Annotated in this window: 56 protein-coding genes and 4 pseudogenes (1 of these 60 running past the window's edge); 31 read left to right on the forward strand and 29 right to left on the reverse strand. The window is 55.3% G+C overall.

Annotated elements, in window-relative coordinates; all coding sequences use genetic code 11:
- From ACIQVE_RS14355 to ACIQVE_RS14385, 7 genes are all read left to right on the forward strand, one after another.
- On the forward strand, positions 1–661 hold a 661-nt coding region (locus ACIQVE_RS14355; protein ID WP_402809276.1), incomplete at its 5' end, for a ribonucleotide-diphosphate reductase subunit beta.
- A 243-nt stretch (positions 662–904) separates the two neighbouring features.
- Positions 905–1,960, forward strand: coding sequence for a DNA cytosine methyltransferase (locus ACIQVE_RS14360; RefSeq protein WP_402809279.1), 1,056 nt, complete (start codon positions 905–907; stop codon positions 1,958–1,960).
- A gap of 15 nt (positions 1,961–1,975) precedes the next feature.
- Positions 1,976–2,977, forward strand: a complete 1,002-nt coding sequence (locus ACIQVE_RS14365; protein WP_402809281.1) for a hypothetical protein — start codon at positions 1,976–1,978, stop codon at positions 2,975–2,977.
- A complete protein-coding gene (locus ACIQVE_RS14370) occupies positions 2,970–4,682 on the forward strand; it encodes a hypothetical protein (protein ID WP_402809283.1) in 1,713 nt (570 codons plus the stop codon). The genes ACIQVE_RS14365 and ACIQVE_RS14370 overlap by 8 nt, the downstream gene beginning before the upstream one ends.
- A complete protein-coding gene (locus ACIQVE_RS14375; RefSeq protein ID WP_402809286.1) occupies positions 4,675–5,580 on the forward strand; it encodes a hypothetical protein in 906 nt (301 codons plus the stop codon). The genes ACIQVE_RS14370 and ACIQVE_RS14375 overlap by 8 nt, the downstream gene beginning before the upstream one ends.
- Positions 5,581–5,980: 400 nt before the next feature.
- Entirely contained in the window at positions 5,981–6,511 is a 531-nt protein-coding gene (locus ACIQVE_RS14380; RefSeq protein ID WP_402809289.1) for a Bro-N domain-containing protein, read from the forward strand.
- A gap of 114 nt (positions 6,512–6,625) precedes the next feature.
- Entirely contained in the window at positions 6,626–7,339 is a 714-nt protein-coding gene (locus ACIQVE_RS14385) for an HNH endonuclease (RefSeq protein WP_402809292.1), read from the forward strand.
- Between the two features lie 122 nt (positions 7,340–7,461).
- Here ACIQVE_RS14385 and ACIQVE_RS14390 read toward each other — a convergent pair whose 3' ends face one another.
- Positions 7,462–8,487 (reverse strand): SPASM domain-containing protein, encoded by a 1,026-nt coding sequence (locus tag ACIQVE_RS14390; RefSeq protein WP_402809295.1) that lies wholly within the window; start codon positions 8,485–8,487, stop codon positions 7,462–7,464.
- 106 nt (positions 8,488–8,593) lie between these two features.
- A complete protein-coding gene (locus tag ACIQVE_RS14395) occupies positions 8,594–9,565 on the reverse strand; it encodes a hypothetical protein (protein ID WP_402809297.1) in 972 nt (323 codons plus the stop codon).
- 225 nt (positions 9,566–9,790) lie between these two features.
- On the opposite strand from ACIQVE_RS14395, the gene ACIQVE_RS14400 reads away from it, so the two are divergent.
- Positions 9,791–10,780, forward strand: coding sequence for a hypothetical protein (locus ACIQVE_RS14400; RefSeq protein WP_402809300.1), 990 nt, complete (start codon positions 9,791–9,793; stop codon positions 10,778–10,780).
- A gap of 3 nt (positions 10,781–10,783) precedes the next feature.
- On the opposite strand, the pseudogene ACIQVE_RS14405 reads toward ACIQVE_RS14400, so the two are convergent.
- The 3 genes and pseudogenes from ACIQVE_RS14405 to ACIQVE_RS14415 all read right to left on the reverse strand — a co-directional run bounded on the left by ACIQVE_RS14405 (position 10,784) and on the right by ACIQVE_RS14415 (position 13,684).
- Positions 10,784–11,980: pseudogene (locus ACIQVE_RS14405) on the reverse strand (hypothetical protein).
- Positions 11,981–12,065: 85 nt separating this feature from the next.
- Complete coding sequence (locus tag ACIQVE_RS14410; RefSeq protein WP_402809303.1) at positions 12,066–12,785, reverse strand: DUF6933 domain-containing protein; 720 nt, start codon at positions 12,783–12,785, stop codon at positions 12,066–12,068.
- A gap of 83 nt (positions 12,786–12,868) precedes the next feature.
- On the reverse strand, positions 12,869–13,684 hold the full coding sequence (locus ACIQVE_RS14415; protein ID WP_402809306.1) for a sulfite exporter TauE/SafE family protein: 816 nt from the start codon (positions 13,682–13,684) through the stop codon (positions 12,869–12,871).
- 111 nt (positions 13,685–13,795) lie between these two features.
- Here ACIQVE_RS14415 and ACIQVE_RS14420 point away from each other — a divergent pair, with 111 nt between their 5' ends.
- Positions 13,796–14,596 carry an AraC family transcriptional regulator gene (locus ACIQVE_RS14420; RefSeq protein ID WP_402809308.1) on the forward strand — a complete coding sequence of 267 codons (801 nt, stop codon included), beginning with the start codon at positions 13,796–13,798 and terminating at the stop codon, positions 14,594–14,596.
- Between the two features lie 60 nt (positions 14,597–14,656).
- The gene (locus ACIQVE_RS14425) at positions 14,657–14,974 is read left to right on the forward strand and encodes an XRE family transcriptional regulator (protein ID WP_402809310.1); all 318 of its coding nucleotides are present in this window, start codon (positions 14,657–14,659) and stop codon (positions 14,972–14,974) included.
- 67 nt (positions 14,975–15,041) lie between these two features.
- Here ACIQVE_RS14425 and ACIQVE_RS14430 read toward each other — a convergent pair whose 3' ends face one another.
- Entirely contained in the window at positions 15,042–16,097 is a 1,056-nt protein-coding gene (locus tag ACIQVE_RS14430) for an MBL fold metallo-hydrolase (protein ID WP_402809313.1), read from the reverse strand.
- Between the two features lie 216 nt (positions 16,098–16,313).
- Here ACIQVE_RS14430 and ACIQVE_RS14435 point away from each other — a divergent pair, with 216 nt between their 5' ends.
- The 3 genes and pseudogenes from ACIQVE_RS14435 to ACIQVE_RS14445 form a co-directional block, all read left to right on the forward strand.
- The gene (locus ACIQVE_RS14435) at positions 16,314–16,922 is read left to right on the forward strand and encodes a TetR/AcrR family transcriptional regulator (RefSeq protein WP_402809316.1); all 609 of its coding nucleotides are present in this window, start codon (positions 16,314–16,316) and stop codon (positions 16,920–16,922) included.
- 313 nt (positions 16,923–17,235) lie between these two features.
- Positions 17,236–17,919: pseudogene (locus ACIQVE_RS14440) on the forward strand (PAS domain-containing protein); the annotation flags it as partial.
- Between the two features lie 108 nt (positions 17,920–18,027).
- Positions 18,028–18,489, forward strand: a pseudogene (locus ACIQVE_RS14445) (methyl-accepting chemotaxis protein); the annotation flags it as partial.
- Here ACIQVE_RS14445 and ACIQVE_RS14450 read toward each other — a convergent pair.
- Positions 18,490–19,368 carry a LysR family transcriptional regulator gene (locus tag ACIQVE_RS14450; protein ID WP_402809318.1) on the reverse strand — a complete coding sequence of 293 codons (879 nt, stop codon included), beginning with the start codon at positions 19,366–19,368 and terminating at the stop codon, positions 18,490–18,492.
- 261 nt (positions 19,369–19,629) lie between these two features.
- On the opposite strand from ACIQVE_RS14450, the gene ACIQVE_RS14455 reads away from it, so the two are divergent.
- The gene (locus ACIQVE_RS14455; protein ID WP_402809320.1) at positions 19,630–20,328 is read left to right on the forward strand and encodes a CTP synthase; all 699 of its coding nucleotides are present in this window, start codon (positions 19,630–19,632) and stop codon (positions 20,326–20,328) included.
- On the forward strand, positions 20,328–20,633 hold the full coding sequence (locus tag ACIQVE_RS14460; RefSeq protein WP_402809323.1) for an antibiotic biosynthesis monooxygenase family protein: 306 nt from the start codon (positions 20,328–20,330) through the stop codon (positions 20,631–20,633). The genes ACIQVE_RS14455 and ACIQVE_RS14460 overlap by 1 nt, the downstream gene beginning before the upstream one ends.
- 132 nt (positions 20,634–20,765) lie before the next feature.
- Here ACIQVE_RS14460 and ACIQVE_RS14465 read toward each other — a convergent pair whose 3' ends face one another.
- Positions 20,766–21,092, reverse strand: a complete 327-nt coding sequence (locus tag ACIQVE_RS14465) for a DUF2025 family protein (protein WP_402809325.1) — start codon at positions 21,090–21,092, stop codon at positions 20,766–20,768.
- Between the two features lie 221 nt (positions 21,093–21,313).
- Between ACIQVE_RS14465 and ACIQVE_RS14470 the strand changes: the two genes are divergently transcribed.
- Both ACIQVE_RS14470 and ACIQVE_RS14475 read left to right on the forward strand, forming a co-directional pair.
- Positions 21,314–22,441: a glycerophosphodiester phosphodiesterase gene (locus tag ACIQVE_RS14470; protein ID WP_402809328.1), complete on the forward strand. Its 1,128-nt coding sequence runs from the start codon at positions 21,314–21,316 to the stop codon at positions 22,439–22,441.
- 162 nt (positions 22,442–22,603) lie between these two features.
- Positions 22,604–22,909 carry a PepSY domain-containing protein gene (locus ACIQVE_RS14475; RefSeq protein WP_402809330.1) on the forward strand — a complete coding sequence of 102 codons (306 nt, stop codon included), beginning with the start codon at positions 22,604–22,606 and terminating at the stop codon, positions 22,907–22,909.
- 262 nt (positions 22,910–23,171) lie between these two features.
- Here the strand turns inward: ACIQVE_RS14475 and ACIQVE_RS14480 are convergent, their stop codons facing one another.
- Positions 23,172–24,794, reverse strand: a complete 1,623-nt coding sequence (locus tag ACIQVE_RS14480; protein ID WP_402809333.1) for a methyl-accepting chemotaxis protein — start codon at positions 24,792–24,794, stop codon at positions 23,172–23,174.
- Between the two features lie 274 nt (positions 24,795–25,068).
- Between ACIQVE_RS14480 and ACIQVE_RS14485 the strand changes: the two genes are divergently transcribed.
- Positions 25,069–26,091: a transporter gene (locus ACIQVE_RS14485; protein ID WP_402809336.1), complete on the forward strand. Its 1,023-nt coding sequence runs from the start codon at positions 25,069–25,071 to the stop codon at positions 26,089–26,091.
- A gap of 44 nt (positions 26,092–26,135) precedes the next feature.
- On the opposite strand, the gene ACIQVE_RS14490 is transcribed toward ACIQVE_RS14485, so the two are convergent.
- The gene (locus ACIQVE_RS14490; RefSeq protein WP_402809339.1) at positions 26,136–27,032 is read right to left on the reverse strand and encodes a LysR family transcriptional regulator; all 897 of its coding nucleotides are present in this window, start codon (positions 27,030–27,032) and stop codon (positions 26,136–26,138) included.
- Positions 27,033–27,156: 124 nt separating this feature from the next.
- On the opposite strand from ACIQVE_RS14490, the gene ACIQVE_RS14495 reads away from it, so the two are divergent.
- On the forward strand, positions 27,157–27,915 hold the full coding sequence (locus tag ACIQVE_RS14495) for an SDR family NAD(P)-dependent oxidoreductase (protein ID WP_402809342.1): 759 nt from the start codon (positions 27,157–27,159) through the stop codon (positions 27,913–27,915).
- A gap of 84 nt (positions 27,916–27,999) precedes the next feature.
- Here ACIQVE_RS14495 and ACIQVE_RS14500 read toward each other — a convergent pair whose 3' ends face one another.
- Positions 28,000–28,431 carry a multidrug/biocide efflux PACE transporter gene (locus ACIQVE_RS14500; RefSeq protein ID WP_402809344.1) on the reverse strand — a complete coding sequence of 144 codons (432 nt, stop codon included), beginning with the start codon at positions 28,429–28,431 and terminating at the stop codon, positions 28,000–28,002.
- Between the two features lie 89 nt (positions 28,432–28,520).
- Here ACIQVE_RS14500 and ACIQVE_RS14505 point away from each other — a divergent pair, with 89 nt between their 5' ends.
- Positions 28,521–29,375, forward strand: a complete 855-nt coding sequence (locus ACIQVE_RS14505; RefSeq protein ID WP_150616118.1) for a LysR family transcriptional regulator — start codon at positions 28,521–28,523, stop codon at positions 29,373–29,375.
- A 195-nt stretch (positions 29,376–29,570) separates the two neighbouring features.
- Here the strand turns inward: ACIQVE_RS14505 and ACIQVE_RS14510 are convergent, their stop codons facing one another.
- The 3 genes from ACIQVE_RS14510 to ACIQVE_RS14520 are packed head-to-tail and all read right to left on the reverse strand — an operon-like array spanning position 29,571 to position 31,615.
- Positions 29,571–30,812: an RNA polymerase sigma factor gene (locus ACIQVE_RS14510; protein ID WP_402809348.1), complete on the reverse strand. Its 1,242-nt coding sequence runs from the start codon at positions 30,810–30,812 to the stop codon at positions 29,571–29,573.
- Entirely contained in the window at positions 30,805–31,149 is a 345-nt protein-coding gene (locus ACIQVE_RS14515) for a YciI family protein (RefSeq protein WP_402809350.1), read from the reverse strand. The genes ACIQVE_RS14510 and ACIQVE_RS14515 overlap by 8 nt, the downstream gene beginning before the upstream one ends.
- Before the next feature lie 40 nt (positions 31,150–31,189).
- The gene (locus ACIQVE_RS14520; RefSeq protein WP_402809351.1) at positions 31,190–31,615 is read right to left on the reverse strand and encodes a YybH family protein; all 426 of its coding nucleotides are present in this window, start codon (positions 31,613–31,615) and stop codon (positions 31,190–31,192) included.
- Positions 31,616–31,756: 141 nt separating this feature from the next.
- Here ACIQVE_RS14520 and ACIQVE_RS14525 point away from each other — a divergent pair, with 141 nt between their 5' ends.
- A complete protein-coding gene (locus tag ACIQVE_RS14525) occupies positions 31,757–32,242 on the forward strand; it encodes a GNAT family N-acetyltransferase (RefSeq protein WP_402809353.1) in 486 nt (161 codons plus the stop codon).
- 211 nt (positions 32,243–32,453) lie between these two features.
- Here the strand turns inward: ACIQVE_RS14525 and ACIQVE_RS14530 are convergent, their stop codons facing one another.
- On the reverse strand, positions 32,454–32,942 hold the full coding sequence (locus ACIQVE_RS14530; protein ID WP_402809355.1) for a GNAT family N-acetyltransferase: 489 nt from the start codon (positions 32,940–32,942) through the stop codon (positions 32,454–32,456).
- Positions 32,943–33,163: 221 nt separating this feature from the next.
- Here ACIQVE_RS14530 and ACIQVE_RS14535 point away from each other — a divergent pair, with 221 nt between their 5' ends.
- A complete protein-coding gene (locus ACIQVE_RS14535; RefSeq protein ID WP_402809358.1) occupies positions 33,164–34,330 on the forward strand; it encodes a delta-60 repeat domain-containing protein in 1,167 nt (388 codons plus the stop codon).
- Between the two features lie 118 nt (positions 34,331–34,448).
- Here ACIQVE_RS14535 and ACIQVE_RS14540 read toward each other — a convergent pair whose 3' ends face one another.
- Both ACIQVE_RS14540 and ACIQVE_RS14545 read right to left on the reverse strand, forming a co-directional pair.
- Positions 34,449–34,934 carry a GyrI-like domain-containing protein gene (locus ACIQVE_RS14540; RefSeq protein ID WP_402809360.1) on the reverse strand — a complete coding sequence of 162 codons (486 nt, stop codon included), beginning with the start codon at positions 34,932–34,934 and terminating at the stop codon, positions 34,449–34,451.
- Between the two features lie 68 nt (positions 34,935–35,002).
- Positions 35,003–35,665, reverse strand: coding sequence for a LysE family translocator (locus ACIQVE_RS14545; RefSeq protein WP_402809363.1), 663 nt, complete (start codon positions 35,663–35,665; stop codon positions 35,003–35,005).
- A gap of 138 nt (positions 35,666–35,803) precedes the next feature.
- Between ACIQVE_RS14545 and alaC the strand changes: the two genes are divergently transcribed.
- A complete protein-coding gene (gene alaC, locus ACIQVE_RS14550; RefSeq protein ID WP_402809366.1) occupies positions 35,804–37,021 on the forward strand; it encodes an alanine transaminase in 1,218 nt (405 codons plus the stop codon).
- 178 nt (positions 37,022–37,199) lie between these two features.
- Here alaC and ACIQVE_RS14555 read toward each other — a convergent pair whose 3' ends face one another.
- Positions 37,200–38,552 carry a GntP family permease gene (locus ACIQVE_RS14555; protein WP_402809369.1) on the reverse strand — a complete coding sequence of 451 codons (1,353 nt, stop codon included), beginning with the start codon at positions 38,550–38,552 and terminating at the stop codon, positions 37,200–37,202.
- An 82-nt stretch (positions 38,553–38,634) separates the two neighbouring features.
- Positions 38,635–39,168, reverse strand: a complete 534-nt coding sequence (locus ACIQVE_RS14560; protein WP_402809372.1) for a gluconokinase — start codon at positions 39,166–39,168, stop codon at positions 38,635–38,637.
- 216 nt (positions 39,169–39,384) lie between these two features.
- On the opposite strand from ACIQVE_RS14560, the gene ACIQVE_RS14565 reads away from it, so the two are divergent.
- Positions 39,385–40,416: a LacI family DNA-binding transcriptional regulator gene (locus ACIQVE_RS14565; RefSeq protein ID WP_402809375.1), complete on the forward strand. Its 1,032-nt coding sequence runs from the start codon at positions 39,385–39,387 to the stop codon at positions 40,414–40,416.
- A 189-nt stretch (positions 40,417–40,605) separates the two neighbouring features.
- Here ACIQVE_RS14565 and ACIQVE_RS14570 read toward each other — a convergent pair whose 3' ends face one another.
- Positions 40,606–41,478, reverse strand: a complete 873-nt coding sequence (locus ACIQVE_RS14570; protein WP_402809378.1) for a LysR family transcriptional regulator — start codon at positions 41,476–41,478, stop codon at positions 40,606–40,608.
- Positions 41,479–41,600: 122 nt separating this feature from the next.
- Between ACIQVE_RS14570 and ACIQVE_RS14575 the strand changes: the two genes are divergently transcribed.
- The gene (locus ACIQVE_RS14575; RefSeq protein ID WP_122589504.1) at positions 41,601–42,041 is read left to right on the forward strand and encodes a PACE efflux transporter; all 441 of its coding nucleotides are present in this window, start codon (positions 41,601–41,603) and stop codon (positions 42,039–42,041) included.
- A gap of 208 nt (positions 42,042–42,249) precedes the next feature.
- Here the strand turns inward: ACIQVE_RS14575 and ACIQVE_RS14580 are convergent, their stop codons facing one another.
- Together ACIQVE_RS14580 and ACIQVE_RS14585 are read right to left on the reverse strand one after the other, a co-directional pair.
- Complete coding sequence (locus ACIQVE_RS14580) at positions 42,250–42,789, reverse strand: methyl-accepting chemotaxis protein (protein WP_224787096.1); 540 nt, start codon at positions 42,787–42,789, stop codon at positions 42,250–42,252.
- Between the two features lie 3 nt (positions 42,790–42,792).
- Positions 42,793–43,569 (reverse strand): annotated as a pseudogene (locus tag ACIQVE_RS14585) (PAS domain-containing protein); the annotation flags it as partial.
- A 759-nt stretch (positions 43,570–44,328) separates the two neighbouring features.
- Between ACIQVE_RS14585 and ACIQVE_RS14590 the strand changes: the two are divergent.
- Positions 44,329–44,748, forward strand: coding sequence for a GNAT family N-acetyltransferase (locus ACIQVE_RS14590; protein WP_402809383.1), 420 nt, complete (start codon positions 44,329–44,331; stop codon positions 44,746–44,748).
- Positions 44,749–44,875: 127 nt separating this feature from the next.
- Here the strand turns inward: ACIQVE_RS14590 and def are convergent, their stop codons facing one another.
- The 3 genes from def to ACIQVE_RS14605 all read right to left on the reverse strand — a co-directional run bounded on the left by def (position 44,876) and on the right by ACIQVE_RS14605 (position 46,726).
- Positions 44,876–45,415, reverse strand: a complete 540-nt coding sequence (def, locus tag ACIQVE_RS14595) for a peptide deformylase (RefSeq protein ID WP_402809386.1) — start codon at positions 45,413–45,415, stop codon at positions 44,876–44,878.
- 2 nt (positions 45,416–45,417) lie between these two features.
- Positions 45,418–46,368: a YihY/virulence factor BrkB family protein gene (locus ACIQVE_RS14600; RefSeq protein WP_402809389.1), complete on the reverse strand. Its 951-nt coding sequence runs from the start codon at positions 46,366–46,368 to the stop codon at positions 45,418–45,420.
- 166 nt (positions 46,369–46,534) lie between these two features.
- On the reverse strand, positions 46,535–46,726 hold the full coding sequence (locus tag ACIQVE_RS14605; protein WP_402809392.1) for a CsbD family protein: 192 nt from the start codon (positions 46,724–46,726) through the stop codon (positions 46,535–46,537).
- A gap of 196 nt (positions 46,727–46,922) precedes the next feature.
- On the opposite strand from ACIQVE_RS14605, the gene ACIQVE_RS14610 reads away from it, so the two are divergent.
- Entirely contained in the window at positions 46,923–47,300 is a 378-nt protein-coding gene (locus tag ACIQVE_RS14610; RefSeq protein ID WP_402809395.1) for a hypothetical protein, read from the forward strand.
- Between the two features lie 253 nt (positions 47,301–47,553).
- On the opposite strand, the gene fadD1 is transcribed toward ACIQVE_RS14610, so the two are convergent.
- Positions 47,554–49,251 (reverse strand): long-chain-fatty-acid--CoA ligase FadD1, encoded by a 1,698-nt coding sequence (gene fadD1 / locus ACIQVE_RS14615; protein ID WP_402809398.1) that lies wholly within the window; start codon positions 49,249–49,251, stop codon positions 47,554–47,556.
- Positions 49,252–49,600: 349 nt separating this feature from the next.
- On the reverse strand, positions 49,601–51,295 hold the full coding sequence (gene fadD2 / locus ACIQVE_RS14620; protein WP_402809401.1) for a long-chain-fatty-acid--CoA ligase FadD2: 1,695 nt from the start codon (positions 51,293–51,295) through the stop codon (positions 49,601–49,603).
- A 199-nt stretch (positions 51,296–51,494) separates the two neighbouring features.
- On the opposite strand from fadD2, the gene ACIQVE_RS14625 reads away from it, so the two are divergent.
- Both ACIQVE_RS14625 and ACIQVE_RS14630 read left to right on the forward strand, forming a co-directional pair.
- On the forward strand, positions 51,495–52,439 hold the full coding sequence (locus ACIQVE_RS14625; protein ID WP_402809404.1) for a lysophospholipase: 945 nt from the start codon (positions 51,495–51,497) through the stop codon (positions 52,437–52,439).
- 42 nt (positions 52,440–52,481) lie between these two features.
- On the forward strand, positions 52,482–52,952 hold the full coding sequence (locus tag ACIQVE_RS14630) for a MaoC family dehydratase (protein ID WP_053123003.1): 471 nt from the start codon (positions 52,482–52,484) through the stop codon (positions 52,950–52,952).
- Between the two features lie 283 nt (positions 52,953–53,235).
- Here ACIQVE_RS14630 and ACIQVE_RS14635 read toward each other — a convergent pair whose 3' ends face one another.
- Entirely contained in the window at positions 53,236–53,703 is a 468-nt protein-coding gene (locus ACIQVE_RS14635; RefSeq protein WP_402809407.1) for a PA2169 family four-helix-bundle protein, read from the reverse strand.
- Positions 53,704–53,907: 204 nt separating this feature from the next.
- Here ACIQVE_RS14635 and ACIQVE_RS14640 point away from each other — a divergent pair, with 204 nt between their 5' ends.
- Both ACIQVE_RS14640 and ACIQVE_RS14645 read left to right on the forward strand, forming a co-directional pair.
- On the forward strand, positions 53,908–54,144 hold the full coding sequence (locus ACIQVE_RS14640) for a DUF3820 family protein (RefSeq protein ID WP_010457368.1): 237 nt from the start codon (positions 53,908–53,910) through the stop codon (positions 54,142–54,144).
- Between the two features lie 31 nt (positions 54,145–54,175).
- Positions 54,176–55,357, forward strand: coding sequence for an aminotransferase class V-fold PLP-dependent enzyme (locus ACIQVE_RS14645; RefSeq protein ID WP_402809411.1), 1,182 nt, complete (start codon positions 54,176–54,178; stop codon positions 55,355–55,357).
- Between the two features lie 5 nt (positions 55,358–55,362).
- On the opposite strand, the gene ACIQVE_RS14650 is transcribed toward ACIQVE_RS14645, so the two are convergent.
- Positions 55,363–55,382: the 3' end of an intradiol ring-cleavage dioxygenase gene (locus ACIQVE_RS14650; RefSeq protein WP_402809414.1), read on the reverse strand. 706 nt of this gene lie beyond the right edge of the window; only the last 20 of its 726 coding nucleotides appear in the window; the start codon falls outside the window, past its right edge; it ends in the stop codon at positions 55,363–55,365.

Here is a 55,382-nt window from a genome sequence, read left to right on the forward strand (position 1 = left end):
CTGCATCGAACCGCTGGCCATGGATGAAGGCGAGATCTTCAACATGTACCACGAGATCCCATCGGTCGCGAAAAAAGCCACCTGGGGCCTGAAATACACCCGCTCGATCTCCGATCCGAAGTTCGAAACCGGCACCGTCGAAACCGACAAAGAGTTGCTGCGCAACCTGATCGCCTATTACTGCGTTCTGGAAGGCATCTTCTTCTACTGCGGCTTCACCCAGATCCTCTCCATGGGCCGCCGCAACAAAATGACCGGCGTCGCCGAGCAGTTCCAATACATCCTGCGCGACGAATCCATGCACCTGAACTTCGGCATCGACGTGATCAACCAGATCAAAATCGAAAACCCACACTTGTGGGATGCTGAGATGAAGGAAGAAGCGACCCAAATGATTCTGCAGGGTACGCAGCTGGAGATCGAATACGCTCGCGACACCATGCCTCGCGGCGTACTGGGCATGAACGCGGCGATGATGGAGGACTACCTGAAGTTCATCGCTAACCGTCGTTTGAGCCAGATTGGTTTGAAGGAAGAGTATCCAGGGACGACTAACCCGTTCCCTTGGATGAGCGAGATTATGGACTTGAAGAAAGAGAAGAATTTCTTTGAGACTCGTGTGATCGAATACCAAACTGGTGGTGCGCTTAGCTGGGATTGATTTCTCATCAAACTGCCACTGAGTGAATTACTCAAAACGGAAAAGCCTCGCATTGCGGGGCTTTTCTACGTTGGAAGATATCCAGGTCAGCTCAAGCGGTTAAGTCACAAGTTAAAACGTGAACCTTTCCGTATTTTCTGGCGATGTCTATAATGAAAAATATTCAATAAACATAATAACTTAACACACTGATTTAAAAGGACTTACCGTGTTCGACAAGGCTATTACTTACAGAGAACCTCGATGCAAGCGGTAGATATTTTTTCAGGCGCTGGCGGCATGTCGGTAGGTGCATGCCAAGCAGGTGTAGATGTCAGATACGCAGTCGAATATGACATTCATGCTGCATCCACCTATAAAAACAATCATCCCGATACGATAATGCTCAATGAAGATATAAAGAAAATATCTATACGGGACATGCCGAATCTACTCCCAAATGTGCCAATAGTTTTGTTTGGAGGCCCCCCCTGCCAAGGTTTCTCCACATCGAACCAAAAAACTAGAAACATCACCAATGAAAAAAACTGGTTATTCCTCGAGTATCTTAGAATTGCAGAAGAACTCACACCAGAATGGATTGTTTTTGAAAATGTAAAGGGACTGAAAGAAACTGAGGGAGGTATGTTTTTGAGAGACATTCAAAAATCTTTCGAAGACATTGGGTATACGGTATCTACTTTCACCCTGAACGCAGCAGATTATGGTGTACCACAACGAAGAGAACGTCTATTCGTAATCGGTTCAAAATCTAGAATTCAAGTATTACCGCCAAAAAAAACTGTGCGCAAACTAATCACAGTAGATCAAGCTCTGCATGACTTACCAAATCTTGAAAACGGAGCAGCGGTAGACGCACTACCATATAGATCCAAGCCAAATTCTGCATTTGCAAAAGCCATGCGAATGAACAGGTTAGATTGCACTGGCCATCTTGTAACAAGAAACTCGCCACTAATTGTAGAACGGTATATGCATGTTCCTCAGGGAGGAAACTGGGAAAACATTCCTGAAAATCTGATGTTGAACTACGCTGACCGAAGCAGATGCCACACGGGAATTTATCACCGCCTATCGCACGACAAACCATCAATTGTCGTAGGAAACTTCAGAAAAAATATGCTGATACATCCATGGCAAAACAGAGGGCTTTCAGTGAGGGAAGCGGCACGTTTACAATCTTTCCCCGATGAATATTGTTTCTCAGGATCAATTGGGTTCCAACAACAACAAGTAGGCAACGCAGTACCACCCTTACTAGCAAAAGCAGTATTTGAAAGTATCTTAAATTGCATTTGAGAAATGGAAGTCAACATGTGGGAAGATTCGAAGATTGAGCAAGAGTTAGAACAAAAAATGAACAAACGCGGAAGCAATGGCAAAGCGCTTTACGCGCGTTACATTGCGGCCAGAACCGTTCTCAACAAAGAAATCTTGCCATGGATTAGGACGATCGAAGGTTCCTTAACAGATCATGGTCCCGACCACATAAGAAACGTCTTAGACAACGCATATCAATTGATTGGTCCAAAATCCGACTTAAATGACATCGAATTATACATTCTTTGCCAATCAATACTATTTCACGATGTCGGCAACTTATTTGGAAGGGCCAAGCATAACCTTAACATCCCCCAGGTATACATAAAAATATTCTCTGAGTTATGGCTCAGTCGACAAGAAATGTCTCTAGTAATATCAATAGGGCGAAGCCATAGTGGTAAAAGTCCGGCAGATGGATCTAAAGACACCTTAAAAGATCTAAAAAATGACTTCTACGAATCAACCAACGTAAGAGCTCAACAACTTGCGGCGATTTTACGCCTTGCAGATGAACTCGCTGAGGGACCTCAAAGAACATCATCATACTTAATAAACTCACACTTGTTCAACGCCGACTCTCATATGTACCACATGTACGCAAGCGCTACACATGTAGGCATTGATCGAGGGGGGGATCGAATCGCCCTCAGCTATCATATTGAACTAGATAAATTTAATTTCTCAGACCCAACCGGAGTCGAGGAATTTTCGAAATTCATGAAGTGCATATATTCAAGAGTTCATAAGCTTGATGGAGAGCGCAGATACTGCAAACATTATTGCGACCTTCTCAACCCCTACAAAAGAACCTCAGTAAGCTTCAGCTTTTGGAGCGACGACCACCAAATGGATCTGGCAGTTGCACCATTTGAGCTTGATGATCTATTTGTGCCAGGATCTGACCTAAAGGATATAGAAAAAGTATTCCCCAACTACGGCATCGAGGAAATGGTGCTTCGCATAAAGCAGCTGAAAGGATCTCATGATGAATAAAAACCCATTCGATTTTGACGGAGCTAAAAATCTTCCTCCGAATCTTCTTCTTAAATGGTTCATTGATGACTTCAATTACGCTCGTTTTTTGAAGTCTACTCGAAACGTTTTATTGAAAGGGCATCGCGGTTGCGGAAAGAGCATGACCCTCCTCTATTACTCGTTGCCATTGGAAATTAAGAAAACTGAATCAACTAACTCCACAAATCTATTTGACAATATTGGGATATATATATCGTGTAGCACACCACTTTCCAGAAGGGTTGATCACGACTACTTTGAGAACAATAAATTTTCTCAGGCAATTTCCGAGCATTACTTGGTTCTAGCAATCGCTGTAGCTATAGCAGAGCATTGTGAACATTTCGTACCGCACTTAACTAGCGAAGACTTCGAAACACTTAGCGGCGAACTATATTTCGTTTTTGACGATGACATACCACAAGACAAATCAATATTCAAAAGTTTAAAAAGAATACTAAACAAAGAACTCAGAACAACTCAAGAAAAATTCTTTTTATTTGAAGAACAATCCGAATTTTCTTTTGCTAGAACATTTTACACACTAATACTCCCAGTCTTATCTGCGCTTCGAGCTATCCCTCTGCTGGAATCTACTCATTTTTCTTTAATGATAGATGACGCGCAAGATCTGAACGAAGATCAACGACTCCTACTAAACTCTTGGCTGAGTTATCGCGACCACTCAGTTTTCAGCTTTAAAGTTGCACTAGCAACATTAGAAGACTTCGACAGAAGAACTGCGACAGGTGGCAGCATAATCGAAGGCCATGACTTTATAGCAATAGATCTTGAGCAACCCTTTCAGAATGAGAACTCGAAATTTGGACAACTCGCGAGAAGTATAATCGAACGTCGCCTGCTAAATGTCGGAATAACATCAACCCCAGATTCCTTCTTCAAAGAAAGCGCGGAGTTCCGGAAAGGTTTAGATGAATGTGAATCTCAGACTAGACAAGATTACTTAGAAACAAACCCAGACGCCTCTCAAAAGCAAATAGCGGATCACATCTATAAACAGGCGAGAGCCTTATATTATAGGTCTCGCTCTCCAAAGGCGAATCGGCCAGTTTATTCAGGTTTAGATACCCTAATACACCTTTCAAGCGGTGTAATCCGAAACCTCTTGTTACCGTGCTACTGGATGTACGATGACGTATTGTCCAATCAGGGGGATGACGAAACAATCAACGAAATACCTCCTGCTGTTCAATCTGACGTAATAATCAGAGAAAGTGAAAAGTTATGGACGCGCATTAGAGATGGCTTGGATAAAGAAATGGATGACTGCTCAAGGGAGCAAGCATCGCAAATATCCAACTTAATTGAAGCGCTAGGAGATTATTTCCGAGATAGACTTCTTAACCACGCTTCAGAACCCAGAATAGTAACGTTTACAATTTCCCAAGTTAAAACTGAACCCGACCCTAGACTAATGGCAGTTCTCGCACTAATGCGAAAAGCTCAAATATTGTATCGTCGACTGGGAAGCGCTAAAGATGAAGGCCGGCAAGAATATTACTACACTTTAAATAGGCTTTTTTGGCCTGCACGGGGATTAGACCCTCATGGGCAGCACGGCAGAGCCTCAATTAAAGAAAGCGATCTCTGCTACGCATTAGAAAATGGAAAACTACCAAAGCTGACTACGACAACCGTACAGAGAGGTTTATTTGATGAGTAAAATTATCTTGATCACCTCTGTAGGATGGGAGCCTCGCTTTAAACTGGGCCTACAAAACACTTTGGAATCAAACCCTGATATTTCAGAAATTATATATCTTCACCCCACTGCTTTTAGATTTAGGACTGACTCAATTTTAGCCGAAACAAAATTGGGCCTGAAAAAATTTTCTTGCACCCACACACTCATTGGCATAGATCCGGGCAATCACGTAAGTTCATGGCGCACAATACAAAATACACTATCCGCAATACAGCCTAAGAACAAAATAATCTTAGACATGACTACAATGCCCCGTCAAATAATTTGGGCCTGCTTGCATTTCCTCGAACACGCGAAGGTCAATGTGCAATGCATTTATTACAGACCCAAGACTTATGGGAAATGGCTTTCTGGCGACAACGGAAAACCCAAACTATTATTCCGTCATAGCGGCATTGCATATCCAGACCGTCAGACTTGCCTGTTATTATTTACTGGATTCGACATTGAGCGAACCAATCAAATTGTTGAGGCTTTTGAACCCGCCAAGGTAATACTAATTGCCCCTTCTGGCGACCAGCTTAACAATACAGAAAGATGCGTAAGCAGCGTCGTTAGTCGTGCCGAAATGCTAAGCACCAGCTTAGACGCCTACTCTGAAATCACAGAGCTAAGAGACAACTTAGTTAAATTAATCGCTAATGACACACATAAATATAACGTTATCGCAACTACGATGGGACCACGAAGTAGCGCTGTCGCGCTTTATCTTTTAAATAAATCCATGCCTGAAGTCGGACTATCTTACGCGAGCTCGCACTTGTACAATGAAGATTACTCAACCGGGATTGACTACAACGCAAAGTTTGAATCCACCGTAAACTTCTCGGACGATGACGGATTGACTGCCGGTTGATAAAGTTCGCCGCATGCGGATTATTTCTTAATTGAGCGGTAATATCCGGTAATTTGTGAGGCTTGACCTGTGCTGTGCAAGCTTTTAACCTCGTCCGCTGGTGCCTAAGAAACACCTCACACAGCGGACTAACCGCACCCGACAGTAGCGGCTTTTTTTGCCTACGGATTCCCCGTGCGCATCAAAAACTCTGTTATGCCGGGAGTGGGCGAATACAAGACCCGAAAGGGGAATATGTCCGGCCCTCTGTGTGGGGTTTCTTAGCTCCCGGCACCCAGCCTTAAGAAAGCTGACATCACACAGAGGTAAATGGATATGCCTAAAAATTTCTCCTTCGGCACGAAGGAAATTTGCTTCAACCTCAACATCATCTACATGCTTCCAGCACTGGAGGCCCACCATGTCTGAACCTCACAGTTCGACTGTCTTCACTCTGCACAAGCTCTCTCTTCACGCCCTCCTCCTCGAAGGCCAGCCATGGTTTTGCGCCCGCGATATTGGCCGGTTGATGGGCGTCCATCTCAGTGATCGAATGGTCAGCAAACTGGACAAGGATCAGCATCGTTTTCTGTGGATTGAGTATCACCGGCAACCTGAAAAGCAGTTGATGCTCAGTGAGTCAGGCGTGTATGCGCTGTTGGTGTATCACTACATCCCAGGGAATCGGCTGTTGCGCGAATGGCTGACCCATCAGGTGGTTCCAGCCTTACGCGATGCTGCGCCCTCAAAAAATTCAGATATACCTATGCTGAGTTTTTTGAAATGGCCTGAGATGTCTGTGAGTCTGTTGCATTGGCAGGATGAAAGCTGGATTCGGCTACGAGATATGCCGTATCTGTTGCAGGGTCAGACACAGCAGCGAGCGACTGCCGCGAAGTCTTGGTGGCGGAAGGCTGCAGAGGTATTTCAGTCGAAGCATCTGATGAGTTAGGTGCTGCTTGTGAGATCACTTGCGAGAACTGTCGCAAATCTCTGTAGGAATTTTCCTAGACAGCCGTGATGGCCGCTCAGTATCGTCCGAGGGTTTTCAACCCTCGGCGATTTTATGTATACGGAAAAGGAAAATAGTGGCTGGACGGATGAGGAGCTTGAAGCTTCGGTTGATGGCTATCTCGATATTCAGGCTCGCTACCCAAATGATCAAAAATTTAATAAGTCCTTGGAGCACAGGCGTCTGCTGGACGGCGTGCTCGCCGGGCGAAACACCAAGTCGATTGACTATCGACTGCAGAACATTACCGCTCTGTTCGGAGATCTTGGGCTGAAAACGATCTCTAGCTACAAACCAAAGGTGAATCTCGGTTCAGGGATTACTGCGCGCCTGATCAAAATCCTAGAATCGAAAGGCCTCATTACGCTGGATTCCGGTACACCTTCCACGCAAGAAGAATCATCACTTCGAAATGTACAACGAGCGAAACAACGTGATTTCGTAAGTGAGCCAGAGGGTGTGCAGATACCTCAGCAAATCGTCAGGACAACCAAAACCTACGCCCGCATATCCAAAGTCAAAGATTGGATTCTGTTCAACGCCAAGGGTATCTGTGAGGGATGTGGACAAACAGGTCCGTTTGAAATGAATGGAGAACCTTACCTTGAGGTTCACCACGTTAAGCATTTGGCGGATAACGGGACGGACTTTAAAACCAACACCGTAGCGCTGTGCCCGAACTGTCATCGACGCTGCCACCATTCAAGTGACCGGGAGCAGTTTACAAACTCTCTTTATAAAAAAATACAAAGATTAAAGCGCGAATAAGCACCGCACTCAGCATCATCAAAAAATAAAGCAACCCACTCTCGCTTGCATAGCAAGCGAGACGTAGAAAACGAACATCAATTAGGCTATGGCGAAATCTCATACCTGTCATTCCAACATGATTACACCCTTGCATATAGCGGGTCATTCTTCTGAAAAATACTATCTTCATTTTTTTCAGTAGAGGCAACATATGAAAATATCTTGCAATGGCCAAAGTTCTCGTCTAGGCGCTTCTTATACCGCTGGAATTTGTTAGTTTCGGAGATCTCTGCAAAACTTTGAGTACACAAGTTCCCCAATACAAAATCCTCGCTCAAGGGCAATCCTTTTGCGTTATTTGCCCATGCGCTAAGTAGAAGGTCTCCCATAAAATTTATGCCGAATGATTCATGCATAAGATCGCATGGATTGTGACCGGCATCATACTCAAACAAATGTTTCAAAGCACATTGAAGCCGAACCTTAGTTTTTGCCTTATTCTCAACCGCTTTAAAGCACTTAATAGCGCCGACTAGTTCAGACTTAGTTAAGGAATTTTCACGCAAGTACTCCTCGCCTCTCCCCACGGGAAACGTGCGCATTAACAAAATCTCGCTAATTCCAGCTTCACAAAGATCAGAATATATCTGCTCCACCTTATTATTCGATATATTACCAAAGTGTATTGGCAACTGTGCTTTTGTACGAACACCAAGTGACGAAAACTTTCTGGCAGTTTTAAGATTGCTCGAATTATATCCCACTGGCCTAGAATCCTGCGGGCTATCCGCTGGTTCATCGTACGTAAACTCATATTCACCAATAAAGCTCGAAATCTCATGCACACCGTATTTTTTTACGAAAGCACCCGTGGATGTTATTGATATTGATTCTTTCCCAAAAATTTTTGAGGCTGCCTTTATTACTAAGTAATTTTCATGACAAGCAAGTGGATCGCCACCGGCGAAGTCAATTTTTACATCGTACCCCTTCAAATTATTAAGTATTCTTATTTTTTGCTCATACGAAGGCTCTTTACCAGCCCGCTGTCGACTGATAAGCGCCAAATCATATTTGGTAGGATTGACATCCTTATATTCAACTTTAAATCCGGACTCCAAGTCTCTTTCAACAACAGCAATATTCTTTAGAGAATTCTCCCTCACGATTATATTATTGTTTTTCGATGAAACATGAACTGCATCAGTGCAGCAAAACTTGCAATCCCACGGACAAACGAGACTTATATTCCATATTATATCTAGGCGTCGATTAGGCATCATGACATCCGACATTCAAAACCAAATCATTATAATTGTCACGCAATTGATTCATGATGTCTTTGTTATTTCTCTTGGTGCTCACATCACTTTCTAGCTCGTTCAACGTCCTCCACTCGTAGTTCCTATCCCCAACAGTGAAACTCCCGTCCGGCAATAACTGTTTAAAAATCTTCACATGGAAAATTTCAAAATGGTACTCTTTAACCACATTTTGCGGCGGATCAAATTTTTCGGATTTAAAGTTAAACTCTTGCAACAAATCAATTTTGATATTTTTTGCATCAACTCCTAGCTTATCACCTAAGGATTTAGTAGTACCTGATTTCTGACTACTTACATATTCAGTCAACGCCGCCTGCTTTACATAGGGTAAAAAATAGCACGACCAGGAAGCTTTTTTTTCCACAAGAAGTTTCACTTCACCATCAACCTCTCTCTTTATAACGAAAACCGAAGTCCTATCAGGCCTGTTTAAAATAGATTTATCTATCTTCTTTAAAAGAAGCTCAAATGGGCTTTCAGATCGAAGTGCCCGCACAATTGCCACTGCCGTCCAAACAGAAAATACAATGGTCGCGGCCCATAACACCGTTCTCATCCCATCGGGCATACTTAAGTTAAAATCTAAAAACGGTATGCTTACGCTAGGCTGAAAACTAGTGGTTGCTAGCGCTATAAAAAGTGAAATCAATACCGTCAACGGCAAATGCCACGATCTTTTTGCATCTTGAACCTCATCATACTCCTTAATATAGAGTTTTAAATCCGATCTATTAATCGTTATTTTTTGGCATTGTATTGCCTTCTTATAATCAAAACACTTGCAAATTTTATCTTTTAGTGTACCTGGAGAGTCCATAAATTCTGTTCCCTGGAAAAATCCAATCTTCGCGATTAAAATTCGGAAAATTTCTATTTTTACATTTATTATTGCCAGTTCATTAACAGTGACCCAGCCCATAGAAAATAATGCCCTAAGCCCCCTTAGGCCTCAATAGCTTTCTAGTTTCTTCATTCCTTGCTCATTTCTAACAGCAATTCCGGCTCAACGCTCAATGTTTTAAACCTAAAAGGTGCCGGTTACCGGTGATATTTCCAAGAAATTTATGCTGCCATTTATCGCTGGCAACCCGCGCCACCTCCCGCTATTAATACCCCTCCCCCACTCAAGGACCCGAGCCCTGCCATGAAATTCGATCTCGCCTACTGCCTCAGCCTCGACGACAAGTTGTCGATCTATGATGTTCGTGATCTCAATTTCGATGAGACGGTGGCGTTTGACTCCGCGAAGGAACACTTCCAGTGTCCCAACGATGCCTGTCGTTCGGCGTTCGAGACCTCTAACGAGTTGGGCACGTTCAACGCCAAGAACGTGAATTACGTTCGCACGCCGCACTTCAAGAATCTGCCCACGACGCAGCATGTGGCGGGTTGTCCGTATGTGAGCTTGAAGGCGTTGGCGTCGGGCGTAGAGGCAACGGATGGCGAGGTTGATGACGGGAAGGAAGAGCACTTCCCATCAGAGTTGTTGCTGACCCGACGTGAGTACGTGCGCAAGCCTGTCGCACCAGCGGGGGTGGCGGATGTGTTGCGTGATGATCCGGTACGGGTGGCGGCGGACGGTGGTAAAGAGTCGGCGAGTCGTGAGTCGGCGCCGGACAAGACCAGTGTGTTTGCGCATCCGGTGGAGTGTTTTGTTTCGAACTTCGCCGACAAGGAGTTGCTCAAGCGGATGCCGTTGAAGGTCGGTGAGCATTCGGCGCCGTACAGTTCGTTCTTCAAGAAGATTGAGTACCTGACGGACAACAAGGGACTGATTTATTGGGGGCGGATCAAGAAGATCGAGGACTTTCACAGCGGCGCCAGTTTTCGCATCGATTTCGAAGACAAGGTCTGGCTCAAGAAGCCGGAGGACAGTAAGAAGAAGCCTTATCCGGTCAGCGTTTATCTGAACCGGAAGCTGATCGACAACTACCGCAAGCGCAAGGCGTTTCTGGAGGAGATCAAGCACGCTGCTGATAGCGACAAGGCGTTGTTCTGTTTCTTCTATGGCGTGACGCCTGAGTTGAAACAGGTGCCGGGCAAGAAGAACCCCGAAAAGCCTTTCGAGGTCTTCAATGCCAATATCGAGAACCTGGATCACTTCATCATTCGTGAAGCGCCGGGTCTGGAGTGACGGTTAGCCCTGGGGCAGTTGCAGTTTGACGGCGCCGGGGTGTTGTTTGATCAGCGAGTACGGCAGGATCGACCAATCGGGTGAATCGCAGGCTCGTTCTATGCGGGCGAAGTACGCACCCAGGTACAAACCTTTTTCGGTGAAGTGCCAGTTGGAATAGCTCCAGTTATCTTCATTGGTGAAGTCGCAACTGTCTTCATCTCCTTCCGCAGGTTTCTTCATTTCATCCGGGTACAACGCGGTGAGTTGTTTGATCAGCCACGGCTTGAATACTTCGCGCTGGTACTTTGAGCGCGCCGCGCTTTCATCCTCGGTCAATGGCTGGTCACCGCCTCTGTAACGATCGGCGTGCAGAATGGGCTCGCCCTCTCCCACCCAGAGCACGTCTTCGAGCGACAGCGGATGGCCGGTTTTTACATCGATGTTAAGTGGAGAATCGCCGAAGTCCGGATGCGCGCCGCCGCAGTCGTAGCTGGTGGAAATGTTCAGGCTGATGACGCTCGGCGAGATAAACGTCGGGGTGACGTCCTGGAGGAATTCGGCATATCCGCGACCGCGCAACTGGCAACCGTAGTAACTGATGGCCTCATCCCACAAGCGCCCGAGCAACAGCTGGTTAACCCGTTGCAGATCTTCTTTGGGCAGACCGGATTCGATGCTGAACATGGACATTTTGCTATCAGGCTCTTCTCACCATTGCAGGGTGTAGCCCATGAAATCCTGCTTTTTACCGGGTTTGAGTTTCAGTCCCTGAAGCCGTAGGTATTCATAAGGCTCGCTCTTGGGCAACTTGGCGATGTAGGGCAATGCATTCGCCGGCACTTCGGGAAGTGGCGTATCTGTGACCAGTACGGGCAGCTTTTTGCCTTTCGGATTTTGCCATTCGCCCTTCCAGCCGCCATCAATCTGTTGCAGTTTGAGGGTCGGTAACGGCTTGTCCGGTTCCATACGATTACTGCCCTCTGTGAGCACCAGTACGTCATTTTTCAACGTGCCGTTGAGCTCCAGATCACGGTGAAATTTCTCGTAGAAATAGCGACCGGTGACTTGCTCAGGGTCGCTCGTATCGACTTCGAACACGATCGGCATCTTGCCCAACATACCGGTGAATACGAGCCTGTTATCTTCGGCTTGTGCGTTGGATAGCATTGAGAAAAGCAAAACGGCGCATGGCGCCAGGCGCATCAGTCCCTTGAGCATTGATCGATCCTTGAAAGAGGCGGAGGCAGCGCCGGGCATGAGGGCCAGCGCTGATAAATTTGCGGCGGATTATGGCGAGGCTCGTTTAACTAATCGAGTTTTGGCGCTCATATTCTTCCAGCCACTCTGCGCGTTTGATGGCCGCTATCTCCTGAATAATTTGCTTACGACGCGATTTGGCAGCATGAAGCTGAACATCATCCAGGAAGCCATAGTGACGCAGCCAATGAAGAGTCATCTCCTCATCAGGGAAGTAATAATCCTTGGCGCCTTTGCTGTTTCTCGGCGTGTCATTCATCTGCTCATCAAACACCATGGCGGCGGTTTCATCAGGCGGCAAACAACCCGTGTGGGCAACCTTGTCTCGAAAAATCCAGGCGATTTCATCAATGTGTTTTTGCGCACTGCGATGGCTGCGCCGATAAAACTTTTGCGATTCACAGGTCTGTGTCATCCGCGCCAACATCAAGTCAGGATCGAGCCACTGCCCCAAGTCGTGATGCAGCGCATTGATCATCAATCCACTGGCCCAACGCTCGACGAATCGCGTAACAAAGCCTTCTACATCAGCTTTTTTTGCTTCAGCAAAGATCATGCAGTAACGGGTCTTAACGTGGATGGCTAACAGAACGTTCTTTCGCTGCACGGTTATCGCGTGTACCAGCCACTGCTCGTCAGCACCGGTCAGCTCATCATCCTCAATGATTGGTGACGGAGGCTTGGCGTCCACGGGCGTGATTTTCTTGCCCTTGTGGACACGGCTGAAGAATTTGCTGGCGGCTTCTGTGCAGTTAAAGATAAGCATGCTGGCTCTCTGTTGGGGGCGTGACTTCCGGATATCGACATATCTTTTCTGCTGCTCGAATCGGAGTGGTTTCGCGCAGAGCCTTACTTTATCGAGATACCCAGTAATACGACAATCAACAATCCTATATAGACCCAAGCATGCACCCGATCCGGTATCCGCCCGATCCATGGTGTCGCCAATCGAATCCCCAGCAACGAACCCACCGTCAGCAACGCAAACGCCAGCAAGTCCACATACCCGATGAACCATGGCCCAAGATCTGTCTTGCTGAAACCGGCCACCGCCATGTAGGTCAGCGTTCCCGCCAATGCCACCGGCACGCTCAACGGATTGGCCATGGACGTCGCCTGCGACATGCTCAACCCGCAACGGCGCAGCAGCGGCACGGTCATGACGCTTCCTCCTACACCAAGAAACGTCGCGATGGCACCAATGCCTACACCGCCGCCGGACGTTTCCATCCTGCCCAATACGCGTGGTACTACGCCTTCGGTGTGTGTAAGGAATCCACGTCGCAGCAGGCAATCAACAATGGTCACGCCAAGGTAGGCGATGAACGCATAGCGAATCACTTCACCGCTGACCCACACCGCTGCTATCGCGCCGATGATTGCGCCCAATCCTATGAATCCACCCAAGGGCCACAGGTAATTTCGAATGAGGTTGCCGGTACGTCGGTGTTTGTCGGTGGCGATGAGTGCGTTGACGATCATCACGCAGGTCGAGGTAGCGACGGCGATGTGCATCGCTGATTGGCCGATGAGGTCGTCGGCGCCGTGGCTGGCGGTGAGCATGCGGTAGAGCAGCGGCACAACGACAAAGCCGCCGCCGAAACCGAAGAGCACGGCGGTGATGCCGGTCAGGCAGCCGAAAAGTGTCAGCAAAAGATAGAACATGGATCGTCATCCGGTGATGGGGAGCGTCGACGATAGAGCGGCCGGACTTGGCCTGCTTCAGCAAATCAGCCAATAATGTTTGCGTTTACGCCAACCGCTGAGTGCCGCTTGATGCGCAATGTTTCGATCAATCTGCTGGATGACACGCCGCGCCCGGTGGTGGCGATCGGTACGGATTATGCCCACGGCCATCTGTTGCCATTTCATACGCATCGTCGAGCGCAATTGCTCTATGGCGCGACTGGAGTGATGCAGGTCAGTACCCACGAGGGCAACTGGGTGGTGCCGCCGCAACGGGCGGTATGGATTCCTCCGGGGGTGGCACATGAGGTGTTGATGCTTGGGGTGAGCACACGCAGTTTGTACATCGAGCCGGGTGCGGTTGATTTGGGTGAGTGTTGTCAGGTAATCGACGTGTCACCGTTGATGCGCCACTTGCTCATGGAAGCGGTGGAGGTGCCGCTGGCTTACGACGCGAGTGGGCGCGACGGTGCGCTTATCGATTTATTGCTGCACGAACTCGCACGCAGTGCTCCGTTGCCCTTGCACATTCCGTTGCCGACTGACGGAAAACTACTCGCGCTGTGTCAGAACTTTCTGCATCAACCGAACGCCCATCAATCGCCACAGCAATGGGCCGATCACTTGCACATAAGCTTACGGACCTTCAACAGAGGGTTTCGACAGCAAACCGGAATGAGCTTCAGCCAATGGCGACAACAGGCCTGCGTGGTGCTCGCGCTGGCACGGCTGGCGGCGGGTGAAGCCGTGACGCGGATCGCCCTGGACTTCGGTTACGAAAGCCCGGCAGCGTTCTCGACGATGTTCCGGCGCATTCTCGGTCAGCCACCGTCCGTCTGGTTGGAGGCGGCAAATCAGGGGAAATCAAAAAATGCGTTTGATCCCGGCTGAAAACAACTGTACAAAAACACAGTACATTTTAAATCAGCACTCTTGAGCCCGGAGCACACCATGGCCTCTCTTGCGATGAACCACATCCTCGAACGCATTGCCCTTTTCCAGTTCACCCCGACTCACTGCGTGCAAGCCAGAGTAATGCTGGGCTGGAGCGTGGAACAGTTGTCGCGGGAGGCTGAAGTTTCGGTAGACGACATTCAACGCTTTGAAGCGCAGCAAGAGGTGGCGGATGCGGCGCGTCTGGCGTTGGCGTACCGATTTGAATCGCGGGGGCTGGTGTTCTTTCCCGGATTTGCGCCGGGGCGTAGTGCGAGTTTGAACGGGATGACTTCGGAATCAGCGGGGGGTGGGGAATATGCGATGGCTGAGTGAGGGTTTGTGGCGAGGGGATAGATACCCCTTCACCACAAAAATCAACATCAGTGCTGACTGACGGGTGTCAGGCGTTCTGCACCACCGCCTCACTTTCCCCTTCAACCCCCAACCACCAGGCATTCGCACGCTGCGGTTGCGCGATGTTGAACGCCTCACCCATTTGCGGCGTGGTGATAGAAATGCTGCGTTCCCAGGCCAGCGCCAGAATCCGGTCGAACGGTTCATGCCACGCATGCATCGCCAGGTCGAACGTGCCGTTGTGGATCGGGAATAGCCAGCGGCCCTTGAGGTCGATGTGGGCTTGCAGAGTTTGTTCGGGTTGCATGTGCACATGCGGCCATTCGACGTTGTAGGCGCCGGTTTCCATCAAGGTCAGGTCGAACGGGCCGAACTGTTCGCCGATGCGTTTGAAGCCGTCGAAGTAGCCGCTGTCGCCGCTGAAGAAAATTCGTGTGTCACCGTCGATCATCACCCATGACGCCCACAAGGAGCTGTTGCCGTCGAACAGGCCACGACCGGAAAAGTGCTGCGACGGAGTGGCGATGAAGCGGATACCGGCGATTTCAGTGCCTTGCCACCAGTCGAACTGGCGCACTTTGCTTGCGTCGATGCCCCACTTGATGAGCGTGTCGCCGACGCCCAGCGGGGTCAGGAACAGATTGGTCTTGACCGCCAGCCTGAGCACCGCCTCGTAATCGAGGTGGTCGTAGTGGTTGTGCGACAGGATCACTGCCTCGATAGGCGGCAACTGGTCGAGGCTGATCGGTGGTTGGTGGAAACGCTTCGGGCCGGCCCATTGCACCGGCGAGGCGCGCTCGGCGAACACCGGATCGGTAATCCAGAATTTGTCCTGCATCTTCAGCAACAGGGTCGAGTGACCGAGGCGATAGACGCTGTGGTTCGGTGCTGCCAACAGATCTTCGCGGGTCAGCGGTTGCACCGGGATCGCCGCAGCAGGTCGGGTATTGCGGGGTTTGTGGAAGATCATGTTCCACATGATCCGCAGCATTTTGCGCAAGCCTTCGCGTTGCACCGGCGCATGATTGCGGAACAGCCCTTGATCCTGTCGAGAGGCTTCAGGCGTGGATGTTTTATCCGAAACGGAAACTGGATTGGCCATGACTGAATGACTCCAGAAAAACCGCGCTATTCACGGTTTTCCTCGGTGGGACGATAAATGGCCAAAGCACGCACGCATCAGCCGAACTGTCTGGTTTTTAGGTTACGAGGATTAACGCAACATTACACCGGGCGGTGTAGTTTCGTAGGTTGCATCAAAGTCGATGACAAGTAAACTGCCAAGTGTAATTTCTCCCTTTCCTGCCGAAGCGTACTTATGACAGCTCCACAGCGCCTCACCGATCGCAAACGCGAAGCCATCATTCAAGCGGCGATCGCCGAATTCCGTGCCAACGGTTTCGAGATCACCAGCATGGACAAAATCGCGGCGACTGCCGGTGTGTCGAAACGCACGGTGTACAACCATTTCCCCAGCAAAGAAGAGCTTTTCGCCGAAATTCTCAACCAACTGTGGGCTCGGATCAGCGCCGAACAAACCGTGACGTACAGCGCTGATCAGCCGTTGCGCGAGCAACTGCGGCAGATGTTTCTGGCCAAGTTGCAATTGATGGCCGAGGACAACTTCCTCGGGCTGGCGCGCGTGGCGATTGCTGCAACCATTCACTCTCCGGAGCGCGCGCAAAATATGGTCGCGCGTATGGGCGAGCGGGAGGAAGGCCTGACCGTATGGATTCGTGCCGCACAGGCTGATGGCCGATTGAAAGCCGTGGACGCGGATTTCGCCGCACAACAGGTGCACGGATTGTTGAAGTCATTCGGCTTTTGGCCACAGATATCCATGGGCCAGCCGCCCCTCGACGCCGTGATGCAGAGCAGCGTGGCCGAATCGGCATTGGAGATGTTTCTGGCGCGTTATCAACGATGAGCCGCCCGGCTCGCAGATGACGCCGCTCAATCATCAACAAACTTTACAATGTTTCGAGACGAGCAAATCTTGTACAAGATCACAAAGCTTGTATAAGATTCATCCGTCAGCCTGGATGCTGGCAATTTAGAGTCAATGCTGAATATTTTTCACGCATTCGACCTGCCAGCGCGGGAACAAGGACACCAATCCAGTCTTTTTCCTACTTCCGGGTACTGCTCACATGTTCTTCAATCGCCACAAATCCGCCCTCGACGACCTCCAGCAAATCATCACTGAACAGAACGGGCTCCTTGACGCCATCAACCGCTCCATGGCGGTGGTCGAATTCGATCTCGACGGTTCGGTGTCGCGCGCCAACGAAAACTTTTTCAAAACCATGGGCTACCGCGCCGAGCAGGTAATCGGCCAACCGCATCGCATGTTCTGCACTGCCGCGTTTGGCCGCAGCGCTCAGTACAACGAACTATGGTCACGCCTGAAAAACGGCCAGTTTCAGTCCGGCACCTTTGAGCGGGTCGACAGCCAGGGCCGGCCAGTCTGGCTCGAAGCCAGTTACAACCCGATCAAGGATGCATCGGGGCGCGTGGTGAAAGTGGTCAAGTACGCCATGGACGTCACCGCCAAGGTGCAGCAGGAAAACGAAGCGAACGCCAAGTTGCAGGCAATCGACCGGGCGATGGCGGTGATCGAATTCAACCTTGATGGCAGCGTTCTCAACGCTAATCAGAATTTTCTTACACGCATGGGTTACACACTGGCTGAGCTCAAGGGTAAACATCACCGTATGTTCTGCACCTCTGAGCTGCATAACAGCAGCGCGTATCAAGACTTCTGGCGACGGTTGAATCAGGGTGAGTTCATCCACGGGCAGTTCGAACGCGTCGATAAATACGGGCGAACCGTGTGGCTGGAGGCCAATTACAACCCGGTCTACGACGCGTCCGGGCGTTTGTGCAAAGTGGTGAAGTTTGCTTCGGACGTCACCGCGCGGGTTGAACAGCATGAGCAGGACGCCCGCAGTGCCAGCGCCGCGTATCACATTTCGGTAGAGACCCGAAAAGTCGCCGAGACAGGCACGCAGGTCATTCAGCAGGCCGCCAGCGAAATGCGCGAGATCGCCGAGAACATTGCCGAATCCTCGACCCTGATCGCGAAATTGGGTGAGCGCTCCGAGCAGATCACCACCATCGTCAATACCATCCGGGCGATTGCCGACCAAACCAATCTGCTCGCACTGAACGCGGCCATCGAAGCGGCGCGCGCCGGTGAACAGGGCCGTGGCTTCGCGGTGGTCGCCGATGAAGTTCGCCAACTGGCGGCACGGACCAGCGGTTCGACAGCGGAGATTTCCAGCATGATCGGTCTGATCCAGAGCGAAACCCGTCAGGCGATCAAGAGCATGGAAAGCACCCAAGGTCGCGCGGCTGAAGGCGTCGAACTGGCCAATCAGGCCGGGACGGTGATTCTGCAGATCCGTGACGGCGCCAGTGAAGCGGTGCAAGCGGTGAGCATGTTTGCCAATGAGCGGGCGGAGGGTGATGCCCACACAGGGCGGCGCGGCTGATCAAGGCAACCGCAGTGCTTGGCCAAGTTCATCGAACAGCGTCACCACCGAGCGCAACGCCCGGCAATCCGGGCGTGTCAGCAGCCACAGTGCCGTATCGTAGCCGTGCAACGGTTCGCTCAGCGCTTGTAAACCATCGTTGATGAGAAAGTCCGGCAACGCGGCAACGCCAAGGCCGGCGCGCACCAGTTCCGTAACCGAAAGCATGCTGTTGCAGCGATAACCCGGGGTCACGCCGGGTAAATGCTGGCGGCGCCAGGCGATGGTTGGGTGATCGGGTAGAAAGTCGTCCGGGGCGATCCAGGTCAGTGCGGCCAGATCCGACGCATCGACGCGTTGCAGATAGCCCGCACTGCCACAAACCCTGTAGGAAACCTTCGCGAGTTGCCGTCCGACCAAATGCTCCGGCGGTGTGCGTGTCAGGCGCAAGGCGATGTCGGCATCGCGGCGGCTGAGGTTGGCGAAATCGTTGGAGGTGCTCAGCTCGAGGGTCAGCGCCGGATAGTTGGGCATGAACCGCGCCAGCGCTGGCAGCAACAAGCCTTGCAACACTGAATCGGTGCAGGTCAGACGCACCGTGCCGCTGACCACTTCGCCGCCCTGCTCCACACCGATCCGCGCCGCTTCCAGTGCCTGCTCTGCGCGCTCAGCCTGCTCGGCCAGCGTCTGCGCCAAGGTTGTGGGCAAGTAACCGGCACGACTTTTTTCGAACAGTTGCTGGCCAAGCGCAGCCTCCAGTCGCCGCACGGCGCGAAATACCGTCGAAACATCGACTCGCAAAAGTTTTGATGCCCGGGCCAGAGAGCCGCCACGCACTAAAGCGAGGATCAACGCCAAATCCGGGTAGTCGAGCCGATAGTGCGTCGGTGCATTGTTCACTTGGGGAAACGCCAATATTGAGTGCGTGAGCGCCAATCTATAGTGAGCACCAGCAGCGGGCAACTGCACCCAACGCCTGTGGTGAGGGGATTTATCCCCGATGGGGGGCGCAGCCGCCGCCGAAGCGCTGAAAAACGACGACTGCTTCGCAGCCGATCGGGGATAAATCCCCTCGCCACAACAGCTCATACAGATCATCAAGACCATCAAGCTCATCAAGCTCATCAAGCTCATCAAGACCATCAAATAACAGGAAATCCCATGGACGCCATTTCCATCGCCCTGATCGGCGATTACGACCCACAAGTCGTTGCCCACCAAGCCATCCCGGTGGCCCTCGGCCTGGTCGCCGAACACCTTGATCGCTGTGTGCAATTCCAATGGCTGGCTACCGATCAAATCCACGCTGATACATCATTAAGCCGGTTCGACGGTTTCTGGTGTGTACCGGCCAGCCCCTACAAAAGCGAACAAGGAGCGCTCAGGGCCATCCGTTTTGCCCGCGAACAACAACGCCCTTTCCTCGGCACCTGCGGCGGTTTTCAACATGCGGTGCTGGAGTTTTCCCGCAATGTGCTGGGCTGGACGGACGCCGAACATGGCGAAACTTCCCCCAACGCCAAAAGAGCAATCCTCACGCCGCTAACCTGTTCGCTGGTCGAAGCCATCGACAGCATTCAGCTGCTGCCCGGTTCGTTGATCGCCAAGGCGTACGAAACGTCGCAGATTCGCGAAGGCTATCGCTGCCGCTTCGGCGTGAATCCGCAGTTCGAAGCAGACCTTTTAAACCATCAGCTACAGGCGGCGGGTCATGATTGCGCGGGCGACTTGCGGGCGATCGAACTCAAAGATCATCGGTTCTTCGTCGCCACGTTATTTCAACCGGAGCGTGCAGCGCTCAAAGGGCAGATTCCGCCGCTGGTTCGGGCGTTTATTGAAGCCTGTGCGGAGCAACGTTGATGACACATTGCTTCGCGGTGATTTTTACCTCGACCCGCACCGAGGGTGACAACGGCTATGCCGAGGCGGCCGAGCGTATGGCCGAATTGGTGCGCGAACAGCCCGGTTTTCTCGGCGTTGAATCGGTTCGAGGCGCGGATGGCGTCGGCATCACAGTGTCGTACTGGGAGAGTGAAACGGCGATTGTGGCTTGGCGGCAACATCCCGAGCATCGGTTGATTCAGCAGCGTGGGCGGTCGACGTGGTATTCGGCGTTTCATGCGCGGGTGTGTCGAGTTGAGCGTGAGTATCGGTTTGGGCAGTGAGTAGTGCGGTGTACTCACCGGCCCCATCGCTGGCAAGCCAGCTCCCACAAGTACAGCGTGATCGCCAGAACACCCCATAACCTGTGGGAGCTGGCTTGCCAGCGATGAGGCCCTGACAGCCACAGCAAAACCTCAGCCCCGCACCAAACTCCGAACCGCTTCAATCTCCGGCACTTCACGCTTGCTCATATACACCCGCAACGGCTCGGTGATGTTGATCCGGTCATCGATATTCTGATCCAGCAGCAACTGGATCAGCTCACGCTTCAACGTCAGGGTCGTAGGCGAAGCCTGGGCCCAGACGAATTCGCTGGTCGGAATAATGCCGTCATCCGCCACGTCCATGCCGAATGAGTCTTCGCTGAAACGCACGATGTACTGGCCCGTTTTGCGGTTGAGGCCGACAAAGCCCTTGAGGTCGTCGGCCGCCTGGCAGATGAGTTGGGAGGTGATGCGCATGGTAAACCTCACGAAATGTTGATCGATGGTTTACACGCAGGGCAACTGAACGGCGCGCCCTCTGCCGGGACGTCTGCCGAGGGCAAGCGTACTGCAAACAGCGCCACAAAAGTGCAGGAAAAATCGTTTTTAATAGGTTTATGTCGGTCTGGCGATAGCATGCAATCGATTCAGTTGTTAAAAGGTACGTCTTTGAAAATGCCTGCGAAAGGAACTCGACCATGCCTGCCACTTTCACCAAAAGCGCCCTCATGCTGAGCCTGTTGCTCGGTTTCGGTCAGGCGCATGCCGCCACTCACAGCGATCCGAACGCAGTGGCTGCGGCTCACGGCATCCCGCACCCGGCGGTGATCGCCCACCGTGGCGCGTCGTTTGATGCACCGGAATCCACCGCCGCGGCCTACAAACTGGCCCGTGACCTGGGCGCCGACTATCTGGAAATGGACTTGCAGCGCAGTAAGGACGGCGTGCTGTTCGTCCTGCACGACGACAACCTGCAACGTACCACCGACGTCGCCAGCAAATTCCCGGATCGCAAGGACAGCCCGGCCAACGCCTTCACCATGGCCGAGCTGAAAACCCTCGATGCCGGCAGCTGGTTCAACGCCAAATACCCCGACCGCGCGCGCCCGTCCTACGCTGGGCTGAAAATTCTCACCCTCGATGAAGTCATCGACATCGCCCAGGCCAATCCGCAGCACAAACCGGGCCTGTACATCGAGACCAAAGAGCCGCAGTTGTTTCCCGGCCTCGAGAAAGACCTGAAAGAGAAACTGCAGGATCGCGGCTGGCTCAGCCCGGCCGGCTCGAAACTGGCGAAAAGTGCGCTGGGTGTCGGTCAGGGCAAAGGCAAGGTGATCCTGCAGACCTTCGAGAAGAACAGCCTCGAACTGCTGCAAAAGGAAATGCCGCAAGTGCCGAAGATCCTGCTGTTGTGGGTGGGCGAAGGCAGCATCGAGCCGAAATCCAAGGTGACGTTTGCCGAGTCCGGTGAGAAGGACAAAAACGCTTTCTACGGCAAACAGGAGCCGAAATCCGAAGCCGAGTTTAAACAATGGGTTGATTACGCCAAGGCTCAGGGCGCTATCGGCACTGGCCCTTCGGCGAAGCTGAGCCATGGCGGCGATCAGAGTTATTCGGATCTGGTGCAACCGTGGATGAACCAGTACACCCACGATCAGGGCCTGCTGGTGCACGTCTACACCGTCGATGAACCGGTGGACTTCGACAAAGTCATGGCCGCAGGCGTCGATGGCATCTTTACCAACCGCGCCAGCGAACTGTTGAAGTTCTATGAACGCCCGGCCGCTGCCAGTGTCGATCAGGTGTTGAAGCACAACGGTTTCTGATCGCTGACCGAGGCGTCTTCATCGCGGGCAAGTCACGCTCCCACAGGTTCTGTGCCCGCGTTGTATCGAGAGTTTGCAAATTTAAGGGTGAATTAAGTTGCAGTGGCTAATCTGAACTCACTTCAACAGAACACGCACTTAGACAAACCAAGGAAAGAACTCATGAAAACTTTGACTGCCCTGTTTACTGCTGCTGCCCTGACCCTCACCGCAGGTATCGCTCAGGCTGATGTGCGCGTCGATCAGATTCCTGAGCTGGTCAAGTCTGGCAAGATCAAGTCGCTGGAATCGATGAACGCCGAGGCATTGAAACTGCATCCGGGTGCGACCATTACTGATACCGACCTGGACAACCACTTCAACGGTTACGAGTATGAAGTTGAATTGCGCATGGCCGATGGTACTGAATGGGACGTCGACTTCGATGCCACCACCGGCAAAGTCCTGAGCAACAAGCAAGACACTTGATACACCGCACCACCAAAGCCGCACGATTGAAAGATCGTGCGGTTTTTTTATATCTGGCGTCTGGCCTGGATTATGTGTCGTCAGAAAGATCTTCCCCCCTCACCCCAGCCCTCTCCCCCCGAGGGGGCGAGGGGGCGAGGGGGAAAGGGAGCCGATCAGGGTCCAATGCCGGTTATAGATCACCGGACATCGGCCATGCTCGTGTCGAATTGAGATCGACTGTGTACCGACTCGGAATCCGAATCGGTACACAGTCAAAGGGTCACGCGCTCAGGCGAGCGGTGACTTCGTTCAGTTGCCCGGACAGGCCGTGCAGATTCTGGCTGGCGCTTTCGGTGCGCTGCACGTTGTCGAGGTTGGTGCTGGCAATCGAAGTGATCTCGGTCAGGTTGCGCGAGATGTCCTCGGCGACCGAAGTCTGCTCTTCGGCCGCCGTGGCGATCTGACGGTTCATGTCGCGAATCGCTTCCACCGCGTGGGTGATGCGTTCAAGCATGGCGCCCGCCTGAGTCACTTGCTCGACGCTTTCGTCGCTGCGGGTCTGGCCGCTATCGATGGCTTGCGCCGCGTCTACCGCACCGGTCTGCACACTTTGAATGATCTGGTTGATCTCGATGATCGACTCCGCCGTACGCTGCGCCAGGTTGCGCACTTCGTCAGCAACCACCGCAAAACCACGCCCGGCCTCACCGGCGCGCGCCGCTTCAATCGCGGCGTTGAGCGCCAGCAGATTGGTTTGTTCGGCAATGCCGCGAATCACTTCCAGCACCTTGCCGATGCGGCCGCTGTCGGCTTCGAGACGACGAATGACCGTGGCGGTGTTGGCGATTTCGCTGCGCATCTGCGTGATGGAATGGATGGTGCTTTGCATGACCTTCTCACCCTGCTGGGCGGACTGGTCGGCATCGTCGGCAGCACGCGCGGCATCGGCGGCGTGACGCGCGACTTCCTGGGCGGTGGCGGACATTTCGTTCATCGCCGTGGCCACCTGGTCGGTGCGGTTGAACTGTTCGTTGGTGCCGCCGGCCATGATCGTGGCGATGGCGTTCAATTCGCCGCTGGCGCTGTCCAGATCACTGGCGCTGCGCTGCAAACGGGTGAACGTATCCGCGAGGAAATCGCGCAGGGTATTGGCCGCTGCAGCGAGGTTGCCCAGTTCATCCTGACGGTCGCTGACCACACGTTCGGCCAGTTTGCCGCGGCTCAGTTGGGTGACGTAGTCGATGAGTTTGCGGATCGGCTCGATCAGGTTGCGGTTGACCAGCCACAGGCTCAACAGCCCGATCAACAGACCCGAAACGAGCATCACCAACAGCCCCAGCCACACGGTGCGATCGGCCTCGGCACTGATCAGCGCCGACTGCTCGGTGCCCTGCTTGCGCAATTCAGCGACCAGTTCGCTCATCTGATCGCTGGCAGCGCGGTCGACACCTTTGACCGCCGCGTCGCCGGCAGCAGAATCGCTACCCGCGGCAACGTAGGCATCACGGCCCTTCTGGTAGGCACTAGCCAACTGACGATGCTCTTCACGCAAGCGCTCGATGCGGGTTTTCAGGCTTGGCTCGATGCCTTTCTGGCTGGCCAGTTCGCCGAGGATTCTCTGCACATCGCGCTGGCGATCTTCGAACTGGCTCCAGTACTTGGCCAGATCCGCCGGCTGCTTGCCGCGCAGCAAGACGTTTTTCCACTCCTGTACCTGCACCTTGAATTGCAGGTTGGCTTCGTCGATCAATTGCGAGGTGTGCAACGGGCCGGCGATCAACTGGCTGTAGCTATGCACGCCATTGGACAGGAAATGAAAGCAGGCCAGCGCGATCAACAGCACCGCCAGCAGGCTGCCGCTCAGCAGGGCGAGAATTTGCGCTCTCAGGGATTTTTGCAGCATCGCAGGTACTCAGGACAGGAATGAGGCACGCCCGGATCAGACGTGAAAAGTGGCCGGACTTCCCTGTCGGCGAACCTTGGCCAACGGCCAATGGCGCGCAACCTAACGCACCTGTGATCGGCATGCCAGAGCGTTTCTTGAACAAATCCCGACCGCCGGTAACGTATTGATTTGACGTCATTTTGCTGTCACGCAAACGTCATGTGACATTGCGATGATTCGGCACAGGTGAATCTGTAAATCCCGCCCGGCACCCCTCTCGTAGCGAGCCTCCATGAACCACAGCCTCGACATCAGCCATCGCGATCCTGACCTGTTTGGTTTGCTCTACGGCTTTCGTTTCCTGCCCGGTGAACGGGGCCGCGAAGTCGATTCGGCGACTGCGTTGCGCTGCTTGCAAGACGACAGCGACAGCGGCGAATTCCTCTGGCTGCACTTGAATCTCGCCCACGCCGCGTGCGAGCGCTGGATGAAAAGCAATCTGCAATTGCCCGAAGAGTTTTTCGAGGCGCTGCACGAAGGTTCGCGTTCGACGCGCATCGAGCACGTCGACTCGGCGTTGCTGGCGGTGGTCAACGATGTGGTGTTCAACCTCAGCAGCATGGTGTCGTCGGACGTATCGACGTTGTGGGTGTGCGTACGCAGCAAACTGATCGTCAGTGCGCGCCTGCAACCGTTGCACTCGGTGGACAAATTGCGTTCGTCGGTGAAGGGCGGTGAGCGCTTTCGTTCACCGTCGGAACTGCTCGTGCACCTGCTGCGCGATCAAGGCGAAGTGCTGACGCAGATCGTGCGCAAGACCAGCCTGAGTGTTGATACGGTCGAAGACGAATTGCTCTCCTCGCGCCTGTCGACCAATCGCGCCGAACTTGGCGCCAACCGCCGAGTGCTGGTGCGTCTGCAACGACTGCTGGCATTGGAGCCGGGCTCATTGCTGCGCCTGCTCAACCGCCCGCCGCCGTGGTTGCAGAAGGAGGACGTCAAGGAACTGCGCAAATCCACCGAGGAGTTTGCGCTGATCATCAACGACCTCACCGCCCTCGGCGAGCGCATCAAACTGTTGCAGGAAGAAATCGCCGCCAACCTCAACGAACAGAGCAACCGCACGCTGTTCACCCTGACCGTGGTGACAGTGCTGGCGTTGCCGATCAACATCATTGCCGGTTTTTTCGGGATGAATGTGGGTGGCGTGCCGTTGTCGCAGGATCCGGAGGGATTCTGGATATTGGTCGCGCTGGTGGCGACGTTTACGGTGATTGCGGGGCGGTGGGCGTTTCGTAAGCGTGGGGATTATTAAGATCTTCAGATCATTAACACTCCCACAGGGTTTTGTGGTGATGGTCAGAGCGTCGAGCGGATCACATCCCCCAGCCAATCCATAAACACCCGCACCCGCAGCGGTAAATGTCGTTGCCGCGCATACAGCAATGAAATCCCCATCGACGGCGCGGTGAATTGCGGCAGCACGGTCACCAGTTCGCCGTTGTCCAGATGCGGCTGCATTCCCGTACGCGGCACCTGCGTCAGACCGAAACCGCCCAGGCATGCCGATTCGTAAGCATCAGTGCTGTTGACCGTCACGCTGCCGGCCATTGGCAAGCGCCGAACCTGACCGTCCTGCTCATATACAAACCCTTCCGAACGCGAACCCAGCACGCCAACGTAATGCACCAGCCGATGCTGCGCCAGATCTTCCAGTGTCTGCGGCACACCGTAGCGCGCAAGGTAAGCGGGACTGGCGCAGTTGATCATCGGGAAGTCGCCAAGGTGTCGCGCCACCACGGATTGATCCGGCTGCGCGCCGATGCGCACCACACAATCGAAGCCCTCACTGAGCAGATCAACGCGGCGGTCGGTGCTGCTGATTTCCAATTCCAGGTTCGGATGACGATCCATGAACTGCGGCAGTCGCGGCATGACCAGACGCCGCGACAGAATGTTGGGCATGTCGACGCGAATGCGCCCCGTCAGCGAGGCCTCGTCCTGACGGAACAAGCCTTCGATCTCGTCCATGTGCGAGAGCAGATCCTTGCTGCGTTCGTACAACACCAAACCGTCTTGCGTCGCTTGGACCTTGCGCGTGGTGCGTTGCAGCAACCGCGTGCCGAGCAGCGCCTCCAGCGCTTGCACCTGCTCGGACACCGTCGAACGCGGTAGCCCGAGGCTTTCCCCGGCGAGGGTGAAACTCGATAGCTCACTGACCCGGACAAAGGTGCGCAGCAGTTCCAGTTTGTTCATGGGGGAGCTCTTTGATTGTTCGATTTAGCCGACCAGTGATTCCGGTTTAAGCCTGTTTATCACCTCAGGGCGGATAAATAAACTTTGATCCATCACCACCACTCACCGCAATCGAGGATTTCACATGAGCCGCAAAATCGCATTGATCACCGGCGCCAGCCGGGGCCTGGGCAAAAACGCAGCACTGCACCTCGCCGCTCAGGGCGTGGACATCATCGGCACTTATCACAGCCGAGCGGATGAAGCGCAAGCGCTGGTCGTCGAACTGGAAAAACTCGGCGCAAAAGCCGTGATGCTGCAACTGGACGTCGGCCGCAGCGAAAGTTTTGCCGCATTCGGTACGCAGTTCGAGCAGGCGTTGCGGGAACAGTTCGAACGTCAGCGTTTCGATTTTCTGATCAACAATGCCGGGTTCGGTCTGCATGTGAGTTTCGCCGAGACCACTGTCGAGCAGTTCGACATGTTGATGAACGTGCATTTCAAAGGGCCGTTCTTCCTGACTCAGCAACTGCTGCCGCTGATCAATGACGGTGGGCGAATCATCAACGTGTCCAGCGGCCTCGCGCGTTTCAGCATCCCGGGCGCCAGTGCCTATGCAGCGATGAAAGGTGCGATGGAAGTGCTGACCCGCTATCAGGCCAAGGAGTTGGGCTCACGCCAGATCACCGTGAATACCCTGGCACCCGGCGCCATCGAGACCGACTTTGGTGGCGGTGCGGTGCGCGACAATTCGGCGGTGAACGCGATGGTCGCCGACAACACCGCGCTGGGCCGTGCCGGGCAGCCGGATGATATCGGCGGTGCACTGGCATTGTTGCTGTCGCCGGGTGCGCAGTGGATCAATGGTCAGCGGGTTGAGGCGTCGGGGGGGATGTTTCTCTAATTTGCCAACTCGCTGATAGCCCTGTTGGTGAGGGCCATTGTGGTGAGGGGATTTATCCCCTCACCACAGGTTGTATTCCAATTTTTAAGCAGTGCGAGCCATCAACACACGCTCGCGCACCACGTCATACCCCCAGTGATAAACGTAGGTGTACGGCAGGAAAAACAGCAACACGCCGATGTCGAGTAAAAACGCCTGCCACAGGCTGACCGACAACCACCAGGCAATCAGCGGCACGCCCATCACGATCAAACCACCCTCGAACAGCAACGCATGCACTACCCGCACCCAAGCGTTGTGGGCGACATTCATGCGCTCAAGCATGCGGTCGAAAAACCGGTTGAACACCACGTTCCAGCCCAGCGCCAGCATCGCGATCAGCACCGTCACCGCGCCCATGTCGAGCAGCGGTTTTTTCATGATCCACGCCAGCAATGGCGTGCAGATCAGAATCGCCAGCAGTTCGAAACCGACAGCTTGGAAGATACGTTCAGTAATGGATTTTTGGGCAGTCATGGCCTGAGTCCTTGAGTGAAGATGGTTGCCATGATCCACCCCCGCACCGATACTTCAAAACCAATAACCATCGATCAAGGCGATAGTTCATGGCATCCCAAGAAGTGCTGTTGGCGTTTGTCCAAGCGGCGACCCAAGGATCATTTTCGGCGGCAGCGCGCAAACTCGGCCGCAGTCAGTCGACGATCAGCGCGGCGGTGGCGAGTCTGGAGATTGATCTGGATCTGGTGCTGTTCGATCGCAGCAGCCGCAAACCGACCCTGACACCCGCTGGCCACGTGATGCTGCAACGGGCCGAGGCGATTCTTACGGCCAACAGTCGTCTGGAAATGACCGCGCGGCAATTGTCCCAAGGGGTCGAACCGAAACTGACAGTGGCGATTTCCGACACCTATCAATCCGCGCGTTTTGAAGCGGCGCTGTTCGGGTTCGAGCAGCGTTATCCGGATTTGGAACTTGAATGCCTGATCGCCGAGTGCGATGACTTGATCGAACTGGTGCAGCGCGGCCGGGCGCATCTGGCGTTCGCCGAGATGCAGGACAATTACCCGCCGGACCTAGTGACCTCGACCGTGGCTGAGCGCACCGATATTGCACTGTTCGTCAGCCGCGAACATGCGCTGGCAACGTTGGAACACGTCGATCAGCCAATCCTGGAGCAGCATCGCGAGTTGCGTCTGGCGACGATCGTCAATCCCTATGACAGTCGTGCCAAGGGCCGCGTGTGGTCGGCGCCGAGTTATCTGATGCTGATGGAAATGGCCGAAATGGGTTTCGGCTGGGCACCGCTACCGCGCTGGCTGGTGGGGCGCTTCGGCAACGGCACGCTGGTGGAACTGACGGTACGCGGCTGGCCGAAACCGGTGTTTGTCGATGCCTTGTGGTCGCGGCTATATCCGCCGGGGCCGGCGGGGAGCTGGTTGTTGAGCAAGATGCTGGAATAAGCGGCGCGCCGAATCGCCCTCACCCCAGCCCTCTCCCGGGGGGAGAGGGGGCCGACCGAGGTGTCTGGCGTTATACATCGACCTGAAAGATTGCGTCGATTACGGATTCACAGCGAATCTTTCAAGTCAGTGAAACTCTCCAATATCCCACGATCAGTCCCCTCTCCCTCTGGGCGGTCCGACGTTTCGGGAGGGCTAGGGTGAGGGCCGTTCCAGCGCCAAGAGCCGCCCTTCAATAAACCGCCGCTCCGGCTCTTGCCGCGTCAACTCCAACGCCCGCAAATAAGCCACCCGCGCCTCCTCCACCCTGCCCAACTGCCGACAAAACTCCGCACGCGCCGAATGCGCCAGGTGGTAATCCTGCAATTCGCCGCGATTCAGAATCCCTTCAATCAGCGTCAGCCCTGCCAACGCCCCATCCCGTTTGGCCACTGCTACCGCGCGATTCAACTCGATCACCGGCGAAGGCATCGCCCGCAGCAACACGTCATACAGCCCGACGATCTGCTGCCAATCCGTTTCCGCTGCCGTCGGCGCCTCGGCATGCACCGCCGCAATCGCCGCTTGCAGGCAATACTGTCCAAACTGCCGCGTGGTCAGCGCGCGCTCGACCAGCGCACAACCTTCAGCGATCAATTCAGCATCCCACTGCGAGCGATCCTGATCGTCCAGCAGCACCAACTCACCATCGGGCGAAGTCCGTGCCGGACGCCGGGACTCATGCAACAACATCAATGCCAGCAACCCCATCACCTCCGGCTCCGGCAACAACTCCACCAATAATCGCCCGAGCCGGATCGCCTCACGGGTTAGCTCTTCGCGGGTCAGCTCAGCGCCCATCGACGCCGAATAACCTTCGTTGAACACCAGATAAATCACCCGCAGCACACTGTCGAGGCGCTCGGGCAGTTCGCTCAGGCTCGGCACTTGATAAGGGATTTTCGCATCACGGATCTTGGCTTTCGCACGCACGATGCGCTGGGCAATGGCCGCCGGCGCCGAGAGGAATGCCCGAGCGATCTCCTCGGTGGTCAGGTCGCAGACTTCACGCAAGGTCAGCGGCACTTGCGCATCCGCCGCCAGCGCCGGGTGGCAACAGGTAAAGATCAGCCGCAGGCGATCGTCTTCCACGTCTTCGTCGCTCCAGTCGGCCTGTTCGAGCTCTTCCAGTTGCGCCAGCAACAATGGCTGCGAGGCTTTGAAGCGTGCTCGGCGGCGTAACACGTCGATCGCCTTGAAGCGCCCGGTCGACACCAGCCAGGTGCGTGGATTATCCGGCACGCCGTCGCGCTGCCAGCGCTCGACCGCGACAAAAAATGCCTCGTGCAAGGCTTCTTCGGCGAGGTCGAAATCGCCAAGCAAGCGGATCAACGTCGCCAGAATCCGCCGCGAGTCTTCGCGATAGACCTGCTCGACCCGCGTCCTCACCTCAGACATTCAACTGCCGCACGGGGCGCACTTCAACGCTGCCAACCCGGGCCGCCGGAATGTTGCCGGCGACCTGAATCGCTTCGTTAAGATCCTTGGCGTCGATCAGGTAGAAGCCGGCCAGTTGCTCCTTGGTTTCGGCGAACGGCCCATCGGTGATCGACAGTTTGCCGTTGCGCATGCGCACCGTGGTGGCGGTCTGTACCGACTCCAGCGCCTCGGCGGCCACCATTCGCCCGCTGCCCTGAATTGACTCGGCATAGGCCCAGCATTCGGCGTCTTCAGGGCTGTCGGGCGACGAGTGCAGCACGCGTTCATCGCTGTAGACCAAGCATAGATATTTCATGGCGTTCTCCTGATTCGAACGGATCAACTATGGCTGAAGATCACGGTTGCACATCGAATAGCGTGGCGCCGCTCATCGGATCAAACGGTGCCGACCAGTGTTCATGCGCAATCCGCCACGCGCCGCCAACCTGCCGATAGCACGCGGTGACGCGCATCCAGCAGCTTTGGGTTTCGCCCTTCTCGTTGGTGCCGCCGCAATTGGCCACCCAGTGGGCGAAGGCGATGGTGTCGGCGGTCTCGATGACGATTTCCTGAAACTCGAAGATGTGCGGGCCGGGGCACATTTCCATGCACGCTATCCAATGCGCGCGGTAGGCCGGTTTGCCCTTGAATTGCAGGGCCTTGATCGCGTCAAACGAGACGATGTCATCGGCATACAACGCCATGACTTTCTCCACGTCCTTGGTCATGACGGCGTCGCGGTAGGTATTGATCAGGGTTTGAATTTCAGACTGTGCGCTCATGGTGTTCTCCGTGGTTTTTGTTGTGAAGACACCCTTAGTCGTTCGGCGCATCGGCTGATCGACAGACAAAACAAAAAATTTCCGCAGGAGGCAAAGTCGCTAGAATCCGAGGCTCATCTTTGTAGGAAAAAGGAAATTCCCGTGTCAGCCCAACTCGTGCCGTACGACAGCCTGAACGCCCAGCAGCGTCAGCAAGTCGAGGCGATTGAAATCCATCCCGAGCAGATCAAGTTCTCCGGCGACATTCACGGCGCCCTGCATACCTTGCTGTCGAAACCCGGCCCCGGCGTGAAGGGTTTTGCGCTGTTGGCGGATGAAGTGCCAGTGGCTTTCCTGCTGCTCAAGCGTCCGCCGGTGTTGCCGGCATGGGCCGATGAACACAGCGCCACGCTGCACGCGTTGCAGGTCGATCGCCGTTCGCAGGGCAAGGGTTACGGCAAGGCGTGTCTGCAAGCGTTGCCCGAAGTGGCGCGTGAGGCATGGCCGGAGATCAAGGGACTGGAGCTGTCGGTAGACGCCGACAACGAGGCTGCTATCGCGCTGTACGCCAAACACGGCTATGTCGACAGCGGCGAAGCGTACAAGGGCCGAATCGGTTACGAGCGGCGCATGGGTCTGTTTTTCTAAATCGTCGAGGGATGCCAGTTCGACGCCGACACGTATGACCGCGAAGCGCCGGCAAGAGTGCGCGACAGCCTCTATTAACGCGTAACCGCAAACACCGCAAAAACCTGTGGGAGCTGGCTTGCCAGCGATGGCGTCGGCACATCAAACATTAATGTCGACGGAACCACCGCTATCGCTGGCAAGCCAGCTCCCACAGGTTTCGCGTGACGCCTTAAAGAGTCAGGATCATCTCGTGCCACGCCATCCCGCCGTGATCCGACTCCGACGGTTTGATGTAGGCGAAGCCAAACCCGGCATACAACGGGATGTGCTTTTCCTTGCACATCAGGTGAATCGTCGCTTTATCCATCCCGCGCATGCGCTCGATGAACTCGGCCAACAAGCGCTTGGCCAGCCCCTGCCCCTGATAATCCGGGTGCACCACCACCGACATGATCACCACATTCGGCCCCGCCGGATCATGGCCGATCAGTTCCTTGAAAGCCTCATCCGACATCTGCACATCGAACGCCGCGCCGGAGTTGATAAAACCGGCGACCTCGCCGTCCACCTCGGCAACGATGAAGCCATCCGGCCACGTCGCGATGCGCGTGGCGATCTTCTCGCGAGTGGCGGCTTCATCGCCTTCGTAGGCAACGGTTTCGATGGCGTAGCAGCGATCCAGGTCAGCGGCGCTGACGTGGCGAATGACGGTGTTCATGGCGGCTCGGAATCAATCGGCAAAAGGTGGCCAATCATAAGTCAACGAGGTTGGCATTTCGATAAATCGCGCCCTCTGCTAACACCGCTTTGTACCTATGACAACTGTCAAACCTGACAGCTATACGCGCCGCTCAATTGACCCTCTAATTAAATAGCCAACGTCGTCGTCCAGAACGTCAGGACAGGTTGCCCTTAACTCTGACTATGGAAGGAAGATTTATGAGCCTCTGCGCCAGCATTACCCCTGGGCAATTCGACAATAGTTTTGGCATGGAACAAAACGGTACTGTCCGTACCGACGCACACCATATCAGCGGTCAATCCGCACTGCTGTCCGATGGATCATTCGTGACTGTCGGTTACCTCGAAGCCAACCCAGATGCCCGTTTAGGGTCAATAAAACATAGCGCGGACGGTTTTTTCGACGCTGATTACGGTGTGGTGACTCTACCCGTTACTTTGACCAGAAGTGTCTATGCGATAGCCGCGCAACCTGACGGGAAGGTTGTGGTGTTAGGTGCATACAGGGAGGGCAGTAATCCTGACAAAGCTTACCTGGCACGCCTTTCAGCCAATGGCGAACTGGACCAGACCTTTGCCGAAGGCGGGCTGAAATTTCTCGAGCAGAAGATCGCCAATAATTCATTAAATGTTTTTGCACTGACCGTGCAACCGGACGGAAAAGTACTTGCTGCCTTCACCGATGGATCATCGAGCACGATCATTCGACTGGACAAGAACGGCCAGCCAGACAATTTTGGCCAGGACGGCATGGTTCTTTTACCCAACACCATTATTCAAAGCCTGGCACTTCACCAAGGCGGGTTCCTTGTCGGCGGACACGACCGCATGGAGGGCATCGTTTTGCGCTATCTCGATAGCGGCAGTCGAGATCCTGCTTTCGCCAACAATGGGGCATTCAAATTCAAAATCAAATCAGGCCTGGCGTGCGTTTTCGCATTGGCCACTGAGGTCAATGGAAACATCACACTGGCAGGCGCTGCGTGGCACCTGCCGTCGGAGACCAACTTCATCGCCCGACTTTTGCAGGACGGACGCTTCGATGGTAGTTTCAACCAGGGTACTGTTTTGGAGACAGGCACAGGCAATGGCGTCTATAAGGCGCTGGCCATTCAAGCCGACGGCAAAGCCCTTGCACTCGCCCGCGATCAATATAGAGGGTTTCTCGTCAACGTCGTTCGACATAACCCTAACGGCCAATGGGATAGCACTTTTGGCGAGGGCGGCGTGGCACTGGGCTATAGCGATCCTCAAGGACGCCCCCAGGACTCCCAGGTCGACAAGATCAAGATTCAACCAGACGGAAAAATACTGGTGTCCGGATTTTACCGGGCCGCCTCTTACATCGGTCGCCTGCTCGGGTAAAACGGCACCGATTGAAACGTTCTCATATCAACTCATCGCTGCAGGGTAAACCTGCGTATAGACGCCTTCACTGAAAGCGCTGACGAAACGGCTGCCTGATCCGTCTCGTCAGCGTGCCTCAGGCTTTCAGCGGCAGCCAGATTTCCAGCGTGCCGGTGTGCAATTTGGGGTTGAAGTCTTCGCTGTAGCGCTCGAATTCCGGCGCATCCGCCGCCTCGCGACCGGACTGCGGCAGCCAGGTTTTCCAGATGTGCTGGAAGGTCGCCGGCAATTGGTCCAGAGAGCCCTTGTGCTCGAACACCGCGTAATCCTGCGGTTGCACCTCGATCCAGCGGTACTGCTCCGGCAGGTCATCGAGTTTGCTGATCTCGACCCCGGCGATGTATTCGAAACCACCCTTGCCGTCCGCATTGCAGCAGACGCCGAAGGTCACTTCGTTCTTTTGCCCGGGAATCTTGCCCAGGTGCGGGATGAATTTTTCCCACAGTTCGGGAATGCCATCGGTGGTGTCCTGAGTAAATCTTCCGCCAAGCCCTGCTATCAGCAGGAAGTGTCCATGTTCGAAGCGAGGTTCTGCCACTTCGACGCGTGTTTGCTCATCCATGACTCGACTCCTGGAACGAAAAAAGTGGGTTCGGCTGGGAGTATAGAAGCCAAACCCGATTCGCAACATTACAGCGTATGCAAGGCCTCGGCCGCGCCCGACCCGACAAACTCGTTGTAGCCAGATACGATCACGTACACCGCGAAATAGCAGAAGATCGCCGCAGATGCCATATAGGAGTAACGCAGCAGTTTATCCCCCAACAGCTTGCCACCATGGCTGGCGGCGAAGCACAAGCCTGCCGACCACAACAGCCCGGCGCACAGAAACCCGCCGAGAAACAACGCCGAGCTCAAAGGCCCGCCGCCACCCGAGCGAGCGATCAACGTGCCGCCTACCGCAGCGAACCAGAGAATCGCGCTCGGCGAGGACATGGCGAGGAAAATCCCCCGCAAGAACTCCTTGCGATGGGAGTTGTGCCCCACTTCCGCCGTCTCGGCCAACAGCGTCTCGTGGTGGATCGCCGAATAAATCATTTTCGCCGCGAAGTAGATCAGCAGCGCCGAACCGCCGATCCACAGCACCCAGCGCACGCTTTCGTATTGCAGCAAAACGGTCATCCCGGCGAGCGCCAGCACCGCGTAAATCAGGTCGCCGACACAGGTGCCGAGACCCAGCGCAAAGCCCTGAAAGTAACCGCGCTGCATGGCCAGCGTGATCATTGCGATGTTGGCCACACCGATATCCAGGCACAGCGAGAGGCTTAGCAAGAAGCCGCTGGTAAATTCCATCAACCGATTTCCTTGGGAAAAATTGTTTACGCACGGGCTGGACAGTCTGCCATCACTGCCCTTATCTTCGCCAACAGGTCACCGCAGTGACCAGCGTCGCTCGGACGGTTCCGGGCGCTTACGTTATCCGAGGCAACAATGGCCGAACAAGGTTCGCCGCGCCGCTTTGCGCGCATAGATCGACTCCCCCCTTACGTTTTCAACATCACCGCCGAGCTGAAGATGGCCGCGCGGCGTCGTGGTGAAGACATCATCGACCTGAGCATGGGCAACCCCGACGGGGCCACGCCGCCGCACATTGTCGAAAAACTCGTGCAAGTCGCCCAGCGCGACGACACCCACGGTTACTCCACGTCCAAGGGCATTCCGCGCCTGCGCCGGGCGATTTCCAATTGGTACAAGCAACGCTACGAGGTCGATATCGACCCGGAAAGCGAAGCCATTGTCACCATCGGTTCCAAGGAAGGCCTGGCGCATCTGATGCTGGCGACCCTTGACCAGGGCGACACGGTGCTGGTGCCGAACCCGAGTTACCCGATTCACATCTATGGCGCGGTGATTGCCGGCGCTCAGGTGCGTTCGGTGCCACTGGTGCCGGGCGTGGACTTCTTCGCCGAGCTGGAACGGGCGATTCGCGGCTCGATCCCGAAGCCGAAGATGATGATCCTTGGCTTCCCGTCGAACCCGACCGCGCAGTGCGTGGAGCTGGATTTTTTCGAACGAGTGATCGCCCTGGCCAAGCATTACGACGTGCTGGTCATCCACGATCTGGCTTACGCCGACATCGTCTACGATGGCTGGAAAGCCCCGTCGATCATGCAAGTGCCGGGCGCCAAGGACATCGCGGTGGAGTTTTTCACCCTGTCCAAGAGCTACAACATGGCCGGTTGGCGCATCGGTTTCATGGTCGGCAATCCGGAACTGGTCAACGCCTTGGCGCGGATCAAGAGCTATCACGACTACGGCACGTTCACCCCGCTGCAAGTGGCGGCCATTGCTGCGCTGGAAGGCGATCAGCAGTGCGTGAAAGACATCGCCGAACAATACCGGCAGCGCCGCAATGTGCTGGTCAAAGGCCTGCATGAACTGGGCTGGATGGTCGAGAATCCGAAGGCTTCGATGTACGTCTGGGCGAAGATTCCCGAGGCTTACGCGCATCTGGGCTCGCTGGAATTCGCCAAGAAACTGCTGGCCGAGGCCAAGGTCTGCGTCTCGCCGGGCGTGGGTTTTGGTGAGTATGGTGATGATCATGTGCGCTTCGCACTGATCGAAAACCAGGACCGCATTCGTCAGGCCGTGCGCGGGATTCGCGGGATGTTTCGGGCGGATGGGCTGGCGCCGAAAACTGCGATTTAACCATAACCTGTGGGAGCGAGCTTGCTCGCGAAGGCGTCGTACCAGTCGATACACCTTTGGCTGATCTACCGCTTTCGCGAGCAAGCTCGCTCCCACAGTGGTAATACATTCAGCCTGATTTCATCACCCACAAAAAAACCGCATCGCTGCGGTTTTTTTGTGTCTGCCGAAAGGCCGTTTACACGAACATCGACAACAGCAGAATAAAGCCCAACGCGACCACGGACAGGATGGTTTCCATCGCCGTCCAGGTCTTGAACGTCTCGGCCACGGTCATGTTGAAGTATTGCTTCACCAGCCAGAAACCAGCGTCGTTGACGTGGGACAGGATCAGCGAACCGGCACCGGTCGCCAGCACCAGCAGCTCACGGTTGACGCCCGGGATCATCCCGACCACCGGCACCACGATGCCCGCGCCAGTGATGGTCGCGACGGTTGCAGAGCCGGTAGCAATACGGATCACCGCCGCCACCAGCCATGCCAGCAGGATCGGCGAGATTTGCGCGCTGACCGCCATGTGGCCGATCACGTCGCCCACACCGCTGGTCACCAGCATCTGCTTGAAGCCACCGCCAGCACCGATGATCAGGATGATCGCGGCGGTTGGCGCCAGGCTCGCATCCAGCCACTTGAGGATCTGGTTGGACCCAATGCCCTGCTTGTAGCCGAAGGTGTACAGCGACAGCAGCAATGCCAGCAGCAGTGCCGAGATCGGGTGACCGATCATGTCCATCCAGGTACGGAAGAAGTTACCGTCCGGCAGCGCGACGTCAGCGAAGGTTTTCAGCAGCATCAGGAACACTGGCAGCAGCACAGTGATCAGGGTGATGCTGAAGCTCGGCAGGACGGCGGAATCATTTTCACGGGCCAGTTGATCGACCAGTTCCTGATTCGGGTGACCCGGAATGTGCTTGGCGATGAACGTACCGAAGATCGGCCCGGCAATGATTGCAGTCGGCAGCGCAACGATCAGACCGTACAGGATGGTCTTGCCGATATCCGCGCCGAACACGCCGATGGCCAGCAGCGGACCCGGGTGCGGTGGCACCAGACCGTGCACGGCGGACAGGCCGGCGAGCAGCGGGATACCGATCTTGATGATCGACACGCCCGTACGGCGGGCAACGATGAACACCAGCGGAATCAGCAGTACGAAGCCGATTTCGAAGAACAGCGGAATGCCCACCAGGAACGCGGCGAACATCATTGCCCACTGGACTTTGTCCTTGCCGAACGCGCGAATCAGGGTTTGGGCAATCTGGTCTGCCCCGCCCGACTCGGCCATCATTTTGCCGAGCATGGTGCCCAGCGCGAGGATGATGCCGACAAAACCGAGCACGCCACCAAAGCCGTCCTGGAACGCTTTGATGATGGTGCCGATCGGCATGCCAGACGTCAGGCCGAGGAATGCGGCGGCGATGGTCAGGGCAATGAACGGGTGAATCTTGAACTTGGTGATCAGGATGATGAGTCCGATCACCGTGACCACTGCATCGAGCAGCAGGAACGTGTCGTGGGACATGCCAAACATTAGGGGTGTCTCCTGGCTTGTTGTTGTTATTAAAGCGGGTTAATCAGAAGTCGTAAGGACAGCGCTATCTGCATGCACATACTCATACCGCCTGTTTCAGGCCGTTGGCCTGCCACCAGTGGTGAGCCTGAGCCGCCAGTTCTTCAACGCTGTGAATCGAAGCATTCAACGCCAGGGTCAACGGTTCGCCCTTGGGCGATTCGAGGGTGGCGAACTGGCTTTCGATCAACGTGGCCGGCATGAAGTGGCCCGGACGATGGGACACACGCTCGGCGGCAACTTCAGGGGTCAATTCAAGAAACACAAAGCCCAGGCCCGGCAAGGCACTGCGCAAGATTTCGCGATAACTGAGTTTGAGGGCCGAGCAGGTCAGCACCGGGCGCTGGCCCGTGGCGTCAACGCGGCGCAGTTCCTCGCACAGGCTGTCGAGCCAGCCGGCACGGTCGTCGTCGTTCAGGGGGATCCCCGCGCTCATCTTTTCGATGTTCGCGGCCGGATGGAAAGTATCGCCTTCAATGGCAGTGGCGCCGCTCAAGTGGCACAGGGCCTCGCTGACGCAAGTCTTGCCGCAACCGGCAACGCACATGATGACCAGGGCGGTGATGGGATGATTCATGTAACACCTCAGCGCGCAGACAGCGCTACCTTTGCAAGCTATGACTCTAGAGCACAGGTAGAAGTTGCCGACGCCTTCTTGTCGTTTTTTTGGGTTGCAGCAGGTTTGTTCCTAACACCAAAAAGCGAAGATCAGGCAGGACCTCGCTTACGCATTTACAGCTGCATCAGGACAGCGCTACCTTAGTGCCTTGATTTTTGTTTGGCAAGCCGCCCGATGACCACTCCTAAAAACGATAAAAATACCCGCACCACCGGCCGTCCCACCCTTAATGAAGTTGCTCGCCTTGCCGGTGTCAGCCCGATTACCGCTTCCCGTGCCTTGCGCGGGGTCAGCACCGTGGCCACCGAACTGGTGGAAAAAGTCCAGAAAGCCGCCCTCGAACTCAACTATGTGGTTAACCCTGCCGCCCGCGCTTTGGCCTCGGCGCAGAGCCATTCTGTGGTGGTTTTGGTGCCTTCACTGTCCAACCTGTTGTTCATCGATACGCTGGAAGCCATTCATCGGGTTTTGACGCCCAAGGGCTTCGAAGTGCTGATCGGCAACTTCCACTATTCCCGTGACGAAGAAGAAAACCTGCTGCGCAACTACATGGCCTATCAGCCACGCGGTTTTCTGCTGACCGGGTTTGATCGCACCGAAAGTTCGCGACGGATGATCGAGGCGAGCAACATTCCCTGCGTGTACATGATGGAACTGGACAGCGCCGCCGGCGTGAATTGCGTAGGGTTCTCGCAGCTCAGCGCAGGGGAAACGGCGGCCGAGCATTTGCTTTCTCGTGGACGCAAGCGTCTGGCTTACATCGGTGCACAACTTGATCAGCGCACGTTGCTGCGTGGCGAAGGTTTTCGCAAAGCGTTGCAGAAGGCCGGGCGTTATGACCCGGATCTGGAAGTGCTGACCCCACGCGCTTCGTCGGTAGGATTGGGTGGCGAGTTGTTTCTGCAATTGCTGGCGGCGCACCCGGATGTCGATGCGATCTTCTTCGGCAACGATGACTTGGCGCAGGGGGCATTGCTGGAAGCGCTGCGCCACGGCATCAAGATCCCTGAGCAAGTGGCGATTCTGGGCTTCAACGACTTGCCGATGTCCGAGCACATGGTGCCGCGCTTGAGCAGCATCAACACCCCGCGCGAGGCGATTGGCCGGCGCGCGGCGGAGCAGATGCTGACATTGATGGCGGGCAACAATGTCGCACGGCCGGTGGAAGACATGGGCTTCGAGCTGAAGATCCGCGAAAGTACCTGAGCCTGTCCTGCAGGGATTATGTGCACACTGCAAAACCCTGTGGGAGCGAGCTTGCTCGCGAAGACGTCGTGTCAGTCAGCTCATACTTCACTGACACACCCTATTCGCGAGCAAGCTCGCTCCCACAGGTTTTGATGTCGTACACAGAGGCTGCGATCATGCCCTTGCGACACTGGATCTGTGCAGGAGTCAGTGGCCGAGCAATTCGACCAAGGCCAATGCGCCCTTCTGTAGCGGCTGGCTCTTGAGCCACACCGCGTGTACCGGCAGCACCAGACCGTTCTCGATGTTGCGAAAATTCAGCCGCTTCAAGCGCCCCGAATCGAGCCGCGACTGCACCACCGACAGCGGAAAATTGCCCCAGCCCAATCCCGCCTCGACCATTTCCATCGCTGTTTCCAGCGTATCGGTGCGCCAATGAGATTCAGCCACCAACGGCCGGGTTTCGCTGATCGGCAAGTCACGGCTGGCAACGAAGATTTGTCTTACATGCACCAGGTCTTCCAGAAACAAATCCTGCCCCTGCAACAGCGGACTGTCCGCCGCCAGCGTAGCGATCATCCGTTCGCTGCCGACAAACTGAAAGCGTTCCAGCACGTTCATGCTCAACCCGGCGAACGCCAGGCACAAACTGACGCGGCCGCTGTGCAGCATCGCCAGCACATCATCCTGCGGCGCCGTCAGTACTTCGATGTCGAGCAGCGGATGGCGCTCGGCAATCTCCTTGAGCGCCGCCAGCAAACGCCGACGGTCGATGTCGGCGACCACGCCGATCGACAACTTGCTCTCCAACCCCAACGACAACTCCACCGCGTGCACTTGCAGTTGCTTGAGCTGCCCGGCAATCAGCCTCGCGTGCGGGACCAATGAAAGCGCCATCGCCGTCGGTTGCGGTTCGCGATGGCTGCGATCAAACAGCGAATAACCGAGTTCGGCTTCAAGGTTGCCGATGCCCATGCTCACTGCAGACGGGACTTTGCCCAACGCGCGGGCGGCGGCGGAAAAAGAACCGCGTTCAATCACCGCGAGGAACAGTTCAATGCTGTCGCTGTTGAAATTCAATGGATCAACCTATCAATAGAATTGAAAGCTTCTGACTTTTTCTGTCAACCCTATTGAAGCTATCTTTCGCCGCCTCCGCCAGTCCCGCTGGCCAACAAATGGCAAGAAAGAGGCAAATCTGCATGCAAGGCGTCAAACGCAAACTGGTCTATGTGTCGCTCTACGAAGTGATCGGCATGACCTTCTCCGCCCTCGGTCTGGCGCTGTTGTCGGGCACCTCACCGGGCAGCACAGGGCCGTTGGCAGTGATCATCACGACCATCGCCGTCACCTGGAATTTCATCTATACCTCGATGTTCGAGCACTGGGAAAGCCGCCAGCCGTCGCGCACACGCACCGTGAAACGGCGTATCGCCCACGCAATCGGTTTTCAACTGACGTTGATTGTGTTCCTGATTCCGTTGATCGCCTGGTGGATGAACATCAGTCTGGTGCAGGCGTTCCTGCTGGATCTGGCGCTGATCATCTTCATCCCTTGCTACACGTTTGCGTTCAACTGGCTGTTTGATCGGGTGTTTGGTCTGCCCGCTTCGGCGTTGCCGGACTCTGCTGCTGCGGCGTAAATCGTCAGCCACTGCAGCGACGTCAAGGACAGGCGCCAAGATGGCCGACAAGTTTCTGGCTGCACTTTGAACCGCTGAATACATAGCAACCAATGTGGGAGCGAGCTTGCTCGCGAAGGCGACGTTACATTCAACATCAAAGTTGATTGATCCACCGCTTTCGCGAGCAAGCTCGCTCCCACAGGGTTATGGGGTGATCAGGCTTATATCAGTTAAGTTGCAGGGTCTCATTGAACTGGCTGATCGCATCCACCACATGCCGCGAGCCCTGCTGGATTTCCAGAATCACCTCCCCCGCCTCGTTCGCCAGTTCCACCCCGAGCCCGGTACGGCTCAAACTTGATTGCATGCTCGACACGGCACTCAACGACAAGTCGTGGTTCTTGCGCACCACCTCGACAATCTCCAGAGTCGCCTGACTGGTGCGAGCTGCCAGGCTGCGCACCTCATCCGCAACCACCGCAAAACCCCGCCCGTGTTCGCCGGCCCGCGCCGCTTCGATGGCCGCGTTGAGCGCCAACAAATTGGTCTGATCGGCAATCCCGCGTATGGTCTGGACGATGGTGCCGATGATGTCCGACTGCTTGCTGACCGCATCAATGCTGACCGCCGCTTCGTTGAGGTCGCGGGAAATGTCCTGAATGATCTGCACCGTTTGCTGCACGACTTGTGAGCCTTTTTGCGCGCAGGCGTCGTTTTGTACCGAGGTGCTGTGGGCCGATTCCGCGGCGTTCTGCAACGTGGTCATCTGGTGGGTGATGTCGCTGGCGAACTTGACCACTTTGTACAAGCGTCCCTTGGCGTCGAACAACGGGTTGTACGAGGCTTCCAGGTAAACCATTTGCCCGGACTTGTTCTTGCGTTCGAAGCGATGAGAGTGATATTCGCCGCGATTGAGCGAAGCCCAGAATGCCTTGTACTGCGCCGATTCGGCATCGGCCCGATGGCAAAACATACTGTGGTGGTGGCCGACCACTTCGTTGAGCGCGTACTGCGTGGTCTTGAGGAAATTTTCATTGGCGGCAATCACATTGCCCTCTGGCGTGAACTCGATCACCGCCATCGAGCGACTGATCGCCGCCAGCATGCTTTCCTCTTCATGCTCCTTGTTGATCCGCGCGGTAATGTCCGAGGCGACTTTGATCACGCTTTTTACTTGATTGTCCGCGCCATAGACCGGCATGTAACTGGCTTCGAGCCAGACTTCCTTGCCGCTCTTGTTCAAGCGCAGGAACGTCCCGCTGATCGGCTCCCCCCGAGCCAGGTCACGCCACAACTTCGCGTACTCCTCGCTGCGGTAGAACGCCTCTTCGCAAAAGATCCGGTGATGTTTGCCACGCACTTCTTCGGCACCGTAACCCATGGTCTTGCAGAAGTTTTCATTGGCATCCAGGACGATGCCATCGGGGCTGAACTCGATCATCGCCATTGAACGGCTGATCGCTGCCAACTTGGCGTTGGCCTCAGTCAGAGCACAGCTAAAGCGCTCGATTTCCTGCAGATCAGCCTTGTGATGTAGGTTGAACATGGTTGTATCACCTTCCGCGCGTTCTTTTGATTTGATGAAAGTTCAGGTCTTTCAGAATCCACCACTACGTTCCATAGAACAGGCACACGCCTTCCTCCACGAGAGGAAGTTGTCAGGTGATAAATGATGATCAATCGGAACGTCCATGCAGCAACGCTCTAATCAAGACATCCTTCTCTTGATAGCCCGCACGCGGGCCAGCCCTAACGTGTTGAAGAAAGTCCATTTAAATGACGCTCCTTGTTGGTTCAGTGTCGGTGCCTCGGATTGCGCACTCTGGCAGCATGAATCACGGACTAACCTCATGTACTCGACATGCTTTGGCATGACGATCGACATAGTTAGTTAGGTGTCAGCATAGCCAGCGCAAAGGCTAGCGCAAGGCCACTAGTCGGCCAGTATCTGGCACTTTTTGCACAAGAAACGGTTCAGCAGAAAACTAAACGTCTTCAGCGGGAGACTTTGTTTACAACGGCGGGGATGAGTCTTGCAGATTATTTTCTGTTTAAGGCAGGAGCCCGAGAACCGGGCTCCTGAGGGGACGTGATCAGTGGCCGAAGACGTCGACCTTCTTGGCTTTTTTCTCCGCACGTTTTTCAATGGCGGTCTTGGCCGGTTTCTTCTTCGCGGCTTTCTTTGAATCCATACCTTTGGACATGTCAAATACTCCACTCACAGGGCTGTAGGCTCAGGTATACACCTATCCCGTGACGCACGTTCTTTTATAATCGCCGCAACACTCACCGCCAGTCAGATCCCATGCCCGATACCCAGTACAGCCTGCTCGATGAATCGTTATGGCCGTTGATGAACAAGTTTTACCGCAGCCACCAATCCTCGATGAAAGCCGTGCGCGAGGCGCAGTTGTGGGTGGCCCGGCGCGGCGACATTATGGCTGCGTTGTGTTTAAGGCCGGTGGCGGGTGGACATTGGTTGACGGGGTTGTTTGTTGATCCGGGGTGCCGCGAGCAGGGAATTGCCGCGCAATTGATCAACGTTGCGGTGAAGGATGTGACGGAGCCAGTGTGGCTGTTCTGCCATCCGGATTTACGCGAGTTTTATGAGCGACGCGGGTTCAGTGTCGACCCTGCCCTGCCCCAGGCAATGGCGGAACGGTTGAGCCGGTATGCGCGGAGCAAGCCGATGATTGCGATGGGGTTGGAACCACGTTCCATCTGAAAAAATGGAGATACCTGTCGGAGCGGGCTTGCCCGCGATAGCGATTTGTCTGACAACATCCAGGTTGAATGTGCCGGCCTCATCGCGGGCAAGCCCGCTCCCACAGGGATTGGCGGTGTTCGGAGAGTCAGTCGTCTGCGGTTGGATCAAGGTCCGGAAACATCACTTCGGTGAAGCCGAACTTGCTGAAATCGGTAATCCGCGATGGGTACAGCCGGCCGATCAAATGGTCGCATTCATGCTGCACCACCCGTGCGTGGAAACCTGAAGCGACTCGCACAATCGGCTCGCCCTTCGGATCAAAGCCTTCGTAGCGAATCTGCTGAAAGCGATCCACCGCGCCACGTAAACCGGGCACCGACAAGCAGCCTTCAAAGCCTTCTTCCGTCAACGTATTGAGCGGCGTGATCAGCGGGTTGATCAGGATGGTCTGCGGCACTGCTTCAGCGTCCGGGTAACGTTCGCTGTGCTCGAAACCAAAGATCACCAGTTGCAGATCGACACCGACCTGCGGCGCAGCAAGGCCGACGCCACCAACGCTTTCCATGGTCTGGAACATGTCGTCGATCAGTTGCCACAGCTCAGGGCTGTCGAACATTTCGGGCGGAACCGGCGGCGCGATACGCAGCAGGCGTTCGTCGCCCATTTTGAGGATTTCACGAATCATGGTCAGGCTTCATCAGTGTCCGGCTTGATCGAGTGATCGCGACCCAGGCCCGAGACGTGTTGTTTGGGATGTTCATCGAGTTCGCCGGGGACTTTCTCGCCCGCATCCTTGCCCTCGCTGGACATGTGCTCGATCACCGCATTCATCTCCGCACCGAGCAGCAACACCGCCGCGGAAATGTAGAAGTACAGCAACAGCACAATGATCGCCCCGATGCTGCCATACATCGCGTTGTAGTTGGCGAAGGTTTTGACGTAGAACGCAAAACCCAGCGAGGCGATGATCCACACCACCACGGCCAATACCGAACCCGGGGTGATGAAGCGAAATTCCTGTTTGACGTCCGGCATCACGTAATAGATCAGCGCCACGGCGACCATCATCAGAATCACGATGACCGGCCAGCGCGCGATGGTCCATAGGGTGACGATAAATTCTTCCATACCCACCTGCGCGGCGATCCAGCCCATCACCTGTGGCCCGAGCACCATAAGCGCCGCCGCCACCAGCAACATGCCGGCAATGCCGACGGTGTAGATAATTGATAGCGGGAAGCGCTTCCAGACGGGTCGGCCTTCAACTACATCGTAGGCGGCGTTCATCGCGCTCATCATCAGGCGCACGCCCGCAGACGCGGTGTACAGCGCAATGACGATACCTACCGACAACAAGCCGCCCTTGGACTGCTGCAACTGATCGATCACCGGATTGACCTGCTCCAGCGCTTGCGGCGGCAGCACAAGCTCCGATTGCAGGCGCAGCCAAGAGAAGAAGTCCGGCAGGTGCAGGAAACCGATCAGGGCAATCAGAAACAGGATGAACGGGAATAGCGAGAACAGCATCTGGTAGGCCAGTGCCGAGGCGTAGGTCGACATCTCGTCGTCAATGAATTCAGTGACCGTGCGCACCATCACCCGGTGCAGGGGCAGACCTTTCATGTCTGGAAAAATCATTCGCGTCTCCTTTCGCCGCAGTACAGGTTGAAGTCGTGGCGACTCAGGGGCCGTTTTTTACATCACGGTAGCCTACTTGGCGACCCTTAATGGGGTAACCGTTGGGTTTATGACACAAAAACGGCCATCCTTGGATGGCCGTTCGTGTCTTTCGTTCAAGGACGGTTTACGCCTTGTCGATTGTTTTCTTCACTGCATCTTTGGCTTTGCCAACCGCTTGCTGGGCTTCGCCTTTTTTCTCTTGAACCTTGCCTTCGGCTTGCAGCCTGTCATTGTCGGTGGCTTTACCGACGCCTTGCTTGACGTTGCCGACCGCTTCGTTGGCCATGCCTTTCACTTTATCGCCTGTGCTACTCATGGTGTTTCTCCTTGGTGCAATTAGGGGGAAAGTCAGTACGTAAAGATTGACTGGCCGCGTTTGCGCCAAGTTTCATTTATTTTTAGCGGCTGATTTCGTCGCGGCGTGCAGGTTAGGCTTTATGTTTGCTCGCCCAGCCCCGAGAATGCGCACCTATGGGCGCCGTGCGCCAGATAACCGATCCCGCAGGAATGTTATGAAACTCGATAAAAAGCTGGCCATTGCCCGTAGAAACCAGGAACTGGGCGGCGCCGTGCTCGGCACCAACAACTGCCACTTCGCCGAACTGAACCGTAACCGCAACATCTGGTGGTTCGACCTGCCGGTGGCGCGTCTGGCCGTCGGTCAGTACGAGTGGATTCACTTGCTGATGCACACGCCGGATACCGACGAACTGCTACACCTGAAAGTGCCGACGGTGTTTCTGCGTGAAAAACTCGAAGGGCTGGTGATTCGCAATGAAGGCAAGCGCAAGGCTGCGTTGAGCCTGGAGCTGAGTGCGGACAAGGATTCGTATCTGCAGGACATGCGTCCGGCGGGGACCAATGTGAATTTCGCACCGTTTCGTCAGTGAGATTGGGGGGCGCCCTTTTCCCTCACCCTAGCCCTCTCCCATTGGGAGAGGGGACTGACCGGGTTGTTCATGTGAAGTACACCGACCTGATTTACCGAGTCGAGCTCCGAATCTGAACAGCATGGAGATCGGCCCCCTTTCCCCCTCTCCCATTGGGAGAGGGCTGGGGTGAGGGGCTGGCTTTAAGTGACAACATATTTCTTAAGCCGAATCCTTCCGCAACAAAAAGCCCCGCATCTGCGGGGCTTTTTGTTTATGCGGCGTTCTTCGCCTTGATCTTTTTCAGCTCTTCGTCGCGCAATTCGCGGCGCAGGATCTTGCCGACGTTGGTGGTCGGCAGCGCATCGCGGAACTCCACCGAACGCGGCACCTTGTAACCGGTGACGTTGGCGCGCATGTGCTCCATCACTTGTTCTTTGGTCAGCGTCACACCAGGCTTGGCGACGATGAAGATTTTGATCGCCTCGCCCGACTTCTCGTCCGGCACGCCGATGGCCGCACACTGCAACACGCCCGGCAGGGTCGCCAGCACATCTTCCAGTTCGTTCGGGTAGACGTTGAAACCTGAGACCAGAATCATGTCTTTCTTGCGATCGACAATGCGCATGTAACCATCCGGCTGGATCAGCGCAATGTCACCGGTCTTCAGCCAACCGTCACTGTCGAGCATCTCATCGGTGGCTTCCTGACGCTGCCAATAGCCCTTCATCACCTGCGGACCTTTGACGCACAGTTCGCCGATTTCACCCAGCGGTTGCTCGACACCGGCATCGTCGATGACTTTGCACAGGGTCGAAGGCACAGGAATGCCGATGGTGCCGATCTGAATGTGCTGGATCGGATTGACCGTGGCCACCGGACTGGTTTCGGTCATGCCGTAGCCTTCGCAGATGGAGCAACCGGTGACCGCTTTCCAGCGCTCAGCGGCGGCCAATTGCAGGGCCATGCCGCCGGACAAGGTGACTTTCAGCGCCGAGAAATCCAGCTTGCGGAAAGCTTCGTTGTTGCACAGCGCGACGAACAGCGTATTCAGGCCGACGAAACCGCTGAACTTCCATTTCGACAGCTCCTTGACCATCGCCGGCAGGTCGCGCGGGTTGCTGATCAGGATGTTGTGGTTGCCGATCAGCATCATCGCCATGCAATGAAAGGTGAACGCATAGATGTGGTACAGCGGCAGCGGCGTGATCAGGATCTCGCAACCTTCATTAAGGTTGGAACCCATCAGCGCCTTGCATTGCAGCATGTTGGCGACGAGGTTGCGGTGGGTCAGCATCGCGCCTTTGGCCACGCCGGTGGTGCCGCCGGTGTATTGCAGCACCGCGACATCACCGCTGTCCGGGTTGGCTTCAGCCACAGGCTGACCCTGGCCCTTGCTCAGGACGTCGTTGAACTTGACGGCTTTTGGCAGGTGATAAGCCGGGACCATTTTCTTCACGTACTTGATGACGCTGTTGATCAGCAAGCGTTTGATCGGCGGCAGCAGGTCGGCTACTTCGGTGATGATGACGTGTTTGACGCCTGTTTTCGGCACCACGGCTTCGGCCAGGTGCGCCATGTTCGCCAGGCACACCAGTGCTTTGGCACCGGAGTCATTGAATTGGTGTTCCATTTCCCGCGTGGTGTACAGCGGGTTGGTGTTGACCACAATCAGCCCGGCGCGGATCGCACCGAAGACGGCCACCGGGTACTGTAGAACGTTGGGCAGTTGCACGGCGATTCGATCACCGGGCTGCAAATCGGTATGCTGTTGCAGATACGCAGCAAACGCACCGGACAATTCGTACAATTCACCGTAGGTGATTGTCTTGCCCAGGTTGCTGAAAGCCGGTTTGTCGGCGAAGCGTTGGCAGGACTGCTTCAACACTGCCTGAATGTTCGGATACTCGTCTGGATTGATCTCGGCAGCAATTCCAGCCGGGTACTTATCCTTCCAAAAGTCTTCGATCATGGAAGCCCACTCCTCAGCAACGCGAATTCTTCACCGCATTTGATGCGATTATTATTGGTGTGTGTTTTGTATTGGTGAATCTGGCTTTTATATAGGCCGAGAAGTCACAAAGCGCGCCGAGAGTAGCAGCTTTGCCGAGGGTCGACTAGAGCCAAAAACGGCCCCTACAGTCACATTGATGACTCAAGACTTTCTAGCAGTCATTTTAGAGCAAAAATCCTAGACCGCCGTGAAAACCCCTGTTTTCGGGGGACATCAAACAAAAATTCGCGAGCAAGCTCGCTCCCACAAGGACTACATCGATCTCTGTGGGAGCGAGCTTGCTCGCGAATGCGCGAAGCGCTGCTTTTTATGCTTCAGCGATATCGCGCAACTCACGCCGCAGAATTTTCCCGACAGGCGTCATCGGCAACGATTCACGCAACACAATGTGCTTGGGCACTTTGTACGCGGTGAAATTCTCTTTGCAGTAGGCCTTCAGTTCCTCAAGGCTGATCCCGGTTTCCCGCGCCACCACGAACAACTTCACCGCCTCGCCCGAACGCTCGTCCGGCACACCGATCACCGCGCAGTTGGCGACTTTCGGGTGGGCCATGACCACGTCTTCGATCTCATTCGGATACACGTTGAAACCGGAGACAATGATCATGTCTTTCTTGCGATCGACGATACGCACGAAGCCGTCCGGGTCGATGACCGCGATGTCGCCGGACTTGAACCAGCCGTCAGCATCCAGTACTTCAGCGGTAGCTTCGGGTTTGTTCCAGTAGCCCTTCATGATCTGCGGGCCTTTGATGCACAACTCGCCACGCTCGCCCATCGGCTGCTCGACGCCGTCATCGTTGATCACTTTCAACAGCGTGCCCGGCACTGGCAAGCCGACAGTGCCCAGACGCGACTGGTCGCCGTACGGATTGGTGCACGCAACCGGCGAGGTTTCGGTCAAGCCGTAACCTTCGGTGATGCGGCAACCGGTGATCTGCTCCCACCGTTCGGCCGTCGCCTTCACCAACGCCGTGCCGCCGGAGTTGGTCAGTTTCAGTGTGGAGAAGTCCAGGGTCTTGAAATCCGGATGCTCCATCAACGCGACAAACAGGGTGTTGAGCCCCAGCAGCGCCGAAAATTTCCAGTTCTTCAGTTCCTTGATGAACCCGGCAATGTCCCGTGGATTGGTGATCAGTACGTTATGGTTGCCGGACACCATCATGCACATGCAATTCGCGGTGAATGCATAGATATGGTACAGCGGCAGCGGCGCGATCATCACTTCCTGGCCTTCGCGCAACAGTGGCTGACCATCAGGACCGAGTTGCGCAAGGCAGGCACGCACTTGCTGCATGTTCGCTACTAGATTGCCATGGGTGAGCATGGCACCCTTGGCCAGCCCGGTGGTGCCGCCGGTGTATTGCAGCACAGCGATGTCGTCGAGAATGACCGTCAACGGCTTAATGCCCAGGCCGCGCCCCATGCGCAGTGCGCTCTTGAAGGAGATCGCCTGCGGCAGCGAATACGCCGGGACCATTTTCTTCACCTTGCTGACCACGGTGTTGACCAGCCAGCCTTTGGCAGTGGGCATCAGGTCGCCCATCTTCGCTTCGATCAGGTATTGGATGTCAGTGTCGGGTAGCACTTCCTGGACTTTCTGGCCGAACATGTTCAGGTAGACCAACGCCCGCGCGCCGGAATCCTTGAACTGGTGGCGCATCTCCCGTGCGGTATACAACGGGTTGGTGTTGACCACGATCAGCCCGGCGCGCAACGCACCGAACACGGCAATCGGGTAATGCAGGACGTTGGGCATCTGCACCGCAATGCGATCCCCCGGCACCAGATCGGTATGCGCTTGCAGGTATCCAGCGAAGGCCGCGCTCTGACGCTCAAGCTCAGCGTAGGTCAGGGTCACGCCCATGTTGCTGAACGCCGGGCGATCCGCGAACTTCTTGCAGGAACGCTCGAACACCTCGATCACCGACTTGAACTCGCCCATGTCGATGTCCAGCGGTACGCCGGCGGGGCGTTTGTCATTCCAGAAATCAGGTTGCATTGTTCTTGTCCTCTTTACCTGAGCCGATCCGGGCCGCTTTCTGTCATTTCTGAAAAAGCGGAGCTTCACGGACACTAGCAGTTATGGCCATTGAGGCAAATATGGGCGAGGTCCTCATTGATCGTGTGAATCTTCGTGCCGTGGCGTGGGCTGATCAGACGCGCTATACAATGTGCCGACTCTGAGCAAAGGAATCGCCATGACCCACGACACCCTATGGCTGGACGCGAGTGACCGCAGCCGCCTGTACGTCAATCGCTGGCTGCCGCTCGCCCCGCTCAAAGCGGTGATCCTGCTGGCCCATGGCATGGCAGAACACAGCGCTCGATACGCCCGATTAGCCGACACGTTTTGCGACAAAGGCTATGGCGTATACGCACCGGACCTGCGTGGACATGGCAAAACCGCCGATAACGGCACCCTCGGACATTTCGCCGATGACGACGGCTGGCGCAAAGTCGTCGGTGATCTGGCCAGCCTCAACCAGCACATCGGCCAGCAACATCCCGGGGTGCCGATCATCCTGCTCGGCCACAGCATGGGCAGCTACCTCGCCCAGGGTTATCTGCTGCACCACAGCGCCAGCCTGCACGGGGCGATTCTCAGTGGCTCGAATTTCCAACCGGTGGCGCTCTACGGCGCCGCGCGGCAGATCGCCCGCTTGGAAAAACTGCGCCAGGGTGGCAAGGGTCGCAGCGCGCTGATCGAGTGGTTGTCGTTTGGCTCGTTCAACAAAAAATTCAAACCGGTGCGCACACCGTTCGATTGGCTGAGCCGCGATCCGGCCGAAGTCGACATGTACGCCAGCGACCCGCTGTGCGGCTTTCGCTGCACCAATCAGCTGTGGATCGACTTGCTTGGCGGCTTGCAGCAAATCAGCAAAGCGTCCAATCTCGCCCAGATCGCTGCGGGCCTGCCGTTGCTGGTAATCGGTGGCGAATGTGATCCGGTGAGCGATGGCAAACGTCTGAAAGATCTGGCTGATGCATTGCGCTCGGCCGGCAGCCAGAACCTGCAACTGAAGATCTACCCGCAGGCGCGGCACGAATTGTTCAACGAAACCAATCGCGACGAAGTGATCGCCGATGTGCTGGCCTGGATCGACCAGGCCCTGAGCCATCCGCGCCCTCAACGCAGCGAATAATTTTTTGTGGATTTATTTAATCCGTCACAGGAATCAAGACCGATGACCCAGGTTACCAACATCCCTTACGAAGCCCTCGAAGTCGGCCAGACCGCCAGCTACAGCAAGACTGTCGAAGAGCGCGATATTCAGTTGTTCGCCGCGATGTCGGGCGATCACAACCCGGTGCACCTGGACGCCGAATTCGCCGCCGCCAGCATGTTCAAGGAGCGTATCGCCCACGGCATGTTCAGCGGCGCGTTGATCAGTGCAGCGGTGGCTTGCGAAATGCCCGGACCGGGCACTATTTATATCGGTCAGCAGATGAGCTTTCAGAAGCCAGTGAAGATTGGCGACACCTTGACTGTACGTCTGGAAATTCTCGAGAAGCTGCCGAAGTTCCGCGTGCGCATTGCCACTCGCGTGTTCAACCAGCGTGATGAGTTGGTGGTCGATGGCGAGGCCGAGATTCTCGCGCCGCGCAAGCAGCAGACGGTGACGTTGCCGACGTTACCGGCGATCAGCATTGGCTGATTGATTGCGGGGGGGTCAGGTAGATCTTTCCCCCCTCACCCCAGCCCTCCCGAAACGTCGGACCGCCCCCAAGGGGGCGAGGGGGAAGGGGAGCCGATCTTCATGCGATTCTAATCCTGAGTTCAACTCGATCATTCAGGTCGATGTATAGCGGAAGATACCTCGGTCAGTCCCCTCTCCCTCCGGGCGGTCCGACGTTTCGGGAGGGCTAGGGTGAGGGGCCTTTCCTCCAGACACAAAAAAACGCCAGACTAGCTGGCGTTTTTATGTGGGCTACAGACGCTTACGAGCGTGCGCGAGCCTGGTTACGCAGAGCTTTTACTTGGTCGTGAGCGCGTTGTACGCCGTGGAGCTGGCGTTCAACCAGGTCACGAATACCCACGAGGTTGTGCTTGGTGATTTTTTCCAGGGCTTCCTTGTAAGCCTTCAGTGCATGGTCTTCACCGCGCTCGGCTTCGTTAAGCACTGCCTCTTCGTCCTTGCCGGTGAAGATCGCTTTAACGTCGACCCAACGACGGTGCAGATCACCGCTGACGCTGGTGGAAGTCTCCGGATCACCGCCCAGTTCGCGCACTTTGGCTTGCAGTTCAGCGGCAGCAGTGGCGCAATCGACAGAGTGCTGTACAAACACAGCTTTCAGTTCAGGATGCTTGATGTCTTCAGCGCAAGTCTTGAACCCTTCCTGACCGTCTTTGCTGGTTTCGATCAGGTCGTTCAGTACAGAGATGGCTTCTTTATTCATGTCGGTCATTTTTCAATTCCTTGCGGGTTGATGAAAGATGCAAGGGATATTGCAGAGTGCGTGCCAGCTTTTTACCTTACATAAAATCGTTATTTATCAACAACTTAAATATAAGTGAACTATCTGTATCTCGGTAATTTGCATGATCTGTCATTTGGCCTGCATGCAGAATGCCTGTATTTTTCTTATTGTTTTAAATTCAGACGAAAACCGATGAATCCAGAAAAACTCGAACTGCTGATCACCCGTGAAATGCCCTTTGGCAAATACAAGGGCCGAATCATTGCTGACCTGCCGGGCCAATACCTGAACTGGTTTGCCCGCGAGGGATTTCCTCACGGCGAACTCGGTGGCTTGTTGGCATTGATGCAGGAGATCGACCACAACGGCCTCTCGGACTTGCTCGAACCGCTGCGCGCCAAACACGGCAAACCTGCCCCGCGCCACTGAAGCGCCCTTCTCTATCAGAGTTAAGCCGACCATGCCCGATAACACCCGCCGCGCCCGTGATGAAGCCTTCTGGCATACGTTCGGCGATCGTTACGACGCTCAACCCGGCCCTGTAAACCTGGAAAACGGTTACTTCGGGCGCATGTCGCGCACGGTGATCGAGGAGTATCAGCGCAACATCGAGATGATCAACAACAGCAACTCGGTGTACGTGCGCCAACGCTTTGAACAGCACGATAACCTCGACATTCGCGCGCAGTTGGCCGAGCTGATCGGCGTGCGCGCGCAGAGTATCGCGTTCACCCGCAACGCCACTGAAGGCCTGCAATCGCTGATTCGCAACTACAACCGCCTGAAGCCGGGCGATAAGGTGTTGATCTGCGATCTGGATTACGACACGGTCAAGGGTGCCATGCGATGGCTGGCAATGCATCGCGGCGCCGAGGTGATCGAGATTGCCCACGCGCATCCGGCCAGTTTCGACAGCCTGCTGGAGACGTATCGCGAGACGTTCATCCGCCATCCGAAGCTCAAACTGATGGCGCTGACCCATGTTACCCACCGCACCGGTCTGGTAATGCCGGTGCAGGCGATTGCCGCGCTGGCCAAGGAACATGGCGTCGATATCATCCTTGACGGCGCCCATGCGCTGGGCCAGCTCGAATTCGATCTTGAAGCGATGGGCATCGCGTTCGCCGGCTATAACCTGCACAAATGGATTGGCGCACCGCTGACCCTCGGCTTTCTCTACATTGCCCCGCAACGCCTGGCCGATATCGATCCGGACATGGGCGAGATGCATTACCCGGGCAACGATATCCGTGCTCGCACGTCGTACAGCACGCCAAACATTCCGGCGCTGATGACCCTGCCGCTGGTGTTCGAGGAACACCGTTCACTCGGCGGCGCTGCTGCAAAAGGTGCGCGGCTCAATTACCTGCGAAATCTTTGGGTCAGCGCCGTGCGGCAATTGCCGGGTATCGAAGTCATGACCCCGGACGATCAACGGCTGTATTGCGGGATCACGGCGATGCGCTTCACCCGCCATGACGATCAACAACTGATGGCCGAGCGACTGTTCAATGAATACAAACTGTTCACCGTCGTGCGTACCGGTGCCGCGTGCGGGCCATGCATCCGCATCACGCCGGGGCTGACCACCACCGCCACCGACATGCAGTTACTGACCCGCGCGCTCAACGAACTGCGGTAACTGGCTTATACCGTGTACTTGTCGA

The organism is Pseudomonas sp. NPDC098747 (genome assembly GCF_044760045.1).
In the GTDB taxonomy this organism is placed as follows: domain Bacteria; phylum Pseudomonadota; class Gammaproteobacteria; order Pseudomonadales; family Pseudomonadaceae; genus Aquipseudomonas.

What these genes read in the sequence shown, in the direction of transcription:
- alaC (WP_402809366.1), top strand. Translation starts at nt 35,804, where the DNA reads ATGGCCGAACAAGGTTCGCCGCGCCGCTTTGCGCGCATAGATCGACTC.
- ACIQVE_RS14465 (WP_402809325.1), bottom strand. Translation starts at nt 21,092, where the DNA reads ATGCGCATCACCTCCCAACTCATCTGCCAGGCGGCCGACGACCTCAAG.
- ACIQVE_RS14385 (WP_402809292.1), top strand. Translation starts at nt 6,626, where the DNA reads ATGTATACGGAAAAGGAAAATAGTGGCTGGACGGATGAGGAGCTTGAA.
- ACIQVE_RS14565 (WP_402809375.1), top strand. Translation starts at nt 39,385, where the DNA reads ATGACCACTCCTAAAAACGATAAAAATACCCGCACCACCGGCCGTCCC.
- ACIQVE_RS14545 (WP_402809363.1), bottom strand. Translation starts at nt 35,665, where the DNA reads ATGGAATTTACCAGCGGCTTCTTGCTAAGCCTCTCGCTGTGCCTGGAT.
- ACIQVE_RS14360 (WP_402809279.1), top strand. Translation starts at nt 905, where the DNA reads ATGCAAGCGGTAGATATTTTTTCAGGCGCTGGCGGCATGTCGGTAGGT.
- ACIQVE_RS14555 (WP_402809369.1), bottom strand. Translation starts at nt 38,552, where the DNA reads ATGTTTGGCATGTCCCACGACACGTTCCTGCTGCTCGATGCAGTGGTC.
- ACIQVE_RS14495 (WP_402809342.1), top strand. Translation starts at nt 27,157, where the DNA reads ATGAGCCGCAAAATCGCATTGATCACCGGCGCCAGCCGGGGCCTGGGC.
- ACIQVE_RS14430 (WP_402809313.1), bottom strand. Translation starts at nt 16,097, where the DNA reads ATGGCCAATCCAGTTTCCGTTTCGGATAAAACATCCACGCCTGAAGCC.
- ACIQVE_RS14590 (WP_402809383.1), top strand. Translation starts at nt 44,329, where the DNA reads ATGCCCGATACCCAGTACAGCCTGCTCGATGAATCGTTATGGCCGTTG.
- ACIQVE_RS14530 (WP_402809355.1), bottom strand. Translation starts at nt 32,942, where the DNA reads ATGAACACCGTCATTCGCCACGTCAGCGCCGCTGACCTGGATCGCTGC.
- ACIQVE_RS14420 (WP_402809308.1), top strand. Translation starts at nt 13,796, where the DNA reads ATGCGCAATGTTTCGATCAATCTGCTGGATGACACGCCGCGCCCGGTG.
- ACIQVE_RS14505 (WP_150616118.1), top strand. Translation starts at nt 28,521, where the DNA reads ATGGCATCCCAAGAAGTGCTGTTGGCGTTTGTCCAAGCGGCGACCCAA.
- ACIQVE_RS14575 (WP_122589504.1), top strand. Translation starts at nt 41,601, where the DNA reads ATGCAAGGCGTCAAACGCAAACTGGTCTATGTGTCGCTCTACGAAGTG.
- ACIQVE_RS14435 (WP_402809316.1), top strand. Translation starts at nt 16,314, where the DNA reads ATGACAGCTCCACAGCGCCTCACCGATCGCAAACGCGAAGCCATCATT.
- ACIQVE_RS14540 (WP_402809360.1), bottom strand. Translation starts at nt 34,934, where the DNA reads ATGGATGAGCAAACACGCGTCGAAGTGGCAGAACCTCGCTTCGAACAT.
- ACIQVE_RS14370 (WP_402809283.1), top strand. Translation starts at nt 2,970, where the DNA reads ATGAATAAAAACCCATTCGATTTTGACGGAGCTAAAAATCTTCCTCCG.
- ACIQVE_RS14475 (WP_402809330.1), top strand. Translation starts at nt 22,604, where the DNA reads ATGAAAACTTTGACTGCCCTGTTTACTGCTGCTGCCCTGACCCTCACC.
- ACIQVE_RS14560 (WP_402809372.1), bottom strand. Translation starts at nt 39,168, where the DNA reads ATGAATCATCCCATCACCGCCCTGGTCATCATGTGCGTTGCCGGTTGC.
- def (WP_402809386.1), bottom strand. Translation starts at nt 45,415, where the DNA reads ATGATTCGTGAAATCCTCAAAATGGGCGACGAACGCCTGCTGCGTATC.
- ACIQVE_RS14425 (WP_402809310.1), top strand. Translation starts at nt 14,657, where the DNA reads ATGGCCTCTCTTGCGATGAACCACATCCTCGAACGCATTGCCCTTTTC.
- fadD1 (WP_402809398.1), bottom strand. Translation starts at nt 49,251, where the DNA reads ATGATCGAAGACTTTTGGAAGGATAAGTACCCGGCTGGAATTGCTGCC.
- ACIQVE_RS14365 (WP_402809281.1), top strand. Translation starts at nt 1,976, where the DNA reads ATGTGGGAAGATTCGAAGATTGAGCAAGAGTTAGAACAAAAAATGAAC.
- ACIQVE_RS14535 (WP_402809358.1), top strand. Translation starts at nt 33,164, where the DNA reads ATGAGCCTCTGCGCCAGCATTACCCCTGGGCAATTCGACAATAGTTTT.
- ACIQVE_RS14410 (WP_402809303.1), bottom strand. Translation starts at nt 12,785, where the DNA reads ATGCTTATCTTTAACTGCACAGAAGCCGCCAGCAAATTCTTCAGCCGT.
- ACIQVE_RS14510 (WP_402809348.1), bottom strand. Translation starts at nt 30,812, where the DNA reads ATGTCTGAGGTGAGGACGCGGGTCGAGCAGGTCTATCGCGAAGACTCG.
- ACIQVE_RS14640 (WP_010457368.1), top strand. Translation starts at nt 53,908, where the DNA reads ATGAATCCAGAAAAACTCGAACTGCTGATCACCCGTGAAATGCCCTTT.
- ACIQVE_RS14635 (WP_402809407.1), bottom strand. Translation starts at nt 53,703, where the DNA reads ATGACCGACATGAATAAAGAAGCCATCTCTGTACTGAACGACCTGATC.
- ACIQVE_RS14490 (WP_402809339.1), bottom strand. Translation starts at nt 27,032, where the DNA reads ATGAACAAACTGGAACTGCTGCGCACCTTTGTCCGGGTCAGTGAGCTA.
- ACIQVE_RS14460 (WP_402809323.1), top strand. Translation starts at nt 20,328, where the DNA reads ATGACACATTGCTTCGCGGTGATTTTTACCTCGACCCGCACCGAGGGT.
- ACIQVE_RS14500 (WP_402809344.1), bottom strand. Translation starts at nt 28,431, where the DNA reads ATGACTGCCCAAAAATCCATTACTGAACGTATCTTCCAAGCTGTCGGT.
- ACIQVE_RS14645 (WP_402809411.1), top strand. Translation starts at nt 54,176, where the DNA reads ATGCCCGATAACACCCGCCGCGCCCGTGATGAAGCCTTCTGGCATACG.
- ACIQVE_RS14375 (WP_402809286.1), top strand. Translation starts at nt 4,675, where the DNA reads ATGAGTAAAATTATCTTGATCACCTCTGTAGGATGGGAGCCTCGCTTT.
- ACIQVE_RS14515 (WP_402809350.1), bottom strand. Translation starts at nt 31,149, where the DNA reads ATGAAATATCTATGCTTGGTCTACAGCGATGAACGCGTGCTGCACTCG.
- ACIQVE_RS14380 (WP_402809289.1), top strand. Translation starts at nt 5,981, where the DNA reads ATGTCTGAACCTCACAGTTCGACTGTCTTCACTCTGCACAAGCTCTCT.
- ACIQVE_RS14415 (WP_402809306.1), bottom strand. Translation starts at nt 13,684, where the DNA reads ATGTTCTATCTTTTGCTGACACTTTTCGGCTGCCTGACCGGCATCACC.
- ACIQVE_RS14480 (WP_402809333.1), bottom strand. Translation starts at nt 24,794, where the DNA reads ATGCTGCAAAAATCCCTGAGAGCGCAAATTCTCGCCCTGCTGAGCGGC.
- fadD2 (WP_402809401.1), bottom strand. Translation starts at nt 51,295, where the DNA reads ATGCAACCTGATTTCTGGAATGACAAACGCCCCGCCGGCGTACCGCTG.
- ACIQVE_RS14600 (WP_402809389.1), bottom strand. Translation starts at nt 46,368, where the DNA reads ATGATTTTTCCAGACATGAAAGGTCTGCCCCTGCACCGGGTGATGGTG.
- ACIQVE_RS14455 (WP_402809320.1), top strand. Translation starts at nt 19,630, where the DNA reads ATGGACGCCATTTCCATCGCCCTGATCGGCGATTACGACCCACAAGTC.
- ACIQVE_RS14630 (WP_053123003.1), top strand. Translation starts at nt 52,482, where the DNA reads ATGACCCAGGTTACCAACATCCCTTACGAAGCCCTCGAAGTCGGCCAG.
- ACIQVE_RS14470 (WP_402809328.1), top strand. Translation starts at nt 21,314, where the DNA reads ATGCCTGCCACTTTCACCAAAAGCGCCCTCATGCTGAGCCTGTTGCTC.
- ACIQVE_RS14400 (WP_402809300.1), top strand. Translation starts at nt 9,791, where the DNA reads ATGAAATTCGATCTCGCCTACTGCCTCAGCCTCGACGACAAGTTGTCG.
- ACIQVE_RS14610 (WP_402809395.1), top strand. Translation starts at nt 46,923, where the DNA reads ATGAAACTCGATAAAAAGCTGGCCATTGCCCGTAGAAACCAGGAACTG.
- ACIQVE_RS14580 (WP_224787096.1), bottom strand. Translation starts at nt 42,789, where the DNA reads ATGACCACGTTGCAGAACGCCGCGGAATCGGCCCACAGCACCTCGGTA.
- ACIQVE_RS14520 (WP_402809351.1), bottom strand. Translation starts at nt 31,615, where the DNA reads ATGAGCGCACAGTCTGAAATTCAAACCCTGATCAATACCTACCGCGAC.
- ACIQVE_RS14625 (WP_402809404.1), top strand. Translation starts at nt 51,495, where the DNA reads ATGACCCACGACACCCTATGGCTGGACGCGAGTGACCGCAGCCGCCTG.
- ACIQVE_RS14395 (WP_402809297.1), bottom strand. Translation starts at nt 9,565, where the DNA reads ATGGGCTGGGTCACTGTTAATGAACTGGCAATAATAAATGTAAAAATA.
- ACIQVE_RS14485 (WP_402809336.1), top strand. Translation starts at nt 25,069, where the DNA reads ATGAACCACAGCCTCGACATCAGCCATCGCGATCCTGACCTGTTTGGT.
- ACIQVE_RS14605 (WP_402809392.1), bottom strand. Translation starts at nt 46,726, where the DNA reads ATGAGTAGCACAGGCGATAAAGTGAAAGGCATGGCCAACGAAGCGGTC.